General features: G+C 71.4%; 46 protein-coding genes. 29 read left to right on the forward strand and 17 right to left on the reverse strand.

Annotated features, from left to right (window positions below):
* The first annotated feature begins 1,459 nt into the window (after positions 1–1,459).
* Positions 1,460–3,130, forward strand: coding sequence for an MFS transporter (locus tag ACH4XV_RS19495; protein WP_395791346.1), 1,671 nt, complete (start codon positions 1,460–1,462; stop codon positions 3,128–3,130).
* Between the two features lie 165 nt (positions 3,131–3,295).
* Here ACH4XV_RS19495 and cysC read toward each other — a convergent pair whose 3' ends face one another.
* A complete protein-coding gene (cysC, locus tag ACH4XV_RS19500; protein WP_078974805.1) occupies positions 3,296–3,889 on the reverse strand; it encodes an adenylyl-sulfate kinase in 594 nt (197 codons plus the stop codon).
* A gap of 288 nt (positions 3,890–4,177) precedes the next feature.
* Here cysC and ACH4XV_RS19505 point away from each other — a divergent pair, with 288 nt between their 5' ends.
* Positions 4,178–5,473 carry a sulfotransferase family protein gene (locus ACH4XV_RS19505; protein ID WP_395791348.1) on the forward strand — a complete coding sequence of 432 codons (1,296 nt, stop codon included), beginning with the start codon at positions 4,178–4,180 and terminating at the stop codon, positions 5,471–5,473.
* Position 5,474: 1 nt separating this feature from the next.
* Complete coding sequence (locus tag ACH4XV_RS19510; RefSeq protein ID WP_395791350.1) at positions 5,475–6,692, forward strand: DUF1214 domain-containing protein; 1,218 nt, start codon at positions 5,475–5,477, stop codon at positions 6,690–6,692.
* A 396-nt stretch (positions 6,693–7,088) separates the two neighbouring features.
* Here ACH4XV_RS19510 and ACH4XV_RS19515 read toward each other — a convergent pair whose 3' ends face one another.
* From ACH4XV_RS19515 to ACH4XV_RS19530, 4 genes are all read right to left on the reverse strand, one after another.
* Positions 7,089–8,558, reverse strand: a complete 1,470-nt coding sequence (locus ACH4XV_RS19515) for an MDR family MFS transporter (protein WP_395791352.1) — start codon at positions 8,556–8,558, stop codon at positions 7,089–7,091.
* Positions 8,559–8,830: 272 nt separating this feature from the next.
* A complete protein-coding gene (locus ACH4XV_RS19520; RefSeq protein ID WP_379996529.1) occupies positions 8,831–9,154 on the reverse strand; it encodes a DUF2470 domain-containing protein in 324 nt (107 codons plus the stop codon).
* 60 nt (positions 9,155–9,214) lie between these two features.
* Positions 9,215–9,853 carry a neocarzinostatin apoprotein domain-containing protein gene (locus ACH4XV_RS19525; RefSeq protein ID WP_395791354.1) on the reverse strand — a complete coding sequence of 213 codons (639 nt, stop codon included), beginning with the start codon at positions 9,851–9,853 and terminating at the stop codon, positions 9,215–9,217.
* Between the two features lie 65 nt (positions 9,854–9,918).
* Positions 9,919–10,635 carry a neocarzinostatin apoprotein domain-containing protein gene (locus tag ACH4XV_RS19530; protein ID WP_395791356.1) on the reverse strand — a complete coding sequence of 239 codons (717 nt, stop codon included), beginning with the start codon at positions 10,633–10,635 and terminating at the stop codon, positions 9,919–9,921.
* Positions 10,636–11,098: 463 nt separating this feature from the next.
* On the opposite strand from ACH4XV_RS19530, the gene ACH4XV_RS19535 reads away from it, so the two are divergent.
* The 6 genes from ACH4XV_RS19535 (at position 11,099) to ACH4XV_RS19560 (ending at position 17,360) form a co-directional block, all read left to right on the forward strand.
* Positions 11,099–11,788 carry a heme oxygenase (biliverdin-producing) gene (locus ACH4XV_RS19535; RefSeq protein ID WP_395791358.1) on the forward strand — a complete coding sequence of 230 codons (690 nt, stop codon included), beginning with the start codon at positions 11,099–11,101 and terminating at the stop codon, positions 11,786–11,788.
* A 149-nt stretch (positions 11,789–11,937) separates the two neighbouring features.
* Entirely contained in the window at positions 11,938–12,921 is a 984-nt protein-coding gene (locus ACH4XV_RS19540) for an ABC transporter permease (RefSeq protein WP_395791360.1), read from the forward strand.
* A complete protein-coding gene (locus ACH4XV_RS19545; RefSeq protein WP_395791362.1) occupies positions 12,918–13,838 on the forward strand; it encodes an ABC transporter permease in 921 nt (306 codons plus the stop codon). The genes ACH4XV_RS19540 and ACH4XV_RS19545 overlap by 4 nt, the downstream gene beginning before the upstream one ends.
* Positions 13,835–15,418, forward strand: coding sequence for an ABC transporter substrate-binding protein (locus ACH4XV_RS19550; protein WP_395791364.1), 1,584 nt, complete (start codon positions 13,835–13,837; stop codon positions 15,416–15,418). Before ACH4XV_RS19545 ends, ACH4XV_RS19550 begins: the two co-directional genes overlap by 4 nt.
* A complete protein-coding gene (locus ACH4XV_RS19555) occupies positions 15,418–16,386 on the forward strand; it encodes an ABC transporter ATP-binding protein (protein WP_395791366.1) in 969 nt (322 codons plus the stop codon). Before ACH4XV_RS19550 ends, ACH4XV_RS19555 begins: the two co-directional genes overlap by 1 nt.
* On the forward strand, positions 16,383–17,360 hold the full coding sequence (locus tag ACH4XV_RS19560) for an oligopeptide/dipeptide ABC transporter ATP-binding protein (protein ID WP_395791368.1): 978 nt from the start codon (positions 16,383–16,385) through the stop codon (positions 17,358–17,360). The genes ACH4XV_RS19555 and ACH4XV_RS19560 overlap by 4 nt, the downstream gene beginning before the upstream one ends.
* A gap of 48 nt (positions 17,361–17,408) precedes the next feature.
* Here ACH4XV_RS19560 and ACH4XV_RS19565 read toward each other — a convergent pair whose 3' ends face one another.
* The gene (locus tag ACH4XV_RS19565; protein WP_395791370.1) at positions 17,409–17,849 is read right to left on the reverse strand and encodes a pyridoxamine 5'-phosphate oxidase family protein; all 441 of its coding nucleotides are present in this window, start codon (positions 17,847–17,849) and stop codon (positions 17,409–17,411) included.
* Positions 17,850–18,421: 572 nt separating this feature from the next.
* Here ACH4XV_RS19565 and hpnC point away from each other — a divergent pair.
* From hpnC to ACH4XV_RS19610, 9 genes are all read left to right on the forward strand, one after another.
* A complete protein-coding gene (gene hpnC / locus ACH4XV_RS19570; protein WP_395791372.1) occupies positions 18,422–19,321 on the forward strand; it encodes a squalene synthase HpnC in 900 nt (299 codons plus the stop codon).
* A 10-nt stretch (positions 19,322–19,331) separates the two neighbouring features.
* The gene (hpnD, locus tag ACH4XV_RS19575) at positions 19,332–20,213 is read left to right on the forward strand and encodes a presqualene diphosphate synthase HpnD (RefSeq protein WP_395791374.1); all 882 of its coding nucleotides are present in this window, start codon (positions 19,332–19,334) and stop codon (positions 20,211–20,213) included.
* Between the two features lie 90 nt (positions 20,214–20,303).
* The gene (hpnE, locus tag ACH4XV_RS19580; protein ID WP_395791376.1) at positions 20,304–21,677 is read left to right on the forward strand and encodes a hydroxysqualene dehydroxylase HpnE; all 1,374 of its coding nucleotides are present in this window, start codon (positions 20,304–20,306) and stop codon (positions 21,675–21,677) included.
* Positions 21,674–22,702, forward strand: a complete 1,029-nt coding sequence (locus tag ACH4XV_RS19585; protein WP_379996557.1) for a polyprenyl synthetase family protein — start codon at positions 21,674–21,676, stop codon at positions 22,700–22,702. Before hpnE ends, ACH4XV_RS19585 begins: the two co-directional genes overlap by 4 nt.
* A gap of 4 nt (positions 22,703–22,706) precedes the next feature.
* Positions 22,707–24,620, forward strand: a complete 1,914-nt coding sequence (shc, locus tag ACH4XV_RS19590) for a squalene--hopene cyclase (RefSeq protein ID WP_395791378.1) — start codon at positions 22,707–22,709, stop codon at positions 24,618–24,620.
* Positions 24,621–24,631: 11 nt separating this feature from the next.
* Entirely contained in the window at positions 24,632–25,261 is a 630-nt protein-coding gene (locus ACH4XV_RS19595) for a 1-hydroxy-2-methyl-2-butenyl 4-diphosphate reductase (RefSeq protein WP_395791380.1), read from the forward strand.
* The gene (locus ACH4XV_RS19600) at positions 25,242–26,621 is read left to right on the forward strand and encodes an aspartate aminotransferase family protein (RefSeq protein WP_395791382.1); all 1,380 of its coding nucleotides are present in this window, start codon (positions 25,242–25,244) and stop codon (positions 26,619–26,621) included. The genes ACH4XV_RS19595 and ACH4XV_RS19600 overlap by 20 nt, the downstream gene beginning before the upstream one ends.
* 93 nt (positions 26,622–26,714) lie before the next feature.
* Complete coding sequence (locus ACH4XV_RS19605) at positions 26,715–27,590, forward strand: amidohydrolase family protein (RefSeq protein ID WP_395791384.1); 876 nt, start codon at positions 26,715–26,717, stop codon at positions 27,588–27,590.
* Positions 27,590–28,801 (forward strand): amidohydrolase family protein, encoded by a 1,212-nt coding sequence (locus ACH4XV_RS19610; protein ID WP_395791386.1) that lies wholly within the window; start codon positions 27,590–27,592, stop codon positions 28,799–28,801. The genes ACH4XV_RS19605 and ACH4XV_RS19610 overlap by 1 nt, the downstream gene beginning before the upstream one ends.
* A 33-nt stretch (positions 28,802–28,834) precedes the next feature.
* Here ACH4XV_RS19610 and ACH4XV_RS19615 read toward each other — a convergent pair whose 3' ends face one another.
* Positions 28,835–29,497 (reverse strand): response regulator, encoded by a 663-nt coding sequence (locus ACH4XV_RS19615; protein ID WP_395791388.1) that lies wholly within the window; start codon positions 29,495–29,497, stop codon positions 28,835–28,837.
* Complete coding sequence (locus ACH4XV_RS19620; RefSeq protein ID WP_395791390.1) at positions 29,472–30,641, reverse strand: sensor histidine kinase; 1,170 nt, start codon at positions 30,639–30,641, stop codon at positions 29,472–29,474. Before ACH4XV_RS19620 ends, ACH4XV_RS19615 begins: the two co-directional genes overlap by 26 nt.
* Before the next feature lie 153 nt (positions 30,642–30,794).
* On the opposite strand from ACH4XV_RS19620, the gene ACH4XV_RS19625 reads away from it, so the two are divergent.
* Positions 30,795–33,095, forward strand: coding sequence for an MMPL family transporter (locus ACH4XV_RS19625; RefSeq protein WP_395791392.1), 2,301 nt, complete (start codon positions 30,795–30,797; stop codon positions 33,093–33,095).
* A 202-nt stretch (positions 33,096–33,297) separates the two neighbouring features.
* On the opposite strand, the gene ACH4XV_RS19630 is transcribed toward ACH4XV_RS19625, so the two are convergent.
* Both ACH4XV_RS19630 and ACH4XV_RS19635 read right to left on the reverse strand, forming a co-directional pair.
* Positions 33,298–34,023, reverse strand: a complete 726-nt coding sequence (locus tag ACH4XV_RS19630; protein WP_395791394.1) for an SDR family NAD(P)-dependent oxidoreductase — start codon at positions 34,021–34,023, stop codon at positions 33,298–33,300.
* Positions 34,024–34,135: 112 nt separating this feature from the next.
* A complete protein-coding gene (locus ACH4XV_RS19635) occupies positions 34,136–35,026 on the reverse strand; it encodes an NAD(P)H-binding protein (protein ID WP_395791396.1) in 891 nt (296 codons plus the stop codon).
* Positions 35,027–35,161: 135 nt separating this feature from the next.
* On the opposite strand from ACH4XV_RS19635, the gene ACH4XV_RS19640 reads away from it, so the two are divergent.
* From ACH4XV_RS19640 to ACH4XV_RS19650, 3 genes are all read left to right on the forward strand, one after another.
* The gene (locus tag ACH4XV_RS19640) at positions 35,162–36,058 is read left to right on the forward strand and encodes a LysR family transcriptional regulator (RefSeq protein ID WP_395791398.1); all 897 of its coding nucleotides are present in this window, start codon (positions 35,162–35,164) and stop codon (positions 36,056–36,058) included.
* 50 nt (positions 36,059–36,108) lie between these two features.
* Positions 36,109–36,594, forward strand: coding sequence for a nitroreductase/quinone reductase family protein (locus tag ACH4XV_RS19645; RefSeq protein WP_395791400.1), 486 nt, complete (start codon positions 36,109–36,111; stop codon positions 36,592–36,594).
* A gap of 346 nt (positions 36,595–36,940) precedes the next feature.
* A complete protein-coding gene (locus ACH4XV_RS19650; protein ID WP_395791402.1) occupies positions 36,941–37,249 on the forward strand; it encodes a hypothetical protein in 309 nt (102 codons plus the stop codon).
* A 15-nt stretch (positions 37,250–37,264) separates the two neighbouring features.
* On the opposite strand, the gene ACH4XV_RS19655 is transcribed toward ACH4XV_RS19650, so the two are convergent.
* From ACH4XV_RS19655 to ACH4XV_RS19665, 3 genes are all read right to left on the reverse strand, one after another.
* Positions 37,265–38,389, reverse strand: a complete 1,125-nt coding sequence (locus ACH4XV_RS19655) for an NUDIX hydrolase (RefSeq protein WP_395791404.1) — start codon at positions 38,387–38,389, stop codon at positions 37,265–37,267.
* Entirely contained in the window at positions 38,386–38,709 is a 324-nt protein-coding gene (locus ACH4XV_RS19660) for a hypothetical protein (RefSeq protein ID WP_395791406.1), read from the reverse strand. The genes ACH4XV_RS19655 and ACH4XV_RS19660 overlap by 4 nt, the downstream gene beginning before the upstream one ends.
* A 218-nt stretch (positions 38,710–38,927) precedes the next feature.
* Complete coding sequence (locus tag ACH4XV_RS19665) at positions 38,928–40,259, reverse strand: acyl-CoA synthetase (RefSeq protein WP_395791408.1); 1,332 nt, start codon at positions 40,257–40,259, stop codon at positions 38,928–38,930.
* Between the two features lie 1,207 nt (positions 40,260–41,466).
* Between ACH4XV_RS19665 and ACH4XV_RS19670 the strand changes: the two genes are divergently transcribed.
* Entirely contained in the window at positions 41,467–42,318 is an 852-nt protein-coding gene (locus tag ACH4XV_RS19670) for a hypothetical protein (protein ID WP_395791410.1), read from the forward strand.
* Between the two features lie 164 nt (positions 42,319–42,482).
* Positions 42,483–43,064 carry a TerD family protein gene (locus ACH4XV_RS19675; protein WP_379996591.1) on the forward strand — a complete coding sequence of 194 codons (582 nt, stop codon included), beginning with the start codon at positions 42,483–42,485 and terminating at the stop codon, positions 43,062–43,064.
* 54 nt (positions 43,065–43,118) lie between these two features.
* Here ACH4XV_RS19675 and ACH4XV_RS19680 read toward each other — a convergent pair whose 3' ends face one another.
* Positions 43,119–43,703: a sigma-70 family RNA polymerase sigma factor gene (locus ACH4XV_RS19680; RefSeq protein ID WP_379996593.1), complete on the reverse strand. Its 585-nt coding sequence runs from the start codon at positions 43,701–43,703 to the stop codon at positions 43,119–43,121.
* A 390-nt stretch (positions 43,704–44,093) separates the two neighbouring features.
* Positions 44,094–44,648 (reverse strand): DUF3558 family protein, encoded by a 555-nt coding sequence (locus tag ACH4XV_RS19685; protein WP_395791412.1) that lies wholly within the window; start codon positions 44,646–44,648, stop codon positions 44,094–44,096.
* Positions 44,649–45,088: 440 nt separating this feature from the next.
* Between ACH4XV_RS19685 and ACH4XV_RS19690 the strand changes: the two genes are divergently transcribed.
* Complete coding sequence (locus ACH4XV_RS19690) at positions 45,089–48,463, forward strand: pyruvate carboxylase (protein WP_395791414.1); 3,375 nt, start codon at positions 45,089–45,091, stop codon at positions 48,461–48,463.
* A 422-nt stretch (positions 48,464–48,885) separates the two neighbouring features.
* Positions 48,886–49,773, forward strand: a complete 888-nt coding sequence (locus ACH4XV_RS19695) for an RNA polymerase sigma factor SigF (protein ID WP_379996598.1) — start codon at positions 48,886–48,888, stop codon at positions 49,771–49,773.
* A gap of 686 nt (positions 49,774–50,459) precedes the next feature.
* Here ACH4XV_RS19695 and ACH4XV_RS19700 read toward each other — a convergent pair.
* Together ACH4XV_RS19700 and ACH4XV_RS19705 are read right to left on the reverse strand one after the other, a co-directional pair.
* Positions 50,460–51,251: a PIG-L deacetylase family protein gene (locus ACH4XV_RS19700; RefSeq protein ID WP_395791416.1), complete on the reverse strand. Its 792-nt coding sequence runs from the start codon at positions 51,249–51,251 to the stop codon at positions 50,460–50,462.
* 131 nt (positions 51,252–51,382) lie between these two features.
* The gene (locus ACH4XV_RS19705) at positions 51,383–52,822 is read right to left on the reverse strand and encodes an MFS transporter (RefSeq protein ID WP_395791418.1); all 1,440 of its coding nucleotides are present in this window, start codon (positions 52,820–52,822) and stop codon (positions 51,383–51,385) included.
* A 296-nt stretch (positions 52,823–53,118) separates the two neighbouring features.
* On the opposite strand from ACH4XV_RS19705, the gene ACH4XV_RS19710 reads away from it, so the two are divergent.
* The 3 genes from ACH4XV_RS19710 (at position 53,119) to ACH4XV_RS19720 (ending at position 56,954) form a co-directional block, all read left to right on the forward strand.
* Entirely contained in the window at positions 53,119–53,580 is a 462-nt protein-coding gene (locus ACH4XV_RS19710; RefSeq protein ID WP_395791994.1) for a MarR family winged helix-turn-helix transcriptional regulator, read from the forward strand.
* Positions 53,581–55,052: 1,472 nt separating this feature from the next.
* A complete protein-coding gene (locus ACH4XV_RS19715; protein WP_395791420.1) occupies positions 55,053–56,063 on the forward strand; it encodes a hypothetical protein in 1,011 nt (336 codons plus the stop codon).
* Between the two features lie 81 nt (positions 56,064–56,144).
* Positions 56,145–56,954: an ABC transporter ATP-binding protein gene (locus ACH4XV_RS19720; RefSeq protein WP_395791422.1), complete on the forward strand. Its 810-nt coding sequence runs from the start codon at positions 56,145–56,147 to the stop codon at positions 56,952–56,954.
* The last annotated feature ends 717 nt before the right edge of the window (positions 56,955–57,671 follow it).

Genomic DNA, 57,671 nt, shown 5'->3' on the forward strand with positions numbered 1-57,671 from the left:
GGGCGTTGCGCCTTGGGTTGCGGGTGGCCGGTGCGGGGCTGGTCAGAGTCGGTGGTGGGCCGCCGCCGGCGTGCGGGGCTCCGAGACTGCGGGCTCCGGGCGAGGCGGGCGTGTTGGTCGGCGAAAACCGGCCGGCAGCGGGGGAGCGGGTGGGTGGCCGGGTCGGGTTTCCGGGCCGGCTTTTCCGAGTGGGCCGGGTGTTTCCGGTGGGCGTTGCGCCCTGGGTTGCGGGTGGCCGGTGCGGGGCTGGTCAGAGTCGGTGGTGGGCCGCCGCCGGCGTGCGGGGCTCCGAGACTGCGGGCTCCCGGTGAGGCGGGCGTGTTGGTCGGCGAAAACCGGCCGGCAGCGGGGGCGGGAGGGGGCTCGGGTCGTGCCCTTCGGGGGCCTTCTCGGGTGGGTCGGGGGTTTCGGGGGTGTTGGGAGGGGAGTTGGGGTTCGAAACCGGATTGCGATGGGTGGTTGTGGGCTTCGAGGCTCGGTGACCTGCACTTTTGCAAGGTTGAGGCGCAAAGTCGGGCGGCGAGTGCCGGTTTCGTGCGTTCCGACCCCCTCAACGGGAGGCGGAGACTGAAACCGCACACTCGAAGCCGGCTTCGAGCACTGCGCCCCAAAGAGGCCGTCGAGACGACCGAAAGTGCCCAGCGGGAGCCGAAACCGGATCCCGAGGCACTTCAAACGCTCCCACTTCGCGCTGACCTGCGGTTTTCTCTCACGTCAAGGCCACAGCACCCCGCGCGATCCGGTTTTGTGAACTCTCGCTCCATACACGCCCACCGCACCTCGAAGAAATGCCCCTCCCGACCCCCTCCGGAAGGCTCCCCGGCGGACTCAACCGCACCGCCCGCCCTCCCCGCCGCTGCCGGCCGGTTTTCGCCGACCAACATCTCCGTCTAGCCGGAAGCTTCGAGTCTCGGAGCCCCGCACGCCGGCGGCGGCCCATCGCCGACTCTGGCCAGTCCCGGACCGGCCACCCGCGACCCAAGGCGCAACGCTCGCCGGAAACACCCGACCCACTCGGGAAGGCTCCCGACGGATCCGTTGCCCGGCGCCCGCCCGGGGACAATGGCCTTGTCCGGCCGGGGAACCGTGCCCCCGTGCCCCCGGTTGAGCACGGCGGAGTCGTAACATCCCAACCTCCGACTCCCGACCCCGACCCCCGCTCCTCCCCCGCCCCGACCCCGACAGGGAGCTGACGGGTCGTCAGGGAATTTGTATACTAAAGCGGGACTAACCTCTCAATCCTCCCGCCCTCACCCTTCCGCGCACTTCCCCGGCGTGCTAAACACTGTCAATCAGTTCGGCTGGAGTGCACCGATCCGGTTGGCGATGTCCACGAGACATGCCGGCCTCATCGAGGCCGAGTGGCGTTTTGCCCCCGCATATTCCGTACAAAACCGGGCGTGTCGCCCTAGTGACACGTGTCCGGTGCGCGTCCCTGCACAGAACGGAAAGTACCGGTATGTCTGCGACCGTTGAAGTCTCCGCGAAGCCGCCGGAGCCCGGATCCGACCCGTCCTCCGTCGATACCGGTCGGCTGGAAGGGGTCTCCAAGGGCCGGGTGTTCGCCGTCCTGGCCGTCGTCGTGATGTTCTCCGAGGTCGTGCCGCTCCAGTACGCGATGATCTCCTCCGCCGTGCCGGAGATCGCCCCGTCGTTCCGGTCCGTCGGCGAGAGCATTTCGTGGATGGTGGTGATCCTGGGCCTCGTCGGCGGCGCGGTCAGCCCCCTGATCGGCAAGCTTTCCGATGTCTACGGGAAGAAGCGGCTGCTGCTCGCGACCAGCGTGTCGTTCCTGGTCGGGTCGTTGATCTGCGCGGTGACCAGCTCCTGGCCACTGTTCCTGGCCGGCCGGGCGCTCCAGGCGGTCGCCTTCGGTATGACCGCCGTGGTGTACGGGCTCATTCGCGACCTGATGCCGCGCAAGTTCATCCCGGTCGCGATCGGCGTCTCGGCCACCGGGCTCGGATTGTCCGCCGCGCTCGCGCCGGTTGTCGGCGGGCTGCTCACCGAGCACTACTCCTGGCGCTCGTTGTTCTGGTTCCTGGTCGTCTACATGGTCGTGCTGATCCCGCTCCTGCTGATCGTGGTGCCCGAGTCCAAGCTGCGGGTTCCACAGAAGGTGGACTACGTCGGCGGCGTCATCCTCGGCGGCGGACTCGCGCTGATCCTGCTGTACATCAGCCAGGGACAGGCCTGGGGCTGGGGCAAGCCCTCGGCGTTCGGGTACGCGCTCGCCGGCGTGGCCGTGATCGGGCTGTGGGTGCTCTGGGAGAAGCGGGTGGAGAACCCGATCATCGACCTGAAGCTGCTCACCGCGCCGCGCGTGGCCCTGGTGCTCGGGATCGCGTTCCTGGCCAACATGATCATCGGCATCCAGAACTACCTGACCAGCTACATGGGCCTGACCCCGGACAACGTCAAGCAGAGCACGCTCGACAAGTACGGCGACGGCGCCGTCCAGAGCGCCAAGGCCATGGGCGCGCCCGAGGCGATGTGGGCCGGCATCGCCGACCAGGTCAAGGCGGCGGTGTCGTTCAACGACTCGCTCGACTACGCGCTCGGCTTCACCCTCCTCGGCCTCGCCCTGCATGTGCTGATCTGGCAGTCGATGTCCAGCATGATCGCGGGCCCGCTGGCCGGCCTCTGGGGACAGCGCAGCGGGTTGCGGATGCCGATGATCGTGGGCGTCACGACGCTGACCCTGGCCGGCTTCATGTACGTGTTCATGCACGACTCGTGGCAGCTCATGCTGATCTGCGGCGTGGTCTACGGCATCGGCTTCGGGATGTACTACGCCGCCGCGCCGAACCTGATCATCGAGGCCGTGCCGCAGGAGCAGCAGGGCATCTCGTCCAGCATGCTGGTCGTCGCCCAGTCCTTCGGCGCCTCGGTCGGCGTCGCGCTGCTGTCGCCGATCTTCACCAACAACCGCCTGCGGATCACCGGTCCGGCGCCGAGCGGCCAGGGCCTGGCCACCCAGGACGCCTGCGACCCGCGCGGCTGCACCTACACCACGGACGCCTTCACCACCGGCTTCTGGATCCTGATCGTGTGCGGCCTGCTGGCGCTGGTGATCGCGCTGGTCATGCGGCACGGCCGCAAGCCCGCCACGGGCGGCCTGCTCCACTAGCGCCTGCGCCGGCGCCCATGCCGGCGCGAGCCGGCCGCCCCACCGATCGCACACCCGCTCGCGGTGTGTGACGCGGCGTCAGGACCCGTGGATCCGAGGGGGATTCACGGGACCTGACGCCGTATCGGCGATCCTCGACAGTGATCCCGTCGGCGTCCCCGCCGACTACCCCTCGCCCACCATCGTCTCCAGCAGCGCCAGCAGTCGCTCCGCCTGCTGTTCCGGGTCGCCGTCCGCCGGGGTGAGGCGCAACTCCGGCTTCTCCGGGGCCTCGTACGGAGCGGAGATGCCGGTGAAGTCGCCGATCTCGCCCCGCCGGGCCTTCGCGTACAGGCCCTTCGGGTCGCGGCGCTCGCACTCCTCGATCGGGGTGTCGACGAACACCTCCAGGAACGGCAGGCCGTCCCGGGCGTGCAGCGCGCGGACCCGGTCGCGGTCGGCGCGGTACGGGCTGATCACCGGGACGATCGCGACCACGCCCGCGTCGGCGAACAGCCTGGCCACCTCGCCGACCCGGCGGATGTTCTCGGTCCGGTCCTCGGCGCCGAAGCCCAGGTCGCCGTTCAGGCCGAGCCGCACGTTGTCGCCATCCAGGCGATACGCGGTGACCCCGCGCTCGACCAGCAGCCGTTCGGCGATCACCGCGACCGTCGACTTGCCCGAACCCGACAGGCCGGTGAACCAGACCGTCGCCCCGAGCGACGGACGCTGCTCGCGCGTCACTCCGCCCTCGTGCCAGACCACGTTGCGCTCGCTCACGACTCTCCATCCGCCCGTTCGCGTTGAACCCGAGGATTCGTACCGTACGGGGCGACCCGGCGCGGCTCGGCCTCGGTCCAGCACCCGGACGCCGAGCAGGCGATCCGTGAAACCGATCCGTGAAGCCGATCCGCGAAGCCGACGCGAATCTGACGCCTCTTCAGATTTACCTTCACAAAGAGCTAACCTGCGCGCGGGACCGAGCCACACCAGCCCGAGCCCCAGACGCGAGACGTGACACGCGAGCCGCGAGACGCGAGACCCGAACGTGAGGGAGGCCGACCGGCCATGGCCTGGACACCACCACAACGCGCCGCCTGGACCGAGACCCTGGCGGCCGGCGCCATCCCACCGCTCACCGACGACCTCGACCGCCCCTTCGACGCCGACACCCTCCTCGGCGAGGCCCGCGCCCGGGCCGGCGGCGCGGTGGACCCGGCCGGCGACCCGGAGACCGCCGACGTCGCCCTCGCCCTCGCCGACACCGACCCCGCCTTCCGCGAGGGCCTGGACCGACTCCTCCATTCCCTCGAACACGAGGCGAACCTGGACCGGGTCGGCCGCTGGTGGGCGTACACCTGGGTGAATCGCCTCTTGGACGTCCGGCTCCAGGTCGCCCGCTACGTCCGCGCCGACCCCGGCGTGCGCGACGAACCGATCGAGCGGCCGATCTTCGTCACCGGCGGCCCCCGCACCGGCACCTCGATCCTGCACGCGCTCCTTGCCCACGATCCGGCCAACCGAGTGCCCACCACCTGGGAGTTCCTGCGCCCCGTCCCGCCGCCGGAGCCCGCCACGCGGGACACCGACCCGCGCATCGCGCTCGCCGAGCGGGAGATTCGCTTCGTCACCACGGCCGTTCCCGCGATGGACGCGATCCACGAGAAGAGCGGCACGCTGCCCAAGGAGTGCATCAGCGCGCACGCGCTCGCGTTCCGCTCCGAGGACTTCACCGGGCAGTTCGCGATCCCGTCGTACGCCGCGTGGCTGGCCGACTGCGACATGCGGCCCGCGTACGCCTACCACCGACTGGTCCTGCAGATCCTGCAGCGACGTACGCCAGGGGCGACCCGCTGGGTGCTCAAGTCGCCCGCGCACCTGCTGACCCTGGACGCGCTGGTCGACGTGTATCCCGACGCGCGCCTGGCGGTGACCCACCGCGACCCGCTCACCGTGCTGGCCTCACTGAGCAGCCTGATCGCCACCATTCACCACGCGTACGGGAATCGCTCCGACATCCGCGACGTCGCACGGACCCAGAGCGACCTGTGGTGCACCGCCTACGCCCGGCTCACCGCGTTTCGCGATGCGGGCCGGGTCGCCGAATCCGACTGGCACGACTCGACCTACGCGGACTTCATGCACGATCCGATCGTGGTGGTACGGGAGTTGTACGCCGGGTTCGGGCTGGAGTTCGGCACGGAGGCGGAGGGCCGGATGCGGGCGTATCTGGCCGCGCGCCCGCAGGGTCGGCACGGGCGGCACGCCTATGCGTTCGACGACCTCGGCCTGGATCGGGAGGACGTACGATCCCGACTGACGGACTATCAGAAGCGGTTCCGGGTTCCGACGGAAGAGATCTGACGTGCACTCGGACCCGAACGACCGCTCCCGGCCCGACGCTTCCGTCTCCGGCGTGGTCGACGGCAGTGCCTGGCGGGCCTATTGCGAGCGCATGGCCGCGCTGGGCGATCGTATTCTCGAGGCCGACTTCCCCGGCGCGACCGACGCCGACCGGGCCGAGGGCGTCCGGCACCTGGCCAATCAGGTCGCGTGCTGGTTGACCTACCAACTCGCGGCGACCGACCCGGAGAACCCGGCCTTCTTCACCCACAACGACCTGGCCTACCGCTGGGGCGGCCCGAACGTGGACCAGAACGCGCGGCGTGCGCCGATCGCCGGGGACGGCGTGTACCGCCTGACCGTGACCATGAACGCCTGCGAGAAGTTCGTGCTCCAGGTCAAGCCGGGGGACATGCACGCGGGGCGTACCGAGGTGTTGGCGGAGACCTCCTCCACCGCGCTGGGTGTGGGGCCGGGGGACACGGTCGAGATCGTGCTGAGTGCCGAACGGCAGCCGGGCAATTGGATTGAACTCACGCCGGACGCACGGGTGTTGCATGTGCGCGACTACTACTTCGACTGGACGCCGGAGCAACCCGCGATGCTTGCTCTGGAACGCCTGGACACCCAGGGGCTACCGGCCGAGCGGGTCACCCCGGAGCGGGTCGCGGGCATGCTGGCCGGCGCGGCGACCTCGGTGGAGAACTCGATCGAGGTCTGGAACGAATGGGTTCGGGCGACGGGTGATCGGCAGCCGGTGAACACGTTCAGTACGCCCTCGACGGTGGCCGGTGGGGTCAAGGAGGTCGTCTACGGCTTTGCGCGGGTGCGGCTGACGGATGATCAGGTGCTTGTGGTGGAGACCGATCCCCGGGTTTCCGGGCAGTGGGACCTGCAGCTGTACAGCCCGGGCTGGTTCGAATCGCTCGACTTCGCCAACCGGCAGACCTCGCTGAACCATGTGCAGGCCGAGCACGATCCGGACGGGTGGATCCGGGTCGTGATCGGGGCGGTGGATCCGGGCGTGCCGAACTGGCTGGACACCGAGGGGCGGACGGAGGTCTTCGCCACGCACCGCTGGCTCGACCCGCACGCGCAGCCGGCGGTTCGGGCGGTGGTCGTTCCGCGCACGTCGGTGCGGGAGCACGTGCACCCGTCGACGCGCACGATGGGGGCCGCGGAGCGACAGGAGTCCTTGCGAAGGCGCGCAAAGCACGTGGCCTGGCGCTTCCGGGCCTGAGCCTGGTGGCCGGGGGTGGGTCGTTGCGTGCGGCCGGCGGCTGCGGTCGGTTGCGCCTGCGGCGGGCGTCCTCAAACGCCGGACGGGCTGGATGGATGCGGATCCGCTCGACGCGTGGGTTTCGCGCCGGGTGGGCTGGTGTTGGTTGTGTTTGGTGCCGTTGGTTGCGGTCCGTGGCGCCTGCGGCGGGCGTCCTCAAACGCCGGACGGGCTGGAGGGGGTGTGGTTCCCGTCGACGCGTGGGCTTCGCGCCGGACGGGCTGGAGGTGGTGCCGTCCCCCTCGACGCGTGGGCTTCGCGCCGGACGGGCTGGAGGTGGTGCGGTTCCGCTCGGCGCGTGGGCCCTGGCCGGGGTGGGTGTCGCCCGTTTGGTGCGAGCCCACGCGAGCTTTGGGGTCAGACCTTGGCCGGTGCCGTGGACGGGGTCGGGGCTGTCGGGGTGGTCTCGGTCTTTTTGCGGAGTGTGGAGGCTGCGTCGTTGTCGCGGATGGTCAGGGCGGCGATGGCGCCGAGGACGGCCAGGGCTGCGGCGACCAGGAAGGCGACGTGGTACGCGTGCAGGTTCGGGGTCGGCGCGCCGCCGCCGTGGCCGGTCATCGTGCCGATGCCGGCCAGGATGCCGGCCAGCAGTGCCACGCCCAGGGCCGAGCCGAGTTGGCGCTGCACGTTGAAGATCGTCGAGGCGCGGCCGTTGTCCGCCGGCGCCGTCCGCGCGAACGCCGCCGCCTGCATCGGGATCATCACGTGCGCCATCGACGCGCCGGTGCAGAACATCAGCACCACGATCAGCACTGCCGCCGTGTCCCCGTCGACCAGCGCGAGCAGCGACGCACACGCGCCGATTCCGAGCAGGCCGCCCGCCATCAGCCGGCGCGGGCCGACCACCGGGTACAGGCGCGAGACCCACTGGGTGGCGATCACCACACCGAACGCCTCCGGGAAGGTGAGCAGGCCCGTCTCCAGGGCCGACTTCCCGAACGCCTGCTGCTGCATCAGCGGGAAGACGTACAGCACGCCCAGGAACGCCGCCGAGTTCACCATCGACACCACGTTGGTGCTGACGAACAGCCGATCCCGGAGCAGCCGCAGGTGCAGCATCGGCTCCTTGACCCGCAGTTCGACGAAGACCATCGCCACGCACAGGAGCAGACCCGCGATCCCGGTGGACAGGATGATCGGCGAGCCCCAACCCTTGGTCGCGCCCTCGCTCAGCGCGTACATCAGCAGCGCGAAGCCGGCCCCGGAGAGCACGAAACCGGGCAGGTCGAAGCGGCCCGCCTTGGGGTTGCGGTACTCCTCCAGGAACATCAGGCCGAACACGAACGCGGCCACGCCCACCGGCAGGTTGATGTAGAAGACCCAGTGCCAGGACGCCTTGTCCACGAGCAGCCCGCCGAGCACGGGACCGAGCGCGGGGGCCAGCGCCGTGGGCACCATCAGGATGCGCGAGGCGCGGACCCGCTCCTCGGGCGGGAAGACCCGGAACATCATCGCCATGCCGACCGGCGTCAGCATGCCGCCGCCCGCGCCCTGGAGGATGCGGAAGAGCACCAGCTGGTCGATGCTCTGCGCCAGACCGCACAGCGCGGACGCGCCGGTGAACAGGGCCAGCGCGATCAGGAAGACGCGCTTGGTGCCGAACCGGTCGCCCAGCCACCCGGACGCGGGGATGAACACCGCCAGACTGACCAGGTAGCCGACGGCGACCGTGGCCAGCGATGCCTGGGACGCGCCGAGGTCCTTGCCGATGGCGGGCAGCGCGACGTTGATGATGGTGACGTCGAGGATGTTGACGAACATCGCGGCGACGAAGACGGCGCCGACCACGACCTTCTGGCTGAGACGTGACGCGGATATGGGCGGCATACGGGCGAGGCCTTCAATCGGGAGGCGATGAGGGGAGGGGGGAGAGTGGGCGCAGCTTATTTATACTGAGCGAAGCTCAGTATATCTTTTCGTACGCGTGTAGCCGACAGGTTATTTACGGCCGCGGCCCGAGTGCGTTCCAGCCCCCCGCGCCCCGGACGCCACAACGCCGACGGTCCGGGAGACCTTCCTCCCGGACCGTCGGCGTGACGCTCGTTACCCGTCCTACAGGTGGTCGGGCCGCTTCGCCCGCCGGTTCCCCGCTCGCGTGCTCAGTGCTCGCCCTCGCCCCGGGGCGGCAGCCCCAATGCCTCGCACGCCGCGTTGTACTGCGCGACGACCTCGATCCGGACGTCCCGGCGCTCGGTGATCGACCTGCTCCACGGCACCCGGACCTCGACCGGCGCGCCCGCCACGATCGCCGAGTAGTAGGCCGCGTCGCCGTCCAGACCGGTCATCGTCGCCGAGGTGGCCTCCGGCCGGCCGCCCAGACCGCGAGCGATCAGCAGGCAGTCGTCGGGGTGGTCGTCGTTCATGTGCTTGCAGACGGCGGTGATCGCGTCCGCTCCGAACGGGTTGACGGTCGCCTCGCTCATGCGGGTCGCCTCCGGCGGTCGGCGGTGGGGGATGCGGTGGGGGTACGGATGGCGGAGTGGTCAGCCGGACACGGAGTCGCGGCGCCGACGCGACGCGAGCACCGAGCCCACGCCGAGCACCAGCATGCCCGCACCCACGTAGCCGAGTTGCGTGCTCGACGCGCCCGTCTTCGGCAGTTGCGGCTGACCGGCCTCGTTGGTGGTGCCGGTCTGCGGCGCGGTGCCAGTCGGGGCCTTGTCGGCGGGCGCCCCGGCCGCGCCGGCGAAGGACACCGGGAGCCACACGTCCTGGTCGCGGTTGGCGAGGTCGGTGTGGTCGTTGAAGGTGGCCACGAAACACGCCGTGGTGGCGCAGTCGACCTTCGCCTTGTCCTTGCCCTCGAAGCTCTGCGTGGGCTTGAGCTTGACCGTGAACGTGCCGTCCGGGCCGACCTGCGGGACGTACCCCGCGTTGCCGTACTGGGTCGGTACGCCGCCGGCCGGCTTGGCCACGGTTTGCGCCACGTACACGCCCTTGCCCGGCTTGTAGCCCTTGCCGGTGACGGTGATCTCCTCGCCGCCGGCGGCCAGGCCGGTCGACTTGGACAGGGTGATCGTCGGCGCGTCGGCGGCCGAGGCCGGAGCGCTCGCGAACGCGGTGAGGCCGAGGCCGGCGATCGCGGTCGCGGCGACGGCCGCGGCCGTACGGGACTTGTGCATGTGGACTCCGAACGAAGACTGGCTGGTGAGGCGGGCAGGGGAGGTACGGGAGCGGGGCCGGCGGATCAGGCGCTCGGGCGGCGGCGCTTGACCACGACACCGGCGACGACCAGGACGACCACGACCCCGGCGACCACGCCGATGATCAGGCCGGTGTTGCCGTCGTCGCCATCGTCGTCCTTGTCCGCGGCCGAGGACTTCGCCGGGGCGGAGGCGGTCGCGGCCGGCGCACCGGCGGAGGCCGGGGGCTGCGCCGCGCCGCCCGCGCCCGGGGCGCCGGCCTGCGGAGCGGCGGTGGCCGGACCCGGCGAGGCCGGCAGGCCCGCGACCTCGCCCTCGAAGCCGATCGGCAGGTAGACCTCCTGGGTCCGGTCCTTGCCGTTGGCCGAGTTCGAGGTGGCGATCGCGCATCGCGTCTTCAGGCAGTCGACCGCGCCGAACTTGGCGGCCACCTTGATGTCGGTGCTGAACGAGCCGGTCGCGTCCGCCTCGGTGGGGCCGGCGAACGAGCCCATGTCGCACGCGCGGCCCGCGCCCTGGGCGGGATCGCACGGGAGGATGAACAGCCGTACGCCCGGCGTGAAGCCCTTGCCGACCAGCTTGACCACGTCGCCCGCCGGGTTCAGGCCGGTGGTCTTGGCCGCGCTCAGCGTGGCCTTGCCCGCCGCCGGCGTGCCGGTCGCGTGCGCCGGGCCCGCGAGGCCGAGAACCAGCCAGGCGAGAAGGAGGGTCGCGGTGGCGGCGACGGCGCCGCCGAGGCGTCCGGTGCGGGCTGGGCTCACGTTGTTTCCCCTGGGCCGACCGTACGCTTGCGTACGGAATGATTGGAGGTGAGGCTATCCTAAGACGGGTCGAGTCGCCGGAAGGTTCGGGGGTGGTTCCGAGACGCTTCCGAGACGCGTTCCGACGGGCCCTGTAGGCCCGTTGCCATGTTCCTCCCGGGGCGCCCTCGGGTCGCTTTCGGGTCGCCTCCGGGTTTCTCCCGGCCCGCCGAACGTGACCCCACCGACAACGTGCCGACAAGTTGTCGGTAACTTATTGACGGCACCGTACGGCGCCGCACAGACTGCGGGGGCCGGCGGAAACGGGCGAAGAACCGATTCCCCGCAGATGCTTTGTCATGGGCTTCGCCATGACCGAAGCGCCGACTCCGCACGGGCAAAGGCGCCCGATCCTCCACAGTTCGCACCGTACGCACCCATTCGTGCGTGTCCGGTAGATCTTGTCGCACCTAGGGGAAACCTCATGACCACGACCGAGACCGCCGAAACCGCCGGTGCCACCCCTACCTTCGCCGAGACGCTGCGCAAGCGCTCGTGGGCCTTCCACCAGGAGGCCGAGGGCTCGGGCTTCTTGGAGGCCCTGATGAAGGGCGAACTGACCCGCGACGCCTACACCGCGATGGTGGCCCAGCACTACTGGGCGTACGCGGTGCTCGACGACGCCGCGGACACCATGCGCGAGCACCCGATCGGCGCCCCGTTCGCGGACGCGCGTCTCGACCGCCGGGCGATCCTGGAGGCCGACATGCTCTTCCTGGCCGGCGAGGGCTGGCAGGAGCGCTGGCCCGCCAACGAGGCCACCCGGCGCTACACCGACCGGATGCGGGAGAAGTGCTACGACTGGGCCGGCGGCTTCGTCGCCCACCACTACACCCGCTACCTCGGCGACATGTCCGGCGGCCAGTTCATCGCCAAGCAGATGCGCAAGCACTACGACCTGCCCGGCACGCGGGGCAGCGACTTCTACGTCTTCGACGGACTGGGCGACCTGACCGTGTGGAAGGACGCGTACCGCGCGGCGATGAACGACGCCCCGTGGGACGAGGCCGAGCAGGAGCTGGTGATCCAGGAGGTGCTGTTCGCGTACGACATCAACAGCGCCGTACTGCGCGAGCTGGGCCAGGACCTGGACCGCTACCGCAAGGCCGCCTGACCCGACCGCGGCCCTCGGTACGACCGGCCGGCGGACCGCCGCCGGCACCGTCCCGAACCCGCCGCTTCGGACTCACCGCACGACCCGGGGGCCCACCGTCCGATGCGCCGTCCGACAATGGATGGCGCATCGGATCGGCAGGGGGAGCAATGACGAACTACCTGGCACGGCGCGTCCTGGGCGTCGTGGTGGTGATGTTCGCCGTCCTGACCGGCCTGTTCCTGCTGCTGCACGCCTCCCCGGTCAGCCCGGTCAACCAGCTCGCGCCGCAGGTCGCGGCCGATCCCGTGGCCCGGGCCGCGGTCGAGCACCGGATGGGTCTGGACCGACCGCTGGTGACCCAATACCTCGACTACGTCGGCGACGCGCTGCGCGGCGACCTCGGCACCTCGCTCTACGACGGCACCTCGGTCGCCGACCAGATCGGCCGGGCGCTGCCCGTATCGCTCGAACTGGGGCTGATCGCCTCGGTCTTCGCGGTGATCCCGGCCGTCGTCCTGGGCGCGTGGTCGGTGCTGCGCCGCGGCGGGGTCGTCGACCACGGCACCCGCGTGCTGAGCGTGCTCGCGATGTCCCTGCCCGGCTACTGGCTCGCCGTGGTCGCCCTGGTGGTGGTCGGCGACAGCCATCCCGATCTGCTGCCCAACGCCGGCGGCTTCGTCACCTTCGGCGAGGATCCCGCGGCCAACCTCCGGGTGCTCGTGCTGCCCGCGATCGTGCTCGGCCTGGCCACCTTCGCGATGCTCACCCGCTCGCTGCGCGGCGGCCTCGCCGACGCGATGGCCTCCGACCACGCGATGTTCGCCCGCGCGATGGGCGGCTCGCGGCTGCTCACGCTGCGCCGGGTCGCGCTGCGCGGGGCGCTGGTGCCGACGCTGACCGTGGCCGGCGTACTGATCGGCGGCCTGCTCTCGGGCACCGTGCTGATCGAGAACGTGTTCCAGATCCCCGGAATCGGCCAGCTGATGGTCACCGCCTTCCAGCGGCAGGACTATCCGCTCGCGCTCGGCGCGTGCGTCGCGACCTCGGCGATCTTCCTGCTCCTGAACCTGGTGGTCGACCTGCTCTACCCGCTCGTCGATCCGCGTACCGCCGCGGGTGTGACCGACGACCTCGCGGGGCGGACCGCGTGAGGGCCCGGACGCTCGGCGTGGCCGGGTGGATCGGCGTGATCTGCGTACTGCTCTATCTCCTGGTCGCCACCGTCGGCCGATTGCAGGGCGATCCCGCCGCGCTGGTCGCCGCCGGACCCGAGGCGCCCTCGCTCGGGCACCCGTTCGGCACCGACCACCTGGGCCGCGACCTGCTGGCCCGGACCGCCGAGGGCGCCTGGACCTCGCTGCTGATCTGCCTGTCCTCGATCGGCTTCGCGATCGTGGTCGGGGTGCCGCTGGGCGTGCTGGCCGGGCGTCGCCACGGCGGCCGGCTCGACGGGCTGCTGATGCGCGCGGTGGAAACCCTCCAGGCGCTGCCGCAGTTCGTCTTCGTGATGTTCCTGATCGGTCTGATGGGCACGGCCGACATGCACTTCGGGCCGCTCACCGTGGGCAACGGGGCCCGGGTCGCGTTCGCCATCGGCCTCGGCTTCGTGCCCTACTTCGCCCGGGTCGCGCGCGCCGCGACCGTGGTGGAGATGCAGGAGGACTACGTGGCCAACCTGCGCGGCCTGGGGGTGCCGGAGCGGGAGATCCTCTTCCGCGAGGTGCTGGTCAACGTCTGGCCGCCGGTGCTCGGCCAGGCATGCCTGGCGATGGCCATCGCGGTCTTCGCCGAGGGGGGTCTGAGCTTCCTGGGTCTGGGCGTGGCCCCGCCGCATGCCACCCTGGGCAACCTGATCGCCGACGCGGGCGGGCAGATCATCGGCGGCGACTGGTGGTACGCCACGCTGCCCGGCACGGTCCTGGTGCTCGGCATCCTGGGCTTCAACCTGCTCGGCGACACGGTCGGCGGCCGGCCGGGCCGCCGCGCGCGGCCGGCTCCGAGCGCCCCTCGCGTCCCGGGCCGACGACACAGCTCCACCCCGACCCCGACCCCCAAGGAGACCCAGTGACCCCGGTGCGCAGAGTCGGCCTGAACCGTCGAGGCTTTCTCGGCCTCGCGGCGCTCGCGGCGGCCGGCGGCACCGGCGTGCTCACCGCGTGCTCCGGCTCCTCGGGCACCAAGCGGGTGGCCGATCGGCACAAGGACGGCATCCTGCGGATCGGCGTCGCCTCCGCGCCCAGCAGCCTCAATCCGCTCGACTCCGGCTCGGAGATCACCCGCTGGATCGCCGAGCCGATCATGGAGAGCCTGTACCGCTACGACAACACCCTCGCCTCGGTGCCGCTGCTCGCCGACGGCGAACCGCAGATCAGCGACGACGGGCTGGCCTGGACCATCCGGCTGCGCCAGGGCGTGCACTGGCACAACGGCACGCCGTTCACCGCGGACGATGTGGTGGCCACCCTCGCGCACATGCTCGACCTGTCGGCCGGCAGCGAGTGGATCACCTACATGCTCGGCTACCTGTCCCGGTTCGAGAAGGTCGACGAGCACACCGTGCGGATCGTGCTGAGCAAGCCGTACGGCCTGCTGCGCTCGCATCTGACCAACCTGCCGATCACCCACCGGGACTTCGTGGCCCGCAAGGACACCATGATGGGCACCGGGCCATACCGGCTCGACACCTTCGTGGCCGGCCAGAGCTTCACCCTCTCCCGCTTCGACCGCTACCACGGCGGCCAGTACCCGGCCGGCTCCGCGCCCGCGTTCGCCGGCATCCAGTACACCGTCTTCACCGACGCCAACACGCGCGTGCTGAGCCTGCGTCAGGGCAAGGTCGACCTGATCACCGCGCCGTCCTTCGCCACCTTCGACACCATCCGCAAGGACCGCTCGCTCGCGCTGGTGCTCACCGAGGCGCCGCTGGACGTGCTCAGCTACGTGATGATGCGCAAGGAGCCGTTCAGCGACCCGGACTTCCGCAAGGCGGTCGCGCTGTCGATGGACCGCCAAGGCGTGTTGCAGCGGGTGTACGGCGGCGAGGGCACCATCGGAAAGGGCCCGATCGGGCCCGCCGAACTCGGCTGGGACGCCGGGTTCGCCCCGTTCGCGCCCGCGCCCGACCTCGCCCGGGCCCGCGACCTGCTGGCCCGGGCCAAGACCGGCAAGCGCTCGTTCACCGTGACCATCGGTACCAACCAGGGCATCCGCGACGTGGCCCAGGTCCTGGTCGCCGGCTGGAAGCAGGTCGGACTCGACGTGACCATCGAGCAGTTGGCCGGCGGTCCCTGGTCGAACAAGTGGCTCTCGCGCGACTACGACATGCTGATGAACACCTTCTCCTCCGGGTTCACCTCCGGCCCGGCGAACTACCTCACACTCGCCCCCGCCGGGTCCACCAACGTGCTCTCCTGCGGCTACGCCAACCCCGAGGTGGACCGGCTGATCGACACCGTCTGGCAGACCTCGAACGACGCCGAGCGGGTGGCCGCGCTGTCCCGGGTGGACCGGCTGCTCGCCGAGGACGCGGTGATCACCCCGCCGGTCTACCCCAAGCTCGCGCTGGCCCAGCGCGCCGAGTTGTCCCCGCTCGACCCCACGATGTTGCGGATCAGCCGGCTCGACCCGCACCACCTGCGGTTCGTGTGATGGCGGACACCACCGCGAGTGCCGCGCCGCTGCTGCGGGTGCGCGACCTCGACGTCACCTATCCCGGTCCGGTGCCCGCGGTACGCGGGGTCTCCTTCGATGTCGCGCCGGGCGAGATCCTGGGCCTGGTCGGCGAGTCGGGCAGCGGCAAGAGCAGCGTGTGCACCGCGCTGACGGGCCTGCTGCCGGCCGGTGCGCACCGCCGCGCCGACACCATCGAGTTCGAGGGCACCGACCTGGCCGCGCTGCGCGAGCGCGACCTGCGCCGAGTGCGCGGCCGGCGGCTCGCGTTCGTACCGCAACAACCGATGACCTCGCTGGCGCCGACCACCCCCGTCGTGCGCCAACTGCGCTGGTACCTGGGCGATCGGCTGGACGACGTCGAGGTCCGCGAGACGCTGACCGGCATCGGCCTGGGCCCGGTCCTGGACCGCCCGCGCGACCTGCCCGGCAGTTTCTCCGGCGGGCAACTCCAGCGGGTGGTGATCGCCATCGCCGCGCTTGCGCACCAACCCGCGCTGCTGCTCGCCGACGAGCCCACCACCACACTGGACGCGACCGTGCAGGCCCAGGTGTTGCGGCTGCTGCTGACCCTGCGCGACAAGCTCGGACTGGCCCTGATCTACGTCTCGCACGACCTCGCGGTGGTGTCCACGATCTGCGACCGGGTCGGGGTGATGTACGGCGGCCGACTGGTCGAGACCGCCCCCGTGCGGGAGTTGTTCGCCGCGCCGCGACACCCGTACACCCGGGCGCTGCTCGCCGCGATGCCCGCGACCACGCCGGCGGACCGGCCGCTGCGCGCGATCGAGGGCACCGCGGAGGGGGCGAACCTGCTGCCGGGCTGCCCGTTCGCGCCGCGCTGCCCCCAGGTGCTGGGGGTATGCCGGGAGCGCATGCCCGAGCCCACCGCACACGGGGCGGGCATGGTGCGCTGCCACCTCGCGAGTGAGCGGGTCGGGGCATGACCGCGCTGCTCGACGTACAGGGGCTGACCCGTCGGTTCACCCTGCCGCGACCGTTCGGCCGGCGGACCGCGCCGCGCGTGGTGCACGCCGTCGAGGACGTCTCGTTCGAGGTCGCGGCCGGCGAGGTGTTGGCCGTGGTCGGCGAATCCGGGTGCGGCAAGACCACCGTCGCCCGGGTGCTCGCGGGCCTGGACACCGCGACCTCGGGCACCGTCGCACTGGCCGGCCGCGAGCTGACCGGCGCCCGAACCCCGGCCGACCAGCGGCTGATCCAGCTCGTCACGCAGAACCCGCGCGCCGCGTTCAACCGCCGCCGCACTCTGCGGCACGCCCTCGACCAGCCGCTGCGGGTGCACGGCCTGGGCGACGGCCGCGCCGAACGGGACGCGCTGGTGGCCGAGATGGTGGAGCGTGTCGGCCTGTCGACGGAACACCTGGACCGCCTTCCCGGCGAGCTGAGCGGCGGCGAACTGGCCCGCCTGGTGCTGGCCCGCGCGCTGCTCGTGCGCCCACGCGTGCTGGTCCTGGACGAGCCCACCGCGAGCCTGGACGCGAGTGTCAAGGCGACCGTGGTCGACCTGCTGCTGCGGCTGCGCACCGAATTGGACCTGGCGATCGTGGTGATCACCCACGAGATCGACATCGCCCGCCGGCTCGCCGACCGGGCCGCGGTGATGTACCTGGGACGGATCGTCGAGCTGGGTCCGGCCGCCTCGGTCCTGGCCCGGCCGCGCCATCCGTATCCGCGCCTGCTGCTCGCGAGCGTGCCGGTGCCCGACCCCGAGCGCATCGGCCCGGCGAGCGCGGCCGACTTCGGCGCGGGCGCGATCGGCGAGGTGCCGTCGGCGCTCGACCCGCCGTCGGGCTGCGCGTTCCATCCGCGCTGCGCGCCGGCGACCGAGGTGTGCGCCGAGCGGCGGCCGGCGCGGGAGATCCTGGACGACGTCGAGGTCGCCTGCCACCACCCGCACTGAGACCGGAGCGGGGCCGACCCGCACCCGCTCCGAGGGGGCCGGCGCGGCTCAGGCGGGAACCGGCCGGCCCGCCGCCCGGAGCAGCCGCCCCGCGACCACCTCCGGCACGATCCGGAAGAACCGGTGCGGGTGCTCCGACTGCCACGTGGGCGGCAACATCTCGGCCAGTCGGGCGCCCTCGTGCGACTCGTCCACCGGCGATACCCGGCCGGTGACCGTGACGGTCCACCCGTCGTACTCGCGCACGTCCCAGGCGTCCGCCTCGAACGCGCACACGCTGTCGTGCAGCGCCGCGTGTACCCGCCGGTCGGCGGCCAGGCGGAAGGCGAGCGTGCCCCGGTCGAGCCGGAAGCGCACCGGCAGGATCGCGGGCAGCGCGTCCAGGGTGAACACGACCCGCCCGATCGGCACGGAGGCCATCAGGGCGAGCGCGTCCTCGGGCGCGAGCTCGCGCAGGGCCCGCGCGTATCGATTCGTGTCGTGCGGCATGCCTCCAGCGTGCCCCGGGGCCGGCCGCCCGCGCAGGGGCAAAAGTCCCGGATGTGTGGACCGTCGGTCGGCCGGGTGGAGGCCGATCGCCGAGGAGTCGCGCATTCGGGTATCGATTCGGTGTACGGCGGCGTGTCGGCGCGCACCGCTATCCTCCGGGTATTCCGCAAATCCGGAAAGTTGATCAACATTTCGCCGAGTACTCGCTTTATCGACCCCGCTTGGTCCATTGCGCACGGATAATCGCCGTACTCCTCATGCGGAAGGCGGAACTCCGCACTACTCCGCAAGGAGGGGATCGGGTGACGAAACCTCCTCAGGTGCCCGGAAACCACCGGGGCATGCCGGACGTCCTGAGTGGTACGGGGATCGTCGAGGGTGCCCCGGACGTTCGTGGTGATAACAAAAGTGTTTCGCGAAGGAAAAGTCCGGGTGAGCTATGACACGCGTGTTCTCGGTGCTTGATCGATCCGACTTCGATCGGGCAAGCTGAACCGTCAGACCGACCGGGACGGCACGAATTCCTGGCCAACTGTAATGTTGGGGAAGTTTTCGGGGGCCCAGGGAGAGATATGGGGAGTGATTCCCGCGGTCTCGAGCGCGCACCCGGCGCGAGTGACGACGACACGGCGGGTATCGACGCCGCGATCATCGACCCGGACGTGGTCATGCGTCAGGCCGGCCACGAGAACTTTCCCGTGGCGATGGGGATCCTGCGCCCCGACCACCGGCGACACCTGCTGGCCGTCTACGGCTTCGCCCGCCTGGTCGACGACATCGGCGACGAGGCCGAGGGGGACCGGGTCGCCCAGCTCGACGCGTTCGAGAAGGACCTGCGCCGGGTCTTCACCGGCGAACCGCGCCTTGAGGTGCTGCGCCGGCTGCAACCGAGCGTGCGCGAACTCGATCTGCCGATCGAGCCGTTCCTGGGACTGATCGAGGCCAACCGGCAGGACCAGGTGGTCCGCCGCTACGCGACCTACGACGACCTGGTCGCGTACTGCGCGCTGTCCGCCGATCCGGTCGGCCGGATCGTGCTGCACGTGTTCGGCCGCGCCACCGGGGAACGCATCGCCCGCTCCGACGAGATCTGCACCGCGCTCCAGATCGTCGAGCACCTGCAGGACGTGGCGGAGGACCTCGCCCGTGACCGGATCTACCTCCCGCAGGAGGACATGGACCGGTTCGGCGTCACCGAGGCCGACCTCGCCGCGCCCGCCGCCACGCCCTCGGTGCGGCGGCTGATCGCCTACGAGGCTCACCGCGCGACGCGGCTGCTGCGCACCGGCGCACCGCTCGCGGGGACACTGCGAGGGCGCGAGCGCCTCGCGATCGCCGGGTTCGTGGCCGGCGGAAGAGCGGCCCTGGCCGCGATCGGCGACGTCGGCTTCGACGTCCTGGCCCACCGGGCCAAGCCCGGGAAGGCCGCCCTGCTGCGCGAGCTGTCCGGCGTACTGGTACGAAAGAGGTAAAAGGGGAACCATGGACGTCGACGCTTCGTATGCGTATTGCGAGCGCCTGACCCGCAATCAGGCGCGCAACTTCTACTACGGCATCAGGCTGCTGCCCGAGCCCAAGCGCCTCGCGCTCAGTGCCGTGTACGCCTTCGCGCGAGAGATCGACGACATCGGCGACGGCGACCTGCCCGCCGACCACAAGGTCGCCGAGCTGGCCCGGATGCGCAAGCAGCTCAAGGATCTGAGCGCGGACCGCGATCCGGTCGCGGTCGCGCTCGCCGACGCCGCGACCCGGTTTCCGATCCCGCTGTCCGCGCTCGACGAACTCATCGACGGCGTCGAGATGGACGTGCGCGAGACCGAGTACGAGACCTTCGACGAGCTGCGGGTCTACTGCCGCTGCGTCGCGGGTACGGTGGGCCGGCTCTCACTGGGCATCTTCGGTTCCCGCGACTCGCTGCACGCGCCCGACCTGGCCGACACCCTGGGCATCGCGCTCCAGATCACCAACATCCTCCGCGACATCAAGGAGGACAAGGACAACGGCCGGGTCTACCTGCCCCGCGAGGACCTGGCCAAGTTCGGCCTGGAGGACGCGTGGCACCGGGGCGGTCGGTTCACCCAGAGCGGCGCGTTCGACGACATGGTCCGGTTCGAGGCGGAGCGCGCCGAGCAGCTCTTCGAGCGGGGTCTGACCCTGCTCCCGCTGCTCGACCGGCGCAGCGCGGCCAGCACCGGGGCGATGGCTGGCATCTATCGCCGGCTGCTCACCCGGATCCGCGAGGAGCCGGGCCAGGTACTGATAGGTCGGCTCTCCCTCCCGGGCTGGGAGAAGGCCGAGATCGCCGCGCGCGCGCTGGCCGGACTACCGGTCGGCGCCCGCTCGCTGCTCGCGCGCGGGCGGTGAGACGTCGAGCGTTGACCGGCCCGGAGCCGGTGGGACAAACCGGTCGCAGGGGCCGGTACAGGGATTGATCACGTGGGTACGGAGCAAGGCATGAGCGCACGCATGGTGGTGATCGGGGGCGGCCTGGCGGGCATCACCGCCGCGCTCGCCGCCGCCGACGCCGGCGTCGAGGTCACCCTCCTGGAGGGCCGACCCAGGCTGGGCGGGGCGACGTTCTCGCTGCGCCGCGACGACATGTGGCTGGACAACGGGCAACACGTCTTCCTGCGCTGCTGTACCGAATACATCGCGTTCCTGGAGCGCATCGGCAGCGCCGACAAGGTCTACCTCCAGCCCCGGATGGACGTCCCGGTCCGCACCCCCTGGGGCACCCGGACCCGGCTCGCCCGCTCCGGACTGCCCGCCCCGCTGCACCTGTCCTCGGCGCTGGCCCGCTACCCGCTGCTGACCATGGCCGGCCGGGCCCGGGTCGGCCTCGCCGCGCTCGCCCTGCGCCGGCTCGACCCGACCGACCCCGCCCTGGACGAGGTCACCTTCGCCGCGTGGCTGGACCGGTTCGGCGTCACCGCCCGCGAACGCGAGGCGATGTGGGACCTGATCGGCATCGCCACGCTCAACCTGCCCGCGACCGAGGCCTCGCTCGCGATGGCGGTCAAGGTCTTCCGCACCGGCGTGCTCGACCGCAACGACGGCGCGGACATCGGGTGGAGCCTGGTCCCGCTCCAGGAACTGCACGGCGACGCCTCCGCCCGCGCGCTGGCCAAGGCCGGGGTCCGGGTGCGGCTGCGCGCCCGGGTCGACGCGCTCGATGCCGGCGCCGGCGGCTTCGTCGTGCACGCGGGCGGCGAGCGGATCGAGGCCGAGGCGGTGGTGCTGGCCGTTCCGCACTACGACGCGGCCCGGTTGTTGCCCGCGGGCGCGTTGCTGCTCGACGACGTGCTCGCCGACCCGAACCTGCTCACCGGCCTCGGCACCTCGCCGATCGTGAACCTGCACGTGGTCTACGACCGCCCGGTCCTGGACGTACCGCTCACCGCGAGCGTCGGGAGCCCGGTCCAGTGGATGTTCGACCGCAGCGCCGGGCACGGACTGGCGCCGGGCCGCTACGTGGCGGTGTCGTTGTCCGCGGCGGGTCGGGAAATCGACCTGACGAGCGCGCGGCTGCGGGATAGGTTCGTCCCGGAGCTGGCCCGCGTGCTGCCCGCTGCCCGGCAGGCCCGGGTGGAGCGGTTCGTGGTCACCAAGGAACGATCCGCGACCTTTCGTCCCGCCCCCGGTTCGGGCCGGCTTCGTCCCGGCCCCCGGACCGCGATCCCCGGTCTCGCCCTGGCCGGGGCGTGGACCGCCACCGGATGGCCCGCGACGATGGAGGGCGCCGTTCGCAGCGGCCTTTCCGCCGCCCGCGAGGCCCTCCCGCATCTCGGCCGCACCCGTGCCATTCCGGAGAGGACGACGCCGCTATGACGCTCGCCGACGCATCGATCGCCCCCGCCGTGCTCGATCGCGCGCGCGAGGCGAGCCGCCCCGCGCTGCGGGTCGCGACCGCCCGACTCGAACCGCCCCTGGCCCGCGTGGCCGCGTACCACATGGGGTGGGCCGACGAGGCGGGCCGCGAACTGCCGGGCAACGGCGGCAAGGCGCTGCGCCCCGCCCTCGCGCTGCTGTCCGCCGAGGCGGTCGGCGCGCCGACCGCCGTGGGCGTGCCGGGTGCGGTCGCGGTCGAACTCGTGCACAACTTCTCGCTGATCCACGACGACCTCATGGACGGCGACGAGGAACGTCGGCATCGGCCCACCGCGTGGAAGGTCTTCGGTCCCGGCCTCGCCGTCCTGGCCGGCGACGGACTGCTCGTGTTGGCCGAACAGGTCTTGATGGACGCCGACGAGGCGGACGGCGATCGCGCCGCCCGCCTGCTCACCGAAGCGACCGCCAGGTTGATCGACGGACAGTCCCAGGACCTGTCCTTCGAGGCCCGACTCGACGTCACCGTCGAGGAGTGCCTGACCATGGCGGGCAACAAGACCGGGGCCCTGCTGGCCTGCGCGTCGGCGATCGGGGCGGCCCTCGCGGGCGCCGACGAGCGCACCGTGCAGGCGCTGTACGGCTTCGGGCACCACCTCGGCGTCGCCTTCCAGGCGGTGGACGACCTGCTGGGCATCTGGGGGCGACCCGAGGTGACCGGCAAACCCGCCTGGAACGACCTGCGCCGGCGCAAGAAGTCCGTGCCGGTCGTCGCCGCGCTCGCGAGCGACACGACCGCCGGCCGTGAGCTGGCGCGCATCTACACGGACGAAGGACCGCGCAACGAGGAGGGACTGGCCCTGGCCGCGCGCCTGGTCGAGGAGTCGGGCGGACGTGCCCGCACCGAGACCGAGGCGGCTCGGCGCCTGGAGCAGGCGATGGCCTGCCTGGACTCCCTGGACGTCCCGCAAGGTACCTACACGGACCTGACCTCTCTCGCGGCCTTCACCACCACTCGGGAGTTGTGAAGAGATGACAGTGACCGCCCAGCCGGGAATCGGCGATGTCAGTGATGACCGGGTCAGGGACGCGCTCGACAAGGCCGTCGCTCATCTGATGGAGCTTCAGGACGATGCGGGCTGGTGGAAGGGGGAACTCGAGACCAACGTCACGATGGACGCCGAGGATCTGCTCTTCCGCGAGTTCCTGGGCATCCGCACCGAGGAACAGACCGCGGCGAGCGCCCGGTGGATCCGGGCCAACCAGCGCGCCGACGGCACCTGGTCGACCTTCTTCGGCGGCCCCGCCGACCTGTCGGTGACGGTCGAGGCCTACGTGGCGCTGAAGTTGGCGGGCGACGACCCCGACGCCAAGCACATGGCCGCGGCGGCGGAGTTCATCCGCGACGGCGGCGGCCTGGCCGAGACCCGGGTGTTCACCCGCTTCTGGCTGGCCTTCTTCGGCTGGTGGTCGTGGGACGAACTGCCGGTGTTGCCACCGGAGATCGTCTATCTGCCCAAGTGGTTCCCGCTCAACGTCTACGACTTCGCCTGCTGGGCCCGGCAGACCATCGTGCCGCTGACCATCGTCAGCTCGATGCGCCCGGTCCGGCCCGCGCCGTTCGGCCTGGCCGAACTGCGCCCGACCAAGCCGGTGGTGGGCAAGGCCGCCGCATCCGACCCGTGGTCGCGGGTGTTCCGGGCACTGGACGCCGGGCTGCACCAGTACCGGAAGCGGCCGATCAAGCCGATCCGGCAGGCCGCGATGCGCAAGGCCGAGCAGTGGATCATCCGCCGCCAGGAGGCCGACGGCGGCTGGGGCGGCATCCAACCGCCGTGGGTCTACTCGCTGATCGCGCTGCGGCTGATGGGGTATCCGCTCAACCACCCGGTGATGGCCCAGGGCATCAAGGGCCTGGACGGCTTCACCATCGTGGACACCGACGAGGACGGCGAGCTGCGCCGCCGGTTCGAGGCGTGCCAGTCGCCGGTGTGGGACACGGGCCTGACCCTGGTCGCCCTACGGGACGCGGGGGTCCCGGCGGGCGACCCGAGGGTGGTCAAGGCGGCCGGGTGGCTGATGGACGAGGAGATCCGCGAGGTCGGCGACTGGGCGGTGCGCCGGCCGCATCTGGAACCCGGCGGGTGGGCCTTCGAGTTCGCCAACGACTACTACCCGGACACCGACGACACGGCCGAGATCGTGATGGCCCTGCGCTACACCGACCACCCCGACGGGGCGCGCAAGGCCGCGGTCCTGGACCGGGCCGAGCGGTGGACCGCCGGGATGCGCAGCAAGGACGGCGGGTGGGGCGCGTTCGACGCGGACAACGTCAGCATCCTGCCGCTGAAGTTGCCGTTCAGTGATTTCGGCGCGGTCACCGATCCGCCCTCGGCCGACGTGACCGCGCACATCGTGGAGATGCTGGCCGACGGCGGCGCCCGCTACAGCTCCTATGTCGCCGACGGCGTCAAGTGGCTGATGGAGCATCAGGAGGCGGACGGCTCCTGGTTCGGCCGCTGGGGCGCGAACTACGTCTACGGCACCGGCGCGGTGGTGCCGGCGCTGGTGACCGCGGGGGTCGACCCCCGGCATGCGGCGATCCGGCGCGCGGTGGCGTGGTTGGAGACCCGGCAGAACCCGGACGGCGGCTGGGGCGAGGATCTGCGCAGCTACGACGAGGCCGAGACCTGGTCCGGGCGCGGCGAGTCGACCGCGTCGCAGACCGCGTGGGCGCTGCTCGCGCTGCACGCGGCCGGCGAGTTCGGCGAGGTCGCGCAGCGTGGGATCGACTGGCTGACCGAGCATCAGAACGAGCTGGGCGGGTGGGACGAGCCGCAGTTCACCGGCACCGGCTTCCCCGGCGACTTCTACATCAAGTACCACATGTACCGGCTCGTCTTCCCCGTGATGGCGCTCGGCCGCTATGCCAGGACGACAGGCTGATCATGCCCTTGATGGTGGTCACTCCGCTTCGGATCGAGATGCGTGCGGTCGAGGCGGGGCTGATGGGGGCCTTCAACGTGCGCGTGGTGCGCGCGGGCATGGGAGCGGACAAGGCCCGTGCCCGCGCGCGGGCCCTGTCCGCGCTGCCGGCCGAGGAGTTCGGCACGTTGGCGGTCGCGGGATTCGGCGCGGGGGTCGGCCCCGGCGTCGCGGTGGGCGATGTGGTGGTGGCCTCAGAGGTGCGCGGCCCGGACGGTACCGTGGTCGAACTGCCCACGTCCGGCGTGCTGTTGGAGTGGATGCACCGGGTCTCGCCGAAGCTGAGGCTGCATCACGGCCCGATCGAGACGGTGGACAAGCTGGTCAAGGGCCGGGCCCGGGGGACCCTCCGCGAGCGGGGCGTGCTGGCCGCCGACATGGAGTCGGTGTGGCTGCTGGCGGCGGCGGGGCAGCGGCCGGCCGGGGTGATCCGGGTGATCACCGACACCCCGGAGCGCGAACTGCTCCGTCCCCGCCTGGTGGTGGACGGGTTCCGGGCGTTCCGCACGTTGCGCCACGCCACCCCGGCCCTGCTTGACTGGGCCAACGACGAGCGAACCAAGTCAGGAGGTACGGCGGGCGATGACGTTCGACCTGGGTGAGACGTACGAGGCCTACGCGGACCGCGGCTTCGAGCTGCACGCGAAGCACCTCAACCCGCAACTCCCGCGCGTGCTGCGGACGATCGGCATGGACCGGAAGTACGTCCGGGCCGAGGGGCCGTACCTGTACGACGACAAGGGCGACCGCTACCTGGACTTCCTCTCCGGGTTCGGCACCTACGGGGTGGGCCGGCACCATCCCGTGGTGCGCAAGGCGATGCAGGACGTGATCGCGCTCGACCTGCCGGACATCGTGCACTTCCACACTCCGCCGCTGGCCGCCGCGCTGGCCGAGCGGCTGCTCGCCCGCGCGCCCGGGATGGATCGGGTGTACTTCTGCAACAGCGGGACCGAGGCGGTCGAGGCAGCGCTGAAGTTCGCCCGGTTCGCCACCGGGCGGCGCCGGATCGTCTACATCGACCACGCCTTCCACGGCCTGACCACGGGTGCGCTCTCCGTCAACGGCGCGGCCGAGTTCCGCAAGGGCTTCGAGCCGCTGCTGCCGGACGTGGGCATCAAGCTGGGCGATCTGGACGCGCTGGCGCGGGAGTTGAAGCGCGGTGACGTCGCGGCGCTGATCATCGAGCCGATCCTGGGCAAGGGCGTGCTCGCGCCGCCGCCGGGGTGGCTGGCCGCCGCGCAGAAGTTGTTGCGCGAGCACGGCGCGCTGCTGATCGCCGACGAGGTGCAGACCGGGATGGGGCGCACCGGCAGGTTCTTCGCGTACCAGTGGGAGGACGGCGTCGAGCCGGACATCGTCACGGTCGCGAAGGCGTTGTCGGGCGGCTATGTGCCGATCGGCGCGACGCTGACCCGTGACTGGGTGTTCAAGAAGGTCTATTCGACGATGGACCGGGTGCTCGTGCACGACTGCACGTTCGGCGGCAACAATCAGGCGATGGCGGCGGGGCTGGCCACGCTGGCGGTGCTCGACGACGAGGACCTGATCGGGAACAGCGCGCGGATGGGCGACGCGTTCACGGCGGCGCTGACCCCGCTGATCGACAAGTACGAGCTGTTCGCGGAGGTGCGCGGGCGCGGCCTGATGATCGGCCTGGAGTTCGGCAAGCCGCGCTCGCTGAAGTTGCGCGCCGGGTGGACGGCGCTCCAGGCGGCCCGGCACGGGTTGTTCGCGCAGATGGTGGTCGTACCGCTGTTCCAGCGGCACCGGGTGCTCACCCAGGTGGCGGGCGACCACATGGACGTGATCAAGCTGCTGCCACCGTATGTGATCGGGCAGGAGGACGTGGACCACTTCGTCGCGGGCTTCGTGGACGTGATGGACGACGCGCACAAGGGCACGGGACTGATGTGGGACTTCGGTCGCACGCTGATCAAGCAGGCGATGACCAACCGCTGACGCCCGCGCCGCACGCGCTCGTTGCCTATGGCCGTTGCCCCCTGCTGCTGTTAAGTTGATGGAGTCAATCAACTGATGGGCAGGGGGTTCGCCATGTCCGAAGCCGGGGCCGCCGGCGCCTTGGGTGCGGTCGATCCGATGATCGGCTTCCCGAGTGCGCAGGCCAGGAGCCACTACGACTTCCTGAAGCCGCAACTGCGTGACGCGGAGAGCGGCGAGATGGAGTTTCCCGCCGAGTACATGTTCAAGGGTGTGCCGAACCGGCTGGACGAAGGAGCCGATCCGGTCGAGGTGACGATCGGTCACATGGACGCGTGCGGCGTCGAGATCGGCCTGGTGGGGCTGAGCGAGACCGCGCTGCGCGCGATCGCCGCGCATCCGAAGCGGTTCCGGCCGACGCTGGAGGTGGACCCGAACGACATCACCAAGGCGGTGCGCCGGATCCGGGCGGCGTACGAGGAGCACGGGATCGTCGCGGTGACCACGTTCCCGGCGGGCTGCAATCCGCAGGTGCCGGTCAGCGATCGGCGCTACTACCCGATCTACCAGACCTGTATCGACCTGGACCTGCCGATCGTGTCCAACGCGGGCATCGCCGGTCCGCGGGTGCCGTCCGCGTGCCAGGACGTGATGCACTTCGACCAGGTCTGCTACGACTTCCCCGAGCTGCGGATCGTGATGCGGCACGGCGCGGAGCCGTGGGAGGACCTGGCGGTCAAGCTGATGCTCAAGTGGCCGGGGCTGTACTACATGACCTCGGCGTTCGCGCCGAAGTACTACCCCAAGGCGATCGTCGACTACGCGAACACGCGTGGGGCGGACAAGGTGATGTACGCGGGCTACTACCCGATGGGGTTGTCCCTGGAGCGCATCTTCCGCGAGTTGCCGGACGTGCCGTTCAAGCCCGAGGTGCGGGCGAAGTTCCTGCGGGAGAACGCGATGCGGGTTTTCAAGCTGGGGGAGCGGTGATGGGCGGTTCGGGCGGTTCGGGGCGGTACACCGTCATCTCGGCGGACGGGCATGCCGGCGCGGGCATGGACGTCTACCGGGAGTTCCTGGATCCGGCGTGGCATGAGGAGTTCGACGCCTGGCGGGGGCGCTACCGCAACCCGTTCCGCGACCTCCAGGGCGACGGGCGTACCCGCAACTGGGACGACGAGCGGCGGATCGCCGAACTGGCCGCCGACGGGATCGTCGCCGAGGTGGTGTTCCCGAACACGGTGCCACCGTTCTTCCCGACCGGCCAACTGCTCGCGCGCCCACCGTCGTCGGCGCACTCCTACGCCCGCCGGCTGGCCGGGATCCGGGCGCACAACCGCTGGCTGGCCCACTGGTGCGGCGGAGCAAACGCCGTACGTCGAGCGGGACTTGCCCAGGTGTTCCTGAACGACGTCGACGACGCGGTGGCCGAGGCGGTGTGGGCCAGGGAGAACGGGCTCGCGGGCATCCTGATCCCGACCACGCCGCCGGACGCGACCGGGATCCTGCCGCTGTACGCGCCGGAGTGGGATCGGCTGTGGGAAGTCTGCCAGGACCTGGAGTTGGCGGTGGTCAACCACGGCGGCTCCGGTAGCCCGGACTACGGGGACTACCCGGCGGCGACGTTCCTGTGGATCGCCGAGGCGACGCTGTTCTCCCGTCGGCCGCTCACCCACATGCTGCTGTCCGGGGCGTTCGCGCGCTTTCCCCGGCTGAAGTTCGCGATCACCGAGCAGGGCGCCGCCTGGGTCCCGCCGCTGCTGCGGCAACTGGACGCCTATCACGCGCAGATGGCGTCGGGGCGGATCGGCGAACTCAAGTACACCGAGGCGGACCGGCTGCCCGAGCCGCCGAGCGTGTACTTCGCCCGGAACTGTTGGGTGGGCGCGAGCTTCCCGTCGCCGACGGAGGCCGCGGCGCGGCACGAACTCGGCGTGGACCGCTACATGTGGGGCGCGGACTACCCGCACGACGAGGGCACTTACCCGTACACGCGCGAGTCGTTGCGTCGCTCCTTCCACGACGCGTCGCCCGAGGAACTGCGCGCGATCCTGGCCGGCAACGCGGCGACGCTGTACGGCTTCGACCTGGCCGCGTTGGACGCGCTCGCGGCGGAGGTCGGACCGACGCACGCGGAGGTGGCGCAGCCGTTGGCGACGGTCCCCGCGGACAGCAACAGCCCGGCGTTCACCCGCTCCTGACGGGGATTCATGGGGTGTGGCCCGGCGCCCGGCTCAGGGTCCGGGGAGGATACGGCGCGTTTCGTAGGCCCACATGGCGATCTCGACCCGGTTGCGGGCGCCGAGTTTGGCCATCAGGCCGGCCAGATGCGTCTTCACCGTGCTGAGGCTGATGTGCAGTGCGTCGGCGATCTCGGTGTTGGTCAGCCCGCGGGCGACGGCGAGGAGCACCTGCTCCTCGCGCGCGGTGACGGGGGAGATCGGCTGGGCCACGGGCCGGCCGACGGGCAGGTCCGCGAATGCCTGGAGCAGACGGACGGTGACGCTGGGCGCGATGAGCGCCTCACCGCCGGACGCCGACCGTACGGCCTGGGCCAGAAGGTCCGGTCCGGTGTCCTTGAGGAGGAAACCGCGGGCGCCGGCACGCAGCGCGCCGTAGACGTACTCGTCGAGGTCGAAAGTGGTGATGACGACCACGGCCAGTGGGTCGGCGACGCCCGGGCCGGCGACCAGCCGGGTGGCCTCGAGCCCGTCGATCACGGGCATGCGGATGTCGAACAGGCAGACGTCAGGGCGCAGTTCGCGGGCCAGACGGACGGCCTCCCCGCCGTCGGCGGCCTCGCCGACCACCTCGATGTCGGGCTGGGCGTTCAACATGATCCGCAGCCCGGTGCGGATGATGGTCTGGTCGTCAGCGACGAGGACGCGGATGGGCACCGTTCCCGGTCCTCCCTCTCGGCAGCTCGGCCTCGACATGCCAGCCCTGTTCGGGGCCGGGGCCGGCTTGTAGTTCGCCGCCGAGCAGGGCGGCGCGCTCGTGCAGTCCGGCAAGTCCGTATCCGGCACGGCCTCGGCCGGTGCGGTGGCCGTTGTCGCGCACGCTCACCCGTACCGTATGCCGTTCCGCGGTGACCCGGACGACGACCTCGGTCGCGTCGACCGCATGGCGCATGGCGTTGGTCACCGATTCCTGCACGATGCGGTAGACGGCCGCGTCCACGGCCGGGGGCAGAGTGTCCAGTTCGCCGTCGAGCCCCAGGTCGACCCTGAGCCGACCACCCGGGGTGCGTACCAGGCGCTCCAGATCCGCGACACCGGCAGGCGGCGCCAACTCGGCGCCGGCCCCGCGGTCGCGCAGCGCGGTGACCATGGCTCGCATTTCCTCCAGCGTGCGCGCCCCTTCCTCCTCGACCCCCTCCAGCGCCTGGACGGCGGCGGACGGGTCGGTGCCCGCGAGCACCCGGCCCGCCTGGGCGCTGATCACCATGGCCGAAACGTGGTGGGCCACCGTGTCGTGCAGTTCCCGGGCGAGCTGCTCACGCTCGCGGGAGCGAACCTGCTCCAACTGCCGCTCGCGAGCGGTCACCAGGAACCGCACGGCAGCCCCGATCAAGCCGGGCAGCATCAGGAAGACAAAACCCCCGACCAGTTCGGCGGCCCTCGTTTCGTACGTGATCGAACACAGCGCGAAGGTCGCGAGGATCACCCCGCTGCCCAGCACGATCTCCCGTCCCGATCCCCACCGGGGCAGCGCATACACCAGCACGAGTACGACCGCGCCGGTGTCCAGCCCGACGGGTTCCGGTGCGGCGACCAGCGAGACCAGCTGGAGCAGGATCACCGAGCCGAACGCCGCCGCGACCATCGCCAGTGGGCGGGTCCGGCGCCACAGGAGCAGCAGGCACAGCCATACGGCGAAAACCGCCGCCACCGGCCGCCACACGACGTTCTCGCGCAGGCCGGCCTCCAGCAGCACACCGCCCAGGGTCGCGGCGAGCAGCGCCCAGTCCCGCCATACCCGGGCGGGCGCGTCGGGCGGTCGGGGTTCGGTCCACACGGTTCGCAGGTCGTTTCGCAGCACGGTCTCAGCCTAGGGACCACGCCGTGTCGCGCATCGGCCGAAAGGACGGGGCGTCACTCGGCCCGGGAGCCGAAGGATCCGCGGCCCGCGAGCCGATGCCGCGGAGCGCCGTGGCGACGAACCTCGACATCGGCGGCCGGACAAGGACGGCCGATGACGTGGTTGGAGAAATCGATGCTCTCGAAAGCCCTGTTGCGTCTGGGCGCAGGCGCCGCCCGCCATCCCTGGCGGGTGATCGCGGCATGGCTGATCGCCGCCACGCTCGCCGTCCTCGCCGCGATCGCCTTCGGCGGACGAAACGCGGACTCGATGACCGTTCCGGGACTGGACTCCCAACGGGCCGCGGAACTGATCGAGCGGGCCGGCACCGGCCAGGAGGGGATGACCGCCCAGGTGGTCGTCACCCCCCGCGACGGTGGCGCGACGTTCCTCGACCACGGCAGCGCGCGCACCGCTCTCGCGCGGTTGCAGACCGAGGTGCGGCGGTTGCCGCACGTGCTCGGCACGAGCGACCCGGCGGGAGCGCTCGACGCGGGCGGGGACACCACCGTGCGCGGCGGCCTGGTGTCGGCCGACGGGCGGATCGCGGTCGTCCGGGTGCAGTACCCCGACCAGAGCCGGTTGTCGGCGAAAGACCTCGACGCCCTCGTTGATCTCGGTGACCGGCTGCGCGCCGATCTGCCCCTGCGCATCGAGATGGGTGGGGACCTCTTCTACGCCTTCTCCACCCCCGAAGGCGGCGTAAGCGAGCTGATCGGCATCCTTGCCGCGGCCGCGATCCTGTTCCTGGCGTTCGGTTCGCTCGTCGCCGCCGCGTTGCCGATCGGCATGGCGGTCTTCGGGCTGACCGTCGGGGTTGCCACGATGACGGTGCTGGCGGGGGTGACGGACGTGCCGACCTTTGCCCCCGTCCTGGGCAGCATGGTCGGGCTCGGAGTGGGCATCGACTACGCGCTGTTCGTGCTCGCCAGGCACCGGGAATACCTCGCGCGCGGGTTCGATCCCCGCGAGGCGGCGGGGCGAGCGGTGGCTACGGCGGGGCGGCCCGTGGTCTTCGCCGGCGGCACCGTCGTGGTATCGATCCTGGGCATGGCGGTTGCGAACGTACCGTTCATGACCGTGGGCGGGTTCGCCGTCTCGATTGTCGTCCTGACCATGGTGCTCGCGTCGGTGACGCTGCTGCCTGCCCTCCTCGGCGCCGCCGGCCCACGCCTGGCCCGGGCCGGCCGGATCGGCCGGGCTCTGCGGACGAGGAAGTCGGCCCGACTCGCACGGCGGCGGGACCCTGCGGCAGGCGGCGCCCACGCCGCCGGGTGGGGCCGCTGGATCGGGCACGTCAGCCGGCACCCGGTGCCGTACGCGGTCGGCGCGGCGGGGCTGCTGCTGACCGCGGCGCTGCCCGTGCTCGGCCTGCGCGTCGGCCTGCCCGACGACGGTTCACTGCCCCACAGCCGTACCGAGCGCCGGGCCTACGACCTCGTCGCCGAGGGGTTCGGCCCGGGCATCAACGGTCCCCTCGTCATCGCCGCGGACCCCGCCGGTGATCCGGGAGCGCTGGACCGACTCGTCGCGACGGTCGCGGCGGATCCGGGCATCGCGTCCGTCGCGCCGACGCACATCGATCGGGCCACCGGGATTGCGACCCTCGTGGTGTTCCCGACCACCAGCCCTCAGGACAAGGCCACGGCCGACACCATCGCCCGGCTGCGCACCGACGTGCTGCCCACGGCGATCGGGCACGGCCCTGCCAGGGCCCACGTCGGCGGCGCCGCCGCGAGCCTGTCCGATGTGGGTCGACGCACCAGCGAACGCCTCCCGCTGTTCGTCGCCACGGTGCTGGCGATGTCGTTCCTGCTGCTGATGTTGGTCTTCCGCTCGATACTCGTACCGCTCAAGGCGGTGCTGCTGAATCTGCTGAGCATCGGCGCGGCCTACGGCGTCATGGTCGCGGTCTTCCAGTGGGGCTGGGGAGGCGCACTCATCGGGCTGGAGGCGACGGTTCCGATCGTGTCGTTCATCCCGATGTTCCTCTTCGCCATCCTGTTCGGCCTGTCGATGGACTACGAGGTGTTCCTGCTCTCCCGCGTACGCGAGGAGTATCTGCGCACCGGCGACAACGGCAGGGCGATCGTCGACGGCATCTCGGGCACCGCCCGGATCATCACCTCGGCCGCCCTCATCATGGTGGCGGTCTTCCTGTCCTTCGCCGTCACCGACGACCCCTCCACCAAGATGTTCGGGCTCGGCCTGGCCACCGCGATCTTCATCGACGCCACGGTCGTCCGCATGGTGCTGGTACCGGCGACCATGACACTCCTCGGCCGGGCCAACTGGTGGTTGCCGAAGTGGCTGGACTCGCTGCTTCCCGGCGGCCCGGTCGGGGCCGGCGACACCGGCGACACCGAGGCGGGATGCATGGGTGAGGCCCCGCGTTCACGGCTGGTCGACCGGTGAGTCGGCTCCTGCCCGGCCTTGGCGTCAGGCGCCTCGGCGCTAGGGCGTGTCTTCAATCTCCCGCCGAGCACCACGACGCCCGGCACCGCACCTCGCCGCCCCGGAGAAACAGGCGAATAGAACCACTATGCACCTGCTTCTCCGGCACGCCGATGCACGGCACCGAACGCCGCGGAGCCCGACGGGAGATTGAAGACACGCCCTAGCGGCCCAGGACGTGGCCGCCGCTGACGTTGACGAACTCGCCGGTCATGTAGCCCGCTTCGGGGGAGGCGACGAAGGCGACCGCGGCGGCGATGTCGTCGGGGCGGCCGATGCGCTTGACGAGCGTGGCCTCCGCGCGGCGGGCGTGTTCGGCGGCGTCCTGGACCATGTCGAAGGCGAACTCGGTGTCGGCGATGTAGCCGGGGACGACGACGTTGGCGGTGATGCCGTCGGGGCCGACCCGGGCGGCGAGGGTGTGGTTCCAGGCGTGCACGGCGGCCTTGGCGGCGCCGTACGCGTTGTTCCCGCGCAGTCCGGCGGTCGAGCCGATCGACACGATGCGGCCGCCGGGGCGGGCGATGCGGGGGAGCAGGGCCTCGGTGAGCAGGATGGTGGGCAGGACGACGTGGTCGTACATCCCGCGCCAATGGTCGGCGACGGCGGCCAGGTCCGGCTCGTCGAGCGCGGGCAGCCGCTGGCCGGCGTTGTTGACCAGTACGTCCACCCGCGCGGGCAGCGACTCCCGGGCCCGCTCCACCGCATGAGGGTCCGTCAGGTCGACGGCGACCGCGACGCCGCCGATCTCCTCGGCGACGGCGGCGAGCGGCTCGGGACGGCGGCCGAGCACGGTCACGTGGTCGCCCTGCGCGGCGAATCGGCGTGCGATGGCCCGCCCGATGCCACTGCCCGCGCCGCTGACCACCACGAATCGCCGTGCGTCCATGCCCCGTTGTCCCCTCGTAGGATTTGCCGCGATCCTACGAGGGGGAGGGCGCCCCGACCTGCCGGTATGGGTGTGATCACCGGCACGTGCGCCGCGCGCGGGCCGGGTTCGGTCAGGCCACGACGGCGGGCCGCAGTACCTCCTCGCACCACCGGCGGAACGTGGTCGGCGCGGTCTCGGGCGTGCTTGCCGCGTCGGCGCCGTAGTAGCCCTGGGCGTCCAACGAGTCCACCATGTCGGCGAGCCCCTGGGCCCATGCCTCGCTCGCGCCGTGGCCGATCAGGGTCGCCTTGTAGTCGGCGCTGCTCGTGCGCTGGAAGCGGATCGGCCGGCCGAGCACCTCGGACAGGACGTCCGCCATGGCCGGCGGCGTCAGGTCGTCGGGGCCGACCAGCGGGACGTCGGCCGAACCGGTCCAGGAGCCGTCGAGAAGCAGTCGGGCCGCCGTGGCGGCGATGTCCCGGGTGGCGCAGGTGCGCAGGACCCGGTCCTCGGTGGTGGCCATGAAGAACATGCCCGTGCGGCGGATCGCCTCGACCTGGTGCAGCAGGTTCTCCATCAGAAAGGGCGGACACAGCGCCCGGTAGTGCACGTCCATGGCGGCGATCGCCTCGTCCATGGCGAGCGAGGCGGAGATCTGCCCGGCGTTCTCGGCCACGCCGCGCCCGAGGGTGGAGACGGCGACGATGCGTCGGATGCCGTCGCCGCCGACGACGTCGCGCAGCGGCTCGGTGAAGGCGCGGAAGTGGCCGTCGACGCTGTCGGCGCCGGGTGTAGGCGGCGCCAACCAGAACATCCGGTCGGCGCCCGCGCACGCCTCCTTCAGCACGACGGGGTCGGCGTGCGAACCCGCGACGACCTCGACCCGCTCGCGGATGTTCGCGGGCAGGCGCGCGGGGTCGCGGGCGATCACCCGCACGGGCGGCACGGCGCCCGGGGCGTCGAGAAGGCCGGTGAGAACCTGCGCGCCGATCTGTCCGGTCGGGGTGGTGACGACGATCACGAATACTCCAGGAGAGATGTTCGAAGGGATGTCGTCGAGCCTGGTGGCCGGCGGCCCCGAACTGAAGGATCGATCGGCTCCCGGTTGTTACCCTCAGGGCAATACCGAGCGGAACGCAGGGGAGAGGGTGAGTACGTGGAGTCCCGCCCGCTGCGCTACTTCGTCGCCGTCGCCGAGGAGCTGAACTTCGCGCGCGCCGCCGAGCGGCTGGGGATCTCGCCGCCACCGCTGTCGCGCGCGATCCGCGCGCTGGAGACGGAAGTGGGCGCGGTTCTGTTCGAGCGGACCACGCACAGTGTGGCGCTGACCCCCGCCGGGGCGGTGCTCCTGGCGGAGGCGCGGCCCGCGCTGGACGCGCTGGATGCCGCCGGACGCCGGGCGCGGCGCGCCGCCGACGCCTCGCCGAAGCTGGTGCTGGCGGTGAAGGCGGACGGTGACGGGGACCTGCTGGAGCCGATGTTGGCGCGCTACGGAGCCGAACCGGGAGCGATGCCGGTACGGATCCGGCTGTGCGGCTGGCATGAACAGCCCGACCTGCTGCGCCGGGGCGAGGTGGACGTGGCCCTGGTCCACGAGCCGTTCGACCGCGCCGGCCTGGACGCCGAGACGCTGATCGCCGAACCGCGCGTGGCCGCGCTCCCCGGCGCACACCCGCTCGTGGCCGAGGAGTCGTTGACCCTCGCCGACCTGGGGTTGCGCCCCGAGGAGGTGGACCGGTACATCGAGGAGCACCGCTGCGCGGGCCGCGACCTCGCCCAACTGTTGACGCTGGTGGCCCTGGGCGGTCGAACCCCGCTGCTGCCGGTGTCCGTGGCGGCCCGGTATCCGCGGCCGGGCGTCGTGTTCCGGCCGGTCGTGGACGCGCCGCCGTCGGTGCTGGCCGTCGCCTGGCCCGAACGGTCCCGCTCGACGGCGGTGGCGGCGCTGGTCCGAGCGGCCTCGGCGGTGGCCCGGACGGGGGTCGGGAGCCGTGACGCGGACCACGTCCGGATCCCCGAGACCGGCATTGATGGTTGGCGAGACCCGGACTAGAGTCGCGCAACCCAACTGCCGCGCGTGCCTTTCCTGGAGCGAGAACCATCATGGCGGAACAGAAGAACGACGAATTCATCGAGCCCTCGCCCGAGGAGATCGTTCTCTTCACCAAGGAGCACGTCTCGCAGATGGAGCAGTCGGACGGCGACGACGTCTGGCTGCTGGCCGGGATGGACCACGTGCTCGTACACACGGTCGGCCGCAAGAGCGGCCGGCTGCACAAGGTCGCCCTGCCGTTCTGGGCGGACGAGAACGGCCACCGCATCGTGGTCGGCTCCTTCGCGGGCGCCGCCAAGCACCCGTCCTGGTACGTGAACCTGTCCGACCGCACGGCCAACCCGCAGCTCCTGGTCCGCGTGCAGCACGCGACGTACTGGAGCGTCCCGGAGATCCTCGACGGCGACGAGTACACGAAGACCTGGGCGGCCCTGACGGCCGACCGCGCCTACTACGCCAACTACCAAACCCGCACCGACCGCCGAATCCCCCTCATCCGCCTCCCGGAAACCACCCTGATCGCCACCCGAGGCTGAGGGTCGTTCACAACGGGATCATCACCGTTCCGCTCCTTGCCTGTGACGCGGAGGCGGAGCCCGTGGGGAAGATCAATCTGCTTCTGGACGGTGTGCGGGCCGAGTTGCTGCACGCGGGGCTGTCTTGCGGGCCGTCGTCTATACGCCGCTCTTGGCCGATGGGGAGGCGGCCCGGCCCACGCGGGAGACCGTGCATCGGGTGTGTGACGGGCTCGGCGTCGGGGGGCAACGGCGGGAAGACGTCGGGCACATGGCCTTCGCCCTCGTGGAGTAGGCGGTTCGGCGGTCGGTGGCCAACCGCTAGGAACTGGAAGTCGTCGGAGCCGCCCCCGACCGGGCGCCGATCGTGTGCGTCGAACTGTGCGAGGTCGACGCGATCCGGCCGCCTCGCCGGATCGAGCGCGGATCCGGCCTCGCCGTCGCGCTCGAACTCGGCGGCCACTGGCCGCACCACGAGTGCGGCTGGTGGATCTCGCATCGGGGACCGGTCTCGTGGTTCGTCGTCGGCGACGTCGAACCCGACCGAGGCGGCCAGCCGTTCGAGATCCGCCTCCCCGGCCTACGCGGCTTCGGCGACACCCACCTCGTCACCCTCGCCGACATCGACCGCGACGTCCACAACCGCCTCGGCCCACCCTGCTGCCGCCTGATCTGACGTGGCCCCGACCGTTCACCCCCGCTGCCTGGGTTGCATCATCGGCGGCTCCAGCGTCCGGGCCGTGCCCCGGCGGAACAGCTGTGCCGGGGCCCCGGGCCGGGATGTCCGTTTTTCGTTGGTCCTCACCACGAACGCGGTGGTGTTCCGCACCCTGCGCTGAAAGTTCTGCGGGTTGAGCCTGACGCCCCACACCGCTTCGTAGACCTCGCGCAACTCGCTGATAGTGAATTCGGTCCCACAGAAGTCGATGCCGACAGTGGTGTGTTCCAGCAGCCGGCGCGCACGTTCGAGCCCGTGTCGCAGGATCACGCCGTGGTCGAAGGCGAGATAGCCCCGGTGGTCCCACAGGGATTCCTCCACCTCGACCCAGTCCGCCCGATAGGCATCCGTCGCACCGGTTACCTCGGGCAGGTTCGGGGCGATCGCCAGGAAAGCGGTCGAGGAGATCCGTCCCCGGGGATCGCGCCGCGGATGCGAGTACGTGTGCAACTGCTGGAACGGAATCCCGGAGCCGTCCAGGCCGGTCTCCTCCTTGAGCTCTCGCATCGCGGTGTCCTCCAGGGACTCACCGGGGCGGACGAACCCGCCGGGAAGTGCGAGCTGTCCGGAGAACGGGTCGGTGGCGCGCCTGATCAGCAGGACGTGCAACCGCCCCGAACGGATCGTGAAGATGACGATGTCGGCCGTCGGCAGCGTCGCGACTCGCGGTCGTCTCACCAGTCCGGGCCGTGCGCCGCCACGAATGGAGGTCGCCAGATCACGCGCACTCACCACGGATCCCCGGGGGACCTCGAACGGGAGATCCTTAGGCGGTTCCGCGTAGAAGACGGCGAGGCCCCGCTCGTGCACGATGCCCAGCTCCCACGCGGTCGTGCGGCCGATGTATCCGTCCGGGTCCACGACGTACACGAAGTCCGAGGAGTAGATCTTCTTCAGGGTCGCGGCCTGGATGGCATGGTCCGAGGAGAACGGCGGATCGGAGGCGAAGCGCACGAATTCGCTGCCGTGGTTGGTGATTCGGGACATCGGAGGTGACTTCACCACCACACCGGCGGCCGCGAACTCACGTGCAGCCGCGAGGACCTGAGGGTAGTGCTGCCTGAAGCTCCCGATCAGGGAGACCGACGGTGCGATCACGACCGATCCTCTCCGCTGCGCTCCGATACGGAGGTGTGGTCCAGCGAGGAGGTACGGGTGGGCGCGGCGGCCTCGTCCGGAGTGGGCGTCCGGTCCGACCGGCCGACACGGTATCGCTCGGGCGGTTCCTGTATCACCGGCGTCTGGAGTCGACGGACGAGTTCGGCCGCAGCGAGGCTGGTACCGGTGACGACCGTGGTGATCACTGCCGGGTCGTAATGCTCCAAGACCATCAGGACGGCAAACCCGAAGACGACCCCCACGGCGATCAGGCCGGCGGCGAGGGGGCTGATCGTGCGCTTTACCGGGCGACTACTCATGACCAGATGGTGCCGGCCGGGGGTTGCGGATCGTCTGTGTCGATAGCACCCGACTGACGCCAATGGCAGCGTTGTTGCAGGTGGGCGGGGTGTGTGCGACAAAGCGTCGACATGAACCGAACCGGGGGCTGGTGGGTTGGCGGTGGGCGGTGGGCGGTGGGCGGTGACAACGCTCGGCCCGCCTGCGGCCGGCCATGGTCCGCAGGTCCCGCCGACCCTCAGTCGGTCAGGAGTTTCTTCTGGATCTTGCCCATCGCGTTGCGCGGGAGGTCGGGGACGAAGAGGACGCGGCGGGGGCGCTTGTGCACGGACAGGCCGGCCGCTACGTGGTCGATGAGTTGGCGCTCCGTCACCTCGCCGCCCGGTGCCAGGACCACGAACGCGACGATCTCCTGGCCGAGATCGGCATGCGGGGCACCGATCACGGCCGCCTCGTGGATCGCCGGGTGGGCCAGGAGCGCGCCCTCGACCTCGCCCGCGCCGACTCGGTAGCCGCCAGTCTTGATCAGGTCCGTACTCGCCCGGCCGACGATCCGGTGTCGGCCGTCTGCGTCGATCACCGCTACGTCGCCGGTGCGGAACCAGCCGTCGGTGGTAAGCGTCGCGGCAGTCGCCTCGGGGCGATTCAGGTATCCCTGGAACAGCGTCGGCGAGTCGACCTGCAACTCGCCCACGGTCTCGCCGTCATGCGCACACGGCGACCCGTCCTCGCCGACCAGCCGCGTCCGCACGCCCGCGATCGGCCACCCGACGGACCCGGGTCGGCGTTCGCCGTCGGCCCGGGTGCTGAGCGTGATCAGCGTCTCGGTCATGCCGTACCGCTCGACCGGCCGGTGTCCCGTGAGTTCGGCGACACGCTCGAACACCGGCACCGGCAGCGGCGCACTCCCCGACACCAGCAGTCGCGCGCCGGCCAGCGCGCGCGCCGAGTCCGGGTCCTGCGCGATCCGCGACCATACCGTCGGCACGCCGAAGTACAGACTGCCCCCGGCCGCCGCGTAGCCCGCCGGGGTGGGCCGCCCCGTATGCACGAGCCGCGACCCGGTCCGCAGCGCCCCGAGCACGCCCAGCACGAGCCCGTGCACATGGAACAGCGGCAGCCCATGCACGAGGACGTCGTCCGCCGTCCAGTCCCACGCCTCGATCGCCCCGTCCAGCCCGGCCGCGATCGCCGCGTGCGAGATCAACACACCCTTCGGCGGGCCGGTGGTGCCACTGGTGTACAGGATCAGCGCGGTCGTATCCGGACCCGGCTCCGGCAGCGTGCCCGCCGACCGAGCAGCGGGGTCGACCTCCATCGTGGGCAGCCCGGTATCCGTCCACGCCCCCGGCGCCACCAGCAGCGCGGCCCCCGAGTCCGACAGGATGTGCGCCCGCTCCAACGGCCCCGAATCCGGCGGCACCGGCACGACCGGCACCCCGGCCAGCAACCCACCCAGGGTGGCGATCACCGTCCCCAACGAGGCATCGGCCCGCACCGCCACGGCCGGCGCCCCGGCAATCCGCTCCGCCAACGCCCAAGCAGCCCCGAACAACCCCTCCCGCGACATCGCGTCCCCACCGACGACAACCGCATCCCCACGATCCGTCCCAACCCCGTCGGCAGACACGACAAGAGACACGTAGCACCCTCCACACCCTGGCCGGTCAACCCACCGATGCTATGCGCCAGAACCCCAACAACGAGCTATCCCCCACCCGTTCGCCCCGCGTGGCGCGCCCGCCGACACCAGAACATGGCGCCGGCACCGTCGGCCACCCGGATACCGGCCGACCGTGGCGGCGCTGTGGCGTCGGGGACGCGGGGCACGACGCTGCCGGATACGTCGCCGAGCCGGGGTCGGGCGTGTCCGGCGCGTCGCGCTTGTGGTTGCCGGTCCGGGGCGGGTCAGAGTCGCCGGGTGGGCCGCCGCCGGCGTGCGGGGCTCCCAAGGCTCCGGGCTTCCGGCGACGCGGCGCGTTGCTCGGCGGAAAACCGGCTGGTAGCGGCGGGCCGGGTGAGGGGTCGAGTTGGTCCGTTGAGGAGCCTTCCCGAGTGGGCCTGGGTGTTTCGGGGGGCATCTGGGGGAGGGCTGGGGTTCGGAACCGGATTTCGATGGGCGGTTGTGGGCTTTGCGCTTTCGGTGACCTGCGGTTTTGCGTGCTCAGTGGGCGAAGTCGGGCGTCGAGTGACGGTTTCGTGTGCCCCGACGCCCTGAACGCCGGTATGGAGACCGAAACTGTGCAGTGGCAGTCGGCTTCGTATGCTGCGACCTCACAGAGGCCGTTGAGGAAACCGAAAGTGCCAAGTGGAGGTCGCAACCGGATCTCGAGGCCCTCCAAAAACAGCTGCTCTTCGTGCTGACCTGGGGTTTTCTCCGCGCCGAGACTGCGGCAGCCCACGCCGTCCGGGTTCGTGAACCGTCCGTCACCCACACGCCCACCGCACCCCGAAAGCACCGCCCCAACCCCTCACCTGCCCGCCGCTGCCGGCTGGTTTTCCGCCGAGCAACGCGCTCGTCTCGTCGGACCCCGGGGTCCTTGGAGCCCCGCACGCCGGCCTCCGGCCGTGATCGGCCCGTGCCACGGCGGGTGTTCCGCGGTGACCACCCCTCCCGAGTCGGAGACTGCGTCGGTGTCGTGTGGACGCAAGGGGTTCCCCCACGACAGGTTCCGGTGTGGGGCCTAGCGTGGCGGGTGGGGAACCGCGAAGCGGGGTCGGTCGTCAGAGGGGCAAGGTTGTCGGGTGGGGTTCCTTCGGTGGAGCTAGGAGTGGGTGTGCGTCGCAATCGTGTGGGGAGACACCGGGTCGGGGCCGTGGTGGCGGTGTGCATATCGCTCGCGGCGTTGAGTGCTTGTGGCAGCGAGTCGAGTCCCCTGTCCACCATCGAGAAGAGCACGCCGACCGCGCCGGTCACCGACAGCGCCTCATCCGGGCTCGACGAGACCGTGCGCAACGAGGACCTGGACGTCGGCGAACTCGCGCGCCGCGCCAAGCAGTCGGCCGCGAACATCAAGACCGTGCACGTCGTCGCGGACATCGTCTCCGACGGCAAGGCGACCAAGCTGGACCTCAAGGTGGACCGTGGCAGCGAGGACTTCCAGGGCACCGTCGAGCAGAACGGCGTACGCCTGGAGGTGCGCCGGATCGGCGACGCCATGTACGTCCGGGGCGACGAGCAGGCGTACCGCTCGCTGGTCGGCACGGTGGACGGCGAACTCGCCGCGAAGCTGCTCGCCGGGAAGTGGCTCAAGGGCGACGCCAACAGCGAGAAGCTGCGCGGCGTACGCGACATCACCACCGTGGCCGACCCGGGCGCGGCGCTCAAGGACTTCCCCGAGGACGGCGTCAAGCTGCCCGTCGAGACGATCAACAACCGGCGGATGATCCCGCTCACCGGCCCGCCCGGACGCGACGACGGCAAGGTCTACATCGAGGCCCAGGGCGGAAAGCCCTACCCGGTGCTGATCGTGTCCAAGGGCGGCAGGGGTGGCAAGAGCAGCGGCTCGATCAGCTACGGCGACTTCGACGTCCCGGTGAAGGTGACCGCGCCGCCCGCCGCCGAGGTGATCGAGATCCCCGACCGCGGCACCACGTCGAGCACGCCCCGACCGGGCAGCACGGCCTGACCCGACCCTTGGCGGGCCCATACCGGATATCCCTCGACTCGGAGCGAACGACACACTCGCGCCGCCGGACTGATCCACTCGCCCTAGGATGCTCTCCAGCCAGACGCGGCCCGTCTCGGGACGGGCCGGCGCAATCGGGGAACCACCGTAGAGGGGAGTTTGCGATGACGGTCGTTCTCGCACAGGGGGAGAGCGTCACCATCGGCAAGGGCGAGGCCGGTTCGGCCGCGCGGGTCCGGATGGGGCTGGGCTGGGACGCGGTCAAGCACAAGGGGCTGCGCCCGGGTCTGCAGGCGCTCACCGGCGTCGACCTCGACGCGTCCTGCCTGCTGTTCGACGCCGACCACCACCTCGTCGACACGGTGTGGCCGCGGCAGTTGGTCTCCAAGGACGGCGCCGTCACGCACACCGGCGACAACACCACCGGCGCGGGCGACGGCGACGACGAGTCGATCATCGTCGACCTCGCCGCGCTGTCGCCGCGCGTGACGGCACTGGTCTTCACGGTCAGCGCCGACTCCAGCCACGCCTTCTCGCGAGTCGCCAACGCCTACTGCCGGCTCGTCGACGAGCACGACGACAGCGAGATCGTGCGCTACGAACTGTCCGAACACGGCGGCCACGACGCGCAGATCATGGTCAAGCTGGCCCGCGTGGCCGACGGCTGGCAGGCCACCGCGATCGGCCGGGCCGCCAAGGGCAACACGTACCACGACCTGCTGCCGGAGATCCTCAAGCACCTGTAGCCACAGCGCACCTGTAGCCACACCGGCATCGACCAGGCCCGGCGACAAGGCGGACTACGCCGCGACGACGAACCCACGCTCGCGCGCGTAGTCCGCCAACGCCTCGCGCAACCGCCGCCGCCCCCGGTGCAGGCGCGACATCACCGTGCCCAGCGGCACCTTCGTGAACGCGGCGATCTCCTTGTACGGAAAGCCCTCGACGTCCGCGAGGTATACCGTCACCCGGAACTCCTCGGGCAGCGCCCGCAACGCGGCCACCACGTCCGAGTCCGGCAGGTGGTCCAGCGCTTCCAGCTCCGCCGAGCGCAACCCCGTCGACTCGTGCGAGGCGGCGCGGTACAGCTGCCAGTCCTCGATCTCCTGCGTGGTCGACACCACCGGCTGCCGCTGCTTTCTGCGGTAGGAGGTGATGAAGGTGTTCGTGAGGATCCGATACAGCCATGCCTTGAGATTGGTGCCGTCGCGGAACTGATGGAAGGACGCGTACGCCTTGGTGAACGTCTCCTGGACCAGGTCCTCGGCATCGGAGGCATTGCGGGTCATCCGCAACGCGGCCGGGTAGAGCGGCTCCAGGAACGGTACGGCGTCGCGCTCGAAGCGGTCCAGCCGCGGGCCGGGGGTGGTCAGCAGATCACTCACGTCGTCGCTCCCGGATCGAAGGGTACGGAGGGACGAGGGACATGAAGGGCATGAAGGGCGTGAAGGGTGAGAACCCGTCGGCGCCGCCTGCCTGGCTCATCCCTCATCGCGCCAGGGTCATACAGCTCCCCTGCCCATCATGTGCCCGCCGACGCCGGAATCAGCCGTGACATTGGTCCCGCCTCGCGGGGTACGAGGGTCCGGACGAACCAACCGGCCCGCGAAGACGGTGCGTAGATGACGGAGGGTCAATATCCGTACACGATATGACGATTCGCCGTCGTTCCCCGGACCGGCCGCAACCCGTACCCTCGAACGATGAGTTACCGTACGCGCACGATCGTGATCACAGCGCAACGATCGGCGGGCCGGCCCCCTCAGCCCCCTCCCTCACATCCTCGCCACCGCCAGCTTCGCCAGCGACACCAACTGCTCCTTGCTCGGCGGCGGGTCGCCGCCGCCCGCGTTCAGCGAGAACACCGCCGTCTCGTCGCCCCGCCGGGCCGCGACGACCAGTACGCCGCCGATGGTGTCGGGCTGCACGTACACCGCCGCGTCGCCCACCCCCGCCACCTTCTCGGTGCGCGCGTCGCCCAGCGTGCCCAGGTACGCCTCCAGTGCCTTGTCCACCCCGCCCGCCTTGGAGCGCGTGGCGATCGTGCTGACCACCGGGGCACCGTCGGCCGCCGCGTAGTCGCAGCCCAGCGGATTCTGCGCGGCCTTCAGGCCCGGCAGCGCCAGCGCCTGCGAGACCTGGTCGGCGGTCAGGATCGAGCACGCGTCCACCGCCCGCAGGTCGCCGCTCGCACCGGTGCCGCCGCTCGCGGCCGGACTCGCGCCCTTGTCCCCGGCCGCCTTCGTACCGCCCCCGTCGCCGTCGTCGCACCCGGCCAGCGGCAGCACGACGGCCGCGACCACGACCACCACGCCCATCCGAACCCTCACGGCGTTCCCCGTTCCCGTTGCCCGGGTCGTCCCCGGCTCGACTCCCGGGTCGACCCCGGCCTCCCGCATGATCCGACATTTGATCCGCCATGTCCCGGCCGACGGTGCGTTCGGGTCGCGATCGCGCCGCGATCCGGCCCACGCAGGCACGCCCGCCCACCCCCGCCGTTCGGGTCGAAATGTCTCGCGATGCGGGCTGCGAGCAAGGTCACACCCGCCCCGATGAACCCGATATCCCCAGGTGGGACACGGAATCCCGGTCCGCCCGCCGTGCCCGGCATGTGGACCGGGCCTGCGGGGCACCTGCACACGTGTCCTAAAGTCACGCAGGGTTCGACCCGTTGCCGAGACTCCACCCAGGGCCCGGCACTTCGTCGTCTCGAGGTACCCGTCCGATTTCCCCCGCACCCGGACACCCCGGGCAAGGAGGTACGCAGCTCGTGATCCGTAAGCTGTTGGTGGCCAACCGCGGCGAAATCGCCGTACGCGCCCTGCGCGCCGCCACCGAGCTCGACATCACCACGGTCGCCGTCTACGCGTACGAGGACCGTCACTCCCTGCATCGGCAGAAGGCGGACGAGAGCTACGAGATCGGCGAGCGCGGACACCCGCTGCGCGCCTACCTCGACGTGGACACCATCGTCGGTGCGGCGATCGCGTGCGGCGCCGACGCGATCTACCCCGGCTACGGCTTCCTCTCCGAGAACCCGCTGCTCGCCGAGGCGTGCGAGGCCAACGGGATCACCTTCGTCGGTCCCTCGGCCGAGGTGCTCTCGCTCGCTGGCAACAAGGTGCGCGCGCTGGAGGCGGCCAAGGGCGCCGGGCTGCCCACCCTGCACACCGCGCCGCCGCAGGACGACGTGGACGCGCTGGTGGCCGCGGCCGACGAGATCGGCTTCCCGATCTTCGTCAAGGCCGCCGCCGGTGGTGGCGGGCGCGGGCTGCGCAAGGTGGACCGGCGCGAGGACCTGCGCTCCTCGATCGAGACCGCGATGCGCGAGGCGCAGACCGCGTTCGGCGACCCGACGGTCTTCCTCGAAGAGGCCGTCATCCGCCCGCGCCACATCGAGGTACAGATCCTGGCCGGCGCCGACGGCGGCGTGGTGCACCTGTACGAGCGCGACTGCTCGATGCAGCGGCGGCACCAGAAGGTCATCGAGATCGCCCCCGCGCCCAACCTCGACCCCGAACTGCGCGACCGGATCTGCGCCGACGCGGTGCGCTTCGCCGAGGCGGTGGGCTACCGCAACGCGGGTACGGTCGAGTTCCTGCTCGACGAGCGCGGCCGGTACGTGTTCATCGAGATGAACCCGCGCATCCAGGTCGAGCACACGGTCACCGAGGAGATCACCGGCGTCGACCTGGTTCAGGCCCAGCTGCGCGTCGCCGCCGGCGCGAGCTTGACCGACCTCGGCCTGGTGCAGAGCGAGATCCGGATCCAGGGCGCCGCGTTGCAGTGCCGGATCACCACCGAGGACCCCTCGGCCGACTTCCGCCCCGACACCGGCACGGTTTCCGCCTACCGCTCGCCGGGCGGCGCGGGCGTGCGGCTCGACGGCGGCACCTACACCGGCGCCGAAGTGCTGCCCTACTTCGACTCGATGCTGGTCAAGCTGACCTGCCGGGGCCGGACCTTCGGCGACGCCGTCAACCGGGCCCGGCGCGCGGTGGCCGAGTTCCGCATCCGCGGCGTGGCCACGAACATCCCGTTCCTGCAGGCCGTTTTGGACGACCCGGCCTTCCGCGACGGACGGATCACCACCTCGTTCATCGACGAGCACCCCGAACTGGTCCGCTCGCGCCCCGGCGCCGACCGCGGCACCCGCCTGCTCGCCTACCTGGCCGACGTCACGGTCAACCGCCCGTACGGCCCGACGCCGAGCATCGCGGTGCCGCACACCAAGTTCCCCGAACTGCCCGCCGGCGAGCTGCCCTCGGGCAGCCGGGACCGGCTCCTGGAGCTGGGCGCGGCCGGCTTCGCCCGGGCCCTGCGCGAGCAGAGCGCGCTGGCGGTCACCGACACCACCTTCCGCGACGCGCACCAGTCGCTGCTCGCGACCCGGGTACGCACCTACGACCTCGCCGCCGCGGCGCCCTATGTGGCGCGCCTGACGCCGGAGTTGCTGAGCGTCGAGGCGTGGGGCGGGGCGACCTACGACGTCGCGCTGCGCTTCCTCAAGGAGGACCCGTGGCAGCGGCTCGCGGCGCTGCGCGAGGGCATGCCCAACCTCAACATCCAGATGTTGCTGCGCGGACGCAACACGGTCGGCTACACGCCGTACCCGGACAAGGTGTGCGTGAAGTTCGTCGAGGAGGCGGCCCGCACCGGCATCGACATCTTCCGCATCTTCGACGCGCTCAACGACGTCGAGGCGATGCGGCCGGCGATCGAGGCCACCCTCGGCACGCACGCGATCGCCGAGGGCACGCTCTGCTACACGAGCGACCTGTCCAACCCGGCCGAGAAGCTGTACACGCTGGACTACTACCTGCGGCTCGCCGAGCAGCTGGTCGAGGCCGGCGTCCACGTGCTGTGCGTCAAGGACATGGCCGGCCTGCTCCGCGCGCCCGCCGCCCGGACCCTGATCGGCGCGCTGCGCGAGCGCTTCGACCTGCCGGTACACCTGCACACGCACGACACCGCCGGCGGGCAGCTCGCCACCTACCTGGCCGCGGTCGAGGCCGGGGTGGACGCGATCGACGGCGCCGCGGCCGCGCTGGCCGGTACCACCAGCCAGCCGCCGCTGTCCGCGATCGTGGCCGCGACCGACTACACCGAGCGGGCCACCGGCCTGTCCCTGGACGCGCTGTGCGCGCTGGAGCCCTACTGGGCCGCGGTGCGCGAGGCGTACGCGCCGTTCGAGTCGGGGCTGCCCGCGCCGACCGGGCGGGTGTACCGGCACGAGATCCCCGGCGGCCAGCTGTCCAACCTGCGCCAGCAGGCGATCGCGCTGGGCCTGGGCCACAAGTTCGAGGACATCGAGGACGCCTACGCGGCCGCGAACCGGATCCTCGGCAACATCGTCAAGGTCACCCCGTCCAGCAAGGTGGTCGGCGACCTGGCCCTGCACCTGAGCGCGGTGGGCGCGGACCCGGCCAAGTTCGAGGCCGACCCGGGCGCGTTCGACGTGCCGGACTCGGTGATCGGCTTCCTCCAGGGCGAGCTGGGCACCCCGCCCGGCGGCTGGCCCGAGCCGTTCCGCACCCGAGCCCTCGCGGGCCGCACGGCAAGCTCGACCCGCACGGTGGAGCTGACCCCGGAGCAGGACGCCGCGCTGGACGGCGACCGGCTGCGCGAGACGCTCAACCGGCTGCTGTTCCCCGGCCCGGCCCGGGACTACGACGAGGCCGAGCGGTTGTACGGCGACGTCTCCGCGGTGCCGACCGTGCCGTTCCTGTACGGCCTGGTCCAGGGCGAGGAACTGGCCATCAAGTTGGCCACGGGCGTGTCGCTCTACCTCGCGGTCGAGGCGGTCGGCGAGGCCGACGAGCGCGGCTTCCGCACCGTGTACTGCCGGATGAACGGCCAGCCCCGGGTGCTTTCGGTGCGCGACCGCTCGGTCAAGCCGGCGCGTCCGGAGAGCGAGCGGGCCAACCCGGAGAACCCGAAGCACGTGGCCGCGCCGTTCAGCGGTGTGGTCACCCTCCAGGTGGCCGTGGGCGACGAGGTCGAGGCCGGCGGCACGGTGGCGACCATCGAGGCGATGAAGATGGAGGCGTCGATCACGGCGCAGAGCGCGGGGACGGTGGCCCGGCTCGCGATCGGGCAGGTGTCCTCGGTCGAGGCGGGGGACCTGCTGCTCGAACTGGGCTGAGCCGGGTCGGGTCGGTTCGGGCCGGGCCTCGGCTTGAGCCTGGCGGGGCCGACCCGGTCCCACTCGCGCGCTGCGGTGCGGTGTCGGAGTCGATCGAATCCCGGACCGACCCGGTCGTTTTCTCGAACGGCCCGAACCACACGAACCACCACCCGAGCATTCGGGTGGTGGTTCGTGGCTTTTACGGACACGTTTGGCAGACGTTTGATGATCGAATGTCCGCTTTCACTGCGCCGTATGGGCTGCTTTCGTGCGTTTTTTCCGTTTCGCCGGTCCGTCGTTTGCCGAGGTGAGCCCGCATGTCGCGATCCTGACCTCAGGACGTACCCCCGGAGGGCTCTTGATCTTCCTGTGCTTCAGGTCACAGACTCGATGTCGCTCGGGGTTATCGGTGTCCATCCATCCGGATTGGGAGACCCTGCATGGCCGTGCGCCTGAGCACCCTCGACACGACCGCGGAACCCCGCGTCGCGGCACCCCCGCCGGCGCCGACCGTAGATCTCGACGACCTGTTGGCCCACCCGCACCTGGTCACCCGGCTGCCCACGCCGATGGCCCGGGCGGCCGGCGATCTGATGCTCGCCCGGCTCGCCACGCTGGAGCCGGGCACCGTGGACCACTCGTACCTGCGCGGACTGCTCGTCGAGCTGAACCTGCCGATGGTGCGGCACGCGGCCGGGCGCTACCGGCGGCGCGGTGAGCCGGTCGAGGACATCGTCCAGGTCGGCACGATCGGCCTGATCAAGGCGATCGACCGCTACGAGGCGGATCGCGGCAGCAGCTTCATGGCCTACGCGATGCCGACCATCATCGGCGAGATCAAGCGTTTCTTCCGGGACACCTCCTGGTCGGTGCGGGTGCCGCGGCGGCTGCGCGAGCTGCGTACCGAGCTGCTGCGGGCCACCGACGAGCTGACCGCGATGCACGGGCGTACGCCCACACCGCGCGAGCTGGCCGAGCGGTTGTGCATCACCGAGGAGGAGGTGCTGGAGGGTCTGGACGCCTGCACCGTGTACACCGCGACCTCGCTGGACGAGACCGCCTACGGGGACGCGGACGGGCAGGAGACGGTCGGCGACCGGCTCGGCTCCGAGGACCACGCGCTCGACCTGGTCGAGTACCGCGAGGCGCTGCGCCCGCTGCTGGCCGAGTTGCCGCAGCGGGAGCGGGCGATCCTGGTCATGCGGTTCTACGGCAACCTGACGCAGGCGCAGATCGGCGAGCGGATCGGCATCTCGCAGATGCACGTGTCCCGCCTTCTGGCCCGCACGCTGGCTTCGTTGCGTGAACGGTTGATGATCCCGGGCTGAGGTTGGCGCCTGATGGCTCGGGGCGGGTACGGGTCGGCGTGGCGCGGCGTGGCGCAGTCCGTGTGCGGTGCGCCGTGCGGCCACGACCGGCCGCGCCTGCCGAGGCCGGAGTGGGGGCCGAGGCCGCCCGGGACCGTGCGGGCCGGCGGGGCGGGCCGGGCTCGCCGCACGGGTATCGCCGCCGGGCCGACCCGGCTGCGGCACGAGTACCGCGGCCGGGCCGGAGTCGAGCGGCCGGGCCGGTGCAGCCGCCGAGCGGGACGTCCGCACGCCGGATGGGCAGCGGGCCGACGGCACGACGCGACCCGACGAGCAGGCCCGGTCGGGACGCCGGTGGCGACAGTGACCGCCGACCGCCGCGACCGCCAGGCACGCCGTGTTGCCCGTGGCCGCGGCGATCGCTCGGGCCCGCGTGATCGCCGCGACCATCCGGATCACCGTGACCACTCGGCCCTCGTGTTGCCTGGGCTCTCCCGGCCGCCCTGTCGCCCGTGGTCGCCCGGGATCCTTCGACCGCCCGGGCCCGCCTGGCGGCTGCGACCGCCTCGGCCCGCCGTTATCGCGTGGGTCTGCCACGTCGGCCCGGGCCCGCCGGGGTCGTTCGGGTCCGCGGTGCCCTCCGGGCCGCCGGTCGCGTGGTCGACCATCCCGGAGGGCCCGCCGTGCCCACGGCCTGTCGGGTCGGGTCAGCGGAACAGGACCTCGAAGGGGCGGCGGAAGTAGGCGAGTTTTTCCGGGGGGAGGGGGATTCGGTCGTCGCGGCCCGGGACCAGCGGGGCTATTTGGGAGGCCAGGCACGACAACGCCCTTTCCTTGCGGGCCTGTTGCACCTCGGTCAGGTCTACCCGCAGTGCCCGGGTCCACGGCACCCGGGCGTCGTCCGGTCGGGCCCACTGCCACATCCGCAGCGGGAACTCGACCAGCCCGACGCCGGTTTCCCGGCACGCCGCGTCGGCCGCGCGGCCGGTGCTCTCGTGGTCCGCGAAGCCGTCCTCGCGCCAGTTCGTGGCGCACAGCGCGAAGCCCGCCACGAGCGGGATCAGCCGCTCCGCCAGGTCGCGTTCGTGGCTGCCGACCGTGCGGTCCGGGATGCGCAGCCGGATCACCTCGACCGGGGCCACCCCGCCGGGATTGCCGACCAGCGTGGCGAACGCCCGGTCGGATTCCCGGATGCGTCGGGCGGCCAGTACCGATCCGGGTAAGCGGCTGCCCGGATGGGACGCGTCGCCGTCGGTCACGCTGACCACCCGGACCGGCGCGCCGCCCGCCACCGCCCGCGAGATGAATCCGCCCACCCCGAGCACCGCGTCCTCCGGGTGCGCGGCGACCACCACGAGGCCGCCGGCCAGGACCGGCCAGTCCTCCGGAAGGGTCACCGGCAGCGGTTGTCGTCGCCATTCGGACGCGGTGGTCCACGTGCTCCCGGAGTTCGAATCGGGTACCGGTGTACGCGATCCGCGGAAGGTGGGAAGGCTCATTGGGGCTCCCTGTCGAGTGGCGGAGTAGGGGTGACGATCTCCCGGAGGGGTGGTCGGCGCCTGGGTAAGACTTACGAGCATCGGTTACCCGAGCGGGTTTGGCCATGCGCGACACGGGAATTGATGTGCCGTCAGGTCGCGGTCGGTACGGCCTCGGTGTCCTCCTTGCGCTTCCGCATCGGGATCTGCGCGGCTTCGACCGGTTTGCGTCCGGGGATGAACAACGCGACGCACAGGCCCAGGACCGCCGCGCCGCAGCCCAACCACAGCGAGGTCGTGAACGCGGCGCGGGAGGGGAACTCCCGCCCACCCGAACGCATCGTCAGATTCGCGACCACGACGCCGATCACCGCGCTGGACGTCGACGTCCCGATCGAGCGCATCAGCGTGTTCAGGCCCGTCGCCGAACCGGTCTCGCCGATCGGCACGGCCTGCATGATCAGCGAGGGCATCGCCGCGTAGGCCAGGGCCACACCGACCGCCGACAGTACGGCCATCGCGACGATCTTCCAGATCGCGTCGAGCATGAACACCGAGCACGCGTAGCCGATCGCGATCACCAGGGTGCCCACCAGGAGCGAGACCTTCGGCCCATGGGCGGCCGAAAGCCGGGCGGACAGCGGCGAGATGAGCATCATCACGATCCCGGACGGCGCCATGCACAGACCCGCGACCACCATGCTCTTGCCCAGCCCATAGCCGGTGCTCTCCGGATTCATCAGCACCTGCGGGAACACCAGGGACTGGGCGAACATCGCGAAACCGACCACGATCGAGGCGAGGTTGGTGAAGAGCACCTGCGGGCGCGCCGAGACGCGCAGGTCGACGAGCGGCTGCGCGGTGCGCAGTTCGAGCCATCCCCAGCCGAGCAGGACCACGACCGCGAGACCCAGCAGACCGAGCGTGACGGCGCTGCCCCAGCCCCAGTCGGCGCCCTTGGTGATGGCGAGCAGCAGGGCGACGAGTCCGACGGACAGGCCGCCCGCGCCCGCGAAGTCGAACCGTCCCGGCAGCCGGATCGGCGACTCGGGCACCAGGAGCAGTACGAGGACGATGTCCAGCGCGCCGATCGCGCCGGCCGCCCAGAACATCATGTGCCAGTCGGCGTTCTGCGCGATCAACGCTGCCACCGGCAGTCCGATCGCGCCGCCGATGCCGAGCGTGGCGCTCATCAGCGCGATCGAGGAACCCAGCTTCGCGGGCGGGAGTTCGTCGCGCATGATGCTGATGCCGAGCGGGATCACGCCGAACGACGCGCCCTGGAGGAGCCGGCCGCCCACCATCGGGAGCAGCGAGTCGGACAACGCGCACAACACCGAACCGGCGACCATCAGGCCGAGGCTGACGACCAGGATCCGGCGTTTGCCGAACATGTCGCCGAGGCGCCCCATCACGGGTGTGCAGACCGCCCCCGACAGCAGCGTGGCGGTGACCACCCAGGAGGCGTCGGCGGGCGAGGTGTCGAGCATTCGGGGCAGGTTCGGCAGCAGCGGGACGACCAGGGTCTGCATCAGCGCGACGACGACGCCGCAGAAGGCGAGTACGGCCACGACGCGGCCGGCTCGATCCACGGTGGCGGGTGGGTGGGGGAGGATGCCCGCACCCGTACCTGCACCTGCGCCCGCACCCGCCGGGCCCGGCTTTGGTATGCCGCTCGAACCGGTCACTGACTGCCTCCTGGGACTTGTGGCGTACGGCGTAGGGCTGGGGTGCCGGCAGCGGCGGAATGATTGCCGCGGTCAATGAATGTGCACGATACACATGATGTGTATCGTGCACATTGCCTGGGCCCGGCGCTAGGGTCGTACACGGCGCATCGGGTGTGAAGGCGGGAGTGGATGTGTTGGAAGGCATCGAGCGGGAGCTGATGCTGATCGCTCGGCACCACGTCATGGGCAAGCGGCGGGGCGACGGCATGGAGCGGTCGGCCTACCTGCTGCTGACCCGCCTGGAGGTCGAGGGGCCGATGACGATCGGCGCGCTGGCAGAAGCGTTTCGGCTCGACACCTCGACGGTGAACCGCCAGGTGGCCGCACTCCTGCGGGCAGGCGACGCCGAGCGCATCGCAGACCCGGACGGCGGCCTGGCCCGCAAACTGCGGATCACCGAGGCGGGTACCGAACACCTGGCGGCGGAACGCACCGGCCACTGCCGGGGCCTGGAACGCGTCTTGGCGTCCTGGGACGAGGGCGAACGCCGCGAACTGTTCGAGGTCCTGACCCGCTTCAACCGCGCGGTCGAGACCACGGAGGGCCGCGAATGGCCCCGCCGCGAAACGGACGACGTGACGGGCGAGGCCGCGCACACGGGCGGCGTTGCGCGCGGGTGAGTCGACGGGGGCGGTGAGCCGAATCGGGGTGGGGCGGTGGGCCGGGTGACGTCCGGGGGCTGAGCTCAGCGGGGGGCCTGGCGAGTGGACGCCGTGCCCCTGGTGCCAGGGCACCGGCGTGATGGCCCATTCCGGGGCCGCCGTGGCGGCGGGCGCTGCGAGGAGCCTGGTGGGTGGATGCTGCGCGCGGGTGCGCGACGGAGTACCCCGTGGCGGTTCGCTCCGGCGTGGCCATGGTGGCGAGGGCGGAGAGGAGACGGACGGGCGGGGGTTGTGCGCCGGGGTGGTGGTTGAGGGCCTGCGGGGTGGTTTCTTGCGGGGGCGCTGTGGTGGCCGGCGCAGTGAGGGGCCCGGTGGGCTGATGCTGCGCGGGGTGCGTCAGCGGACGACTCCGTGACGGCTCCTAACGACACCTCACAGACGATGGCTCCGCCGGAACAGCGACGGGCGGGGCGTTGCCGTCAGAGTTCGTCGGCATTTTCAGCGCCGGGCGACAAGAACCTCGTGGTGGTTTCTTTCGGGCCTTGTGGTGGCCGGCGCCGAGCGGGGGCCCAGGCTGCGGAAGTGGCGTGGGCGCTGTGGCGCGTGGTGGGGCATCGAAGGCGCGTTTCAGGGGCTCGGATCGGGTTTGGTCGTGGGCTTGTCGGTCGCGTCGGGGGTGGAGTCCGGTGCTGGGGCGGGGGGTTCGGGGGCCGCGGAGGGTGCGGGGCTGGTGTCGGGATCGGGCTTGCGTTCGGCGGTGGGCTTGGGGTGAAGGGGCTGCGGAGTGGGATCGGGGGTTGAGGGGGTGTTGGCGGCGGGTGCCGGTGCCGGTGGCGCCGCTGGTTCGGGCGTGGTGGTTTCGTCAGGTGTCGGCTCGGGCTTCGGGCTTTGCTTCGTGGTGGTGGTGTCGGCTGTTGTGGCCTTGTTTGCCGGGGTGGTTTTGGGTGCGGGGTCCGTGATTGTCGGCGTGGTTTTGGTGGCGGGCTTCGGGGGTGTGGAACTCGGCTCTGGTTCGGGGGCGTTCGGGGATGTTTCGGGTTCGGGTTTCTTTGGGGTGGGAGAACTTTCTTCTGGTTGTGCCGCGTTGGTGGATGCTTCGGTGGGCGTGGTTGCCGTGGTTGGTATTGGGGGTGCCTTGATGGGCTCCTCGTCGTACTCGTCCTCCACGTCTTCTGCGTCGTCCGCGAATCGGCGGCGGCCCGCGAGTGCCAACAGGGCGCCGGCTGCGACGAGGACCAGGCCCGCGACGAAGATGGTGGGCTCGTTCCCACTGGCGCCCGCCATGTCCGATGTGATCGGCGCCATGTCTGCGAGGGTCCTCAACGGTGTGATCCGATCCATCGGTGAACAGGTCCGGTCGTCTTACTAGCAGACGCGGCGAACGCGGGGAAACCGGCTCCGGGACAGGAGTTTCCCGGGTGAGAGTTTTCCTGGACGAAACACGAGCGCGCGAGGATCGGCCCGCGAACAAGGGGGCCGCGATGACCGTCATGGCGACACGTACGGGGCTTGGCTGGGAGCACGGGATCGACGACGTACCGTCCGACGTCGCGATCGCGGGAGGATTGTGCGTGGTCGCGGGCGTCGCCGGCGGGGTGCGTCTCCTCGACGCGGCGACCGGGCGATTCCTGGCCCGGATCGTGGTGCCGGGCGGGGTGTACCGGGCCGAATTCTCGCCGGACGGCTCCGTGGTCGCCCTCGCCGGGCCCACCGGGTACGCCCTGTGGCGGGTCACCGACGGCGCCCTGGTGCTGCGGACGCCGGGCCTGCCCGCCCGCTGCGCGTGGTCCGCGGACGGCCGTTGCGCGGTGTCCTTCGGCGGCGTCGTACGGGTGTACGCGCCCGGCACCGGGACCGAGTCGTGGCGTGCCGTGGACGGGCGGGTGCGGGTGGACGACGTGGTCTGGGTCGACGGGGGCGGGCTCGCGGTCGCGCTCGGCGGCGAGGTGCACATGTACGGACCGCGCGGTCGCACGAACGTGTGGACCTGGCCGATCCCGGTGCGGCTGTTGGCCGGTACGCCGGGCGGGGCCTGGTTGTGCGCGGCGGGCGACGTGCCGGGCGTGCAGGTGCGTGGGGCCGGCGGCACGCACGAGGACCTGGACTCGGTCGGCGACCTGCCCGCCGTCGGACTCGCCCTCGACGCGGGCGGCGGTCGGCTCGCGGTCGAGGACCGGGCCGGGCTGACCGTGTGGGATCTCGCCGCCCGAGGCGGCCGGGTACGCCCGCGCCCGCGACGGCTGCCCGCGCAACCCCGGGCGTGCGCGCCGCGGTGGCGGCCGGCCGGCGGCGGTCTGTTGGCCACTTCGGGGGGTGACGGGATGCTCGTGGTGTGGGATGTACGGGCGGGGTCGGCGCGCAAGGCGGCCACTCCGCTCGCGCGCCGGCACGTCTCGGCGCCGGTGGCCGCGCTCGCGTGGCACGGGACGGACGCGCTGCTGTTCGCGGACCGCGCCGGGCGGGTCGGCGCCCGGTGGTTCCCGGAGTTGGCCAACCGTTGACCGGGGGCACCGGTGCCGCGAGCGAGTTCGATTAGGTTAGCCTCGCCTTACATATGCTGTGTACGGCCGGGAGGTCCGCCCATGGAACTGCTCGTGGAAGATCTGCATGCCGGATACCCGGGCCATCGTGCGGTGTCGGGTGTCGACCTGTCCGTCGCCGCGGGCACGGTGGTCGCGATCGTCGGGCCGAACGGTTGCGGGAAGTCGACGCTGCTGCGCTCGATCGCGCGCCTGCACCGGCCGGAGTCGGGTCGGGTCGCGGTCGGCGGCGCGGACATCTGGGGGCTGAAGCCGCGTCAGGCCGCGCACCGTGTGGGCCTGTTGCCGCAGAATCCGCAGGCGCCGGAGGCGGTCACGGTATCCGGCCTGGTGCGGTATGGGCGGCATCCGCACCAGGGTCTGTTCCGCCAGTGGTCGCGCGAGGACGAGCGGGTGTGCCGGGAGGCGTTGACCGCGACCGGCGTGCTGTCGTTGGCCGATCGGCGGCTCGATCGGCTCTCCGGCGGGCAGCGGCAGCGCTGTTGGGTCGCGATGGTGATCGCGCAGGAGGCGCCGGTGATGTTGCTCGACGAGCCGACGTCGGCACTCGATCTCGGGCACGCGGTCGAGGTGTTGGGGCTGGTTCGGCGGGTCGCTGCGGGTGGGCGCACGGTGGTGATGGTGCTGCACGACCTGGCGTCGGCGGCGCGCTACGCGGACGTGCTGGTCGCGATGCGGGCGGGGCGGGTGATTGCGTCGGGGCCGCCTCGGGAGGTGGTGGACGCGGCGTTGGTGCGGGCGTTGTACGACGTGGACGCGGACATCCTGCGGGCGCCGGGGGACGACACGCCCGTGGTGGTGCCGAGGCCGGACGGCGAGGCCGCCACGATCGCGCCCGTCGCCTCCGGCTGAGCCGGTCCCTGGCTGGTGCGCTTGGCCCCGGTCGCGGATGGGCCGAGTGCGCACAGGCCGTCCTCAAACGCCGGACGGGCTGACCGGGCCCACTTCGGTCGTGGGTGGGGCGCGTGCCGTCCTCAAACGCCGGACGGGCTGGTTGGGTCCGCCCCGGTCGCGGGCGAGCCGAGTGCCTGCTCGCCGTCCTCAAGCGCCGGACGGGCTGATGGGTCGGCCACGTCCGTGGGTGGGCCGAGACCGGCTCGCCGTCCTCAAACGCCGGACGGGCTGATCAGGGCCGCCCTGGTCGTGGGTGGGGCGCGTGCCCGCTTGCCGTCCTCAAGCGCCGGACGGGCTGATTTTGGTGGCGTCCGGGGATTCGGCTGCGGGGGGTGGGTTGACTCGGCCCACTTACGGATGAGGCCGAGCGCTTCAGCCCGTCCGGCGTTCGAGGACGGCCAGTGGACACTCGGCTCATCCCGCGACGCGGGCCCGCACACCAGCCTGTCCGGCGTTTGAGGACGGCGAGGCGAAGTCGGCTTACCTGTGGATGTGGCCTACCCCATCAGCCTGTCCGGCGTTTGAGGACGGCCAGTGGGCACTCGGCTCGCCCCGCGACGCGGGCCCGCATACCAGCCCGTCCGGCGTTTGAGGACGGCCTGTGGGCACTTGGCCCATTTGCGACTCGGGGCGAGCGCGCCGGCCCCGTTTTGGTGCGCGTTTCGCGACAGGTAG

The sequence above is a fragment of the Embleya sp. NPDC020630 genome, assembly GCF_044334985.1.
GTDB lineage: Bacteria > Actinomycetota > Actinomycetes > Streptomycetales > Streptomycetaceae > Embleya.

What these genes read in the sequence shown, in the direction of transcription:
- ACH4XV_RS19495 (WP_395791346.1), top strand. Translation starts at nt 1,460, where the DNA reads ATGTCTGCGACCGTTGAAGTCTCCGCGAAGCCGCCGGAGCCCGGATCC.
- ACH4XV_RS19505 (WP_395791348.1), top strand. Translation starts at nt 4,178, where the DNA reads ATGGCCTGGACACCACCACAACGCGCCGCCTGGACCGAGACCCTGGCG.
- ACH4XV_RS19515 (WP_395791352.1), bottom strand. Translation starts at nt 8,558, where the DNA reads ATGCCGCCCATATCCGCGTCACGTCTCAGCCAGAAGGTCGTGGTCGGC.
- ACH4XV_RS19520 (WP_379996529.1), bottom strand. Translation starts at nt 9,154, where the DNA reads ATGAGCGAGGCGACCGTCAACCCGTTCGGAGCGGACGCGATCACCGCC.
- ACH4XV_RS19525 (WP_395791354.1), bottom strand. Translation starts at nt 9,853, where the DNA reads ATGCACAAGTCCCGTACGGCCGCGGCCGTCGCCGCGACCGCGATCGCC.
- ACH4XV_RS19535 (WP_395791358.1), top strand. Translation starts at nt 11,099, where the DNA reads ATGACCACGACCGAGACCGCCGAAACCGCCGGTGCCACCCCTACCTTC.
- ACH4XV_RS19540 (WP_395791360.1), top strand. Translation starts at nt 11,938, where the DNA reads ATGACGAACTACCTGGCACGGCGCGTCCTGGGCGTCGTGGTGGTGATG.
- ACH4XV_RS19555 (WP_395791366.1), top strand. Translation starts at nt 15,418, where the DNA reads ATGGCGGACACCACCGCGAGTGCCGCGCCGCTGCTGCGGGTGCGCGAC.
- ACH4XV_RS19560 (WP_395791368.1), top strand. Translation starts at nt 16,383, where the DNA reads ATGACCGCGCTGCTCGACGTACAGGGGCTGACCCGTCGGTTCACCCTG.
- ACH4XV_RS19565 (WP_395791370.1), bottom strand. Translation starts at nt 17,849, where the DNA reads ATGCCGCACGACACGAATCGATACGCGCGGGCCCTGCGCGAGCTCGCG.
- hpnC (WP_395791372.1), top strand. Translation starts at nt 18,422, where the DNA reads ATGGGGAGTGATTCCCGCGGTCTCGAGCGCGCACCCGGCGCGAGTGAC.
- hpnD (WP_395791374.1), top strand. Translation starts at nt 19,332, where the DNA reads ATGGACGTCGACGCTTCGTATGCGTATTGCGAGCGCCTGACCCGCAAT.
- hpnE (WP_395791376.1), top strand. Translation starts at nt 20,304, where the DNA reads ATGAGCGCACGCATGGTGGTGATCGGGGGCGGCCTGGCGGGCATCACC.
- ACH4XV_RS19585 (WP_379996557.1), top strand. Translation starts at nt 21,674, where the DNA reads ATGACGCTCGCCGACGCATCGATCGCCCCCGCCGTGCTCGATCGCGCG.
- shc (WP_395791378.1), top strand. Translation starts at nt 22,707, where the DNA reads ATGACAGTGACCGCCCAGCCGGGAATCGGCGATGTCAGTGATGACCGG.
- ACH4XV_RS19595 (WP_395791380.1), top strand. Translation starts at nt 24,632, where the DNA reads ATGGTGGTCACTCCGCTTCGGATCGAGATGCGTGCGGTCGAGGCGGGG.
- ACH4XV_RS19600 (WP_395791382.1), top strand. Translation starts at nt 25,242, where the DNA reads ATGACGTTCGACCTGGGTGAGACGTACGAGGCCTACGCGGACCGCGGC.
- ACH4XV_RS19605 (WP_395791384.1), top strand. Translation starts at nt 26,715, where the DNA reads ATGTCCGAAGCCGGGGCCGCCGGCGCCTTGGGTGCGGTCGATCCGATG.
- ACH4XV_RS19610 (WP_395791386.1), top strand. Translation starts at nt 27,590, where the DNA reads ATGGGCGGTTCGGGCGGTTCGGGGCGGTACACCGTCATCTCGGCGGAC.
- ACH4XV_RS19625 (WP_395791392.1), top strand. Translation starts at nt 30,795, where the DNA reads ATGACGTGGTTGGAGAAATCGATGCTCTCGAAAGCCCTGTTGCGTCTG.
- ACH4XV_RS19630 (WP_395791394.1), bottom strand. Translation starts at nt 34,023, where the DNA reads ATGGACGCACGGCGATTCGTGGTGGTCAGCGGCGCGGGCAGTGGCATC.
- ACH4XV_RS19645 (WP_395791400.1), top strand. Translation starts at nt 36,109, where the DNA reads ATGGCGGAACAGAAGAACGACGAATTCATCGAGCCCTCGCCCGAGGAG.
- ACH4XV_RS19660 (WP_395791406.1), bottom strand. Translation starts at nt 38,709, where the DNA reads ATGAGTAGTCGCCCGGTAAAGCGCACGATCAGCCCCCTCGCCGCCGGC.
- ACH4XV_RS19665 (WP_395791408.1), bottom strand. Translation starts at nt 40,259, where the DNA reads ATGTCGCGGGAGGGGTTGTTCGGGGCTGCTTGGGCGTTGGCGGAGCGG.
- ACH4XV_RS19675 (WP_379996591.1), top strand. Translation starts at nt 42,483, where the DNA reads ATGACGGTCGTTCTCGCACAGGGGGAGAGCGTCACCATCGGCAAGGGC.
- ACH4XV_RS19695 (WP_379996598.1), top strand. Translation starts at nt 48,886, where the DNA reads ATGGCCGTGCGCCTGAGCACCCTCGACACGACCGCGGAACCCCGCGTC.
- ACH4XV_RS19700 (WP_395791416.1), bottom strand. Translation starts at nt 51,251, where the DNA reads ATGAGCCTTCCCACCTTCCGCGGATCGCGTACACCGGTACCCGATTCG.
- ACH4XV_RS19710 (WP_395791994.1), top strand. Translation starts at nt 53,119, where the DNA reads ATGCTGATCGCTCGGCACCACGTCATGGGCAAGCGGCGGGGCGACGGC.
- ACH4XV_RS19715 (WP_395791420.1), top strand. Translation starts at nt 55,053, where the DNA reads ATGGCGACACGTACGGGGCTTGGCTGGGAGCACGGGATCGACGACGTA.
- ACH4XV_RS19720 (WP_395791422.1), top strand. Translation starts at nt 56,145, where the DNA reads ATGGAACTGCTCGTGGAAGATCTGCATGCCGGATACCCGGGCCATCGT.